Origin of the sequence: Bifidobacterium pullorum DSM 20433, from assembly GCF_000771405.1 — a bacterium.
GTDB lineage: Bacteria > Actinomycetota > Actinomycetes > Actinomycetales > Bifidobacteriaceae > Bifidobacterium > Bifidobacterium pullorum.
Map to the genome: position 1 here is coordinate 57,672 of NZ_JDUI01000009.1, position 56,200 is coordinate 113,871.

The window sequence follows — 56,200 nt, forward strand, 5'->3', positions numbered from 1 at the left end:
GTTGTTCTGGGCGTACTGGTCGTTCGGATCGATCTCCGGCGGCGGGGTGGCATAGGAGCGGCGCCAGATCATGAACTTCTCGTCGCCGTACTCCTCGCGGATCTCGGTCTTGTTCTTGCCCTGCAGAGCGCCGTAGTGACGCTCGTTGAGACGCCAGTTGCGCTTGACGGGGATCCACAGGCGATCGGCCTCGTCAAGGGCGATGTTGGCGGTGTTGATGGCACGACGCAGCAGCGAGGTGAAGACGATGTCCGGCAGGACGTTCTTCTCCTTGAGCAGCTGACCGCCGCGCTTGGCTTCCTCGACACCCTGCTCGGTCAGCGGGACGTCGACCCAGCCGGTGAACTGATTGGTTTTATTCCATGCGCTCTGTCCATGACGGAGCAGTACTAGTTTGTAAGTCATGCACCCAGTCTACGCGACAAACCCGACGATACGGCGCATCCCGGGCCGTATGCCGGAAACACCCCTCACGCCAGGGTGACGCCGATGACGAATGCCGACGCCGTGCACAGTCCGGTCAGGGCGTACAGGGTCCGCGCCAGCGCCCGTTTGCCGACATGGCAGGCCATCGCCGCGCACACGCCAAGAGGCAGCGCGACCACCGCCACAATCAGCCCCGCCGTCGACAACGCCGGAAGCAACCCGTCGGGCGAGCAGGACGCGATTCGCTGCCCCGACCCGTCCACCGAAAACTGCGGACACAGCCGCGTGCCCGTGCGCGTCGCCACGGTCGAGGATTCCTGCAACGACCTGATGGCGTTGTACGCCATCATCCATTGGATGATGAAGGCCACGACACCGCGCGCCGTGGAGATGCGCCGGTCCGTGGCGGCCAGTTCGCCGGAGGCGTCGACGTCGCCATCGGTCACGGTGGCGATCGCCCATGAACAGCACGCGGCCAGTACCGCCCCGACCACGCCGCCGCCGAACGTCACGTGAAAGCAGACCAGCGCGTGGGTAATCAGCGCGACGCCAAATCCCCAGACCGCCGCCAACATGTCATTCGCCGTGCGAGTCGCCAACGACAGCCCGATCCGGTCGCACACATGCCAGGTGGCCTGCAGCCACACCACAGCGAACGCCACGGCCCACACCAAAGGCAGCCACACCGCGCCTGTCAGCACCGCTAAAGCGATCCCCACCGCCAGGAACGCCGGCAGCGTCCAGAGCATCGCGTTCCGCGCCCGACGCGCCGAACGGGACATCACACCGCCGGCACGCACCCCACCGGCGACATCCAGCCGTACCGCCATCTCGCAATACACGGCGAACACCACGGCCAGCATCAGGCACAGCAGAGAGACGGTCGCGAACCACGGCAGCGGGGAGACGCACAAACCGGCGTCCCCTTGAGGATCGTCGACGCTGTGCCCGCCGATCACGGGACACATATAATGGTTCGCGGTCCCGCCCCAATTATCCAGATACAACGGCGCGAACGACGTGCCGGCACCGATCAGCACCGCGATGGCGGCTGATGCGGACAGCCAGGGCCACACCGAATGTGAATACCGCATGAGGTCTCCCTCCCCTTCCTCGACACCCCGATTATAGGACGGTTCCGCCGCGGTATTCCGCGCCACGGGGGGCATCGTCACAATACGGCCATGCCGACGTACCCCATCGCGCACACCAGCAGCGACAGGCTGGTCAACGGCAACGCGCGGGCATGGTCGCGGCCCAGGATCGCGCAACCATTCACCATCGCCAGTATCAGACTCACCGCCCCCGTCAGCCCGATCACCCATCCGCTGCCGTACGACACTGCCGCCGGATAATGCCCCACCTGTATGGCAAACATCGCCAATAACGCCAGCTCCAGCATCATCGACGGGCAAACGCCGACCCAATACGTCACCACCGTCAGAATACGTGCGCGACGCGCCCCCAGCCGCACCGCCAACGTACGTTTGCCGTGCACGCGGTCCGCATCGACATCGCGCAGATTGTTGACCATCAGCAACGCGCAGGACAGCAGACCGGCCTGCACCGCGCCCACCACCCCCATCGTGGTGACGGTTCCGCACAGCACGAACTGGGTCCCCAGCACCGCCACCAGACCGAAGAACACGAACACGAACAGCTCGCCCAGTCCCGCGTAGCCGTACGGGTGCCGGCCTCCGGTATAGCACCAGCCGGCCAGCAGACAGCACACGCCGACCGCGAGCAGCCACCAGTGGCCGGTGATGAGGATGACCGCCAGTCCGCACAGGCAGGCGAGGCCCGCCGCGATGCCGGCCGCCGCCAGTACCCGCTTCGGCGGCACGCCGGAGGCGACCAGACGCGCGGGTGCATGGATGGGGGTTGCCGCAACGCCGTCGCACCGGCCCGAGGGGACGACCGCTGTGGGCGGGATGCCGTGCGACTCGGACGATGTCGGCGATGCGGACAACGCCGCCCCGCGCCCTTCGTCCGTGCCGCGGACGCCGTCGGAGTAGTCGTTGGCAAAGTTGACGGCAATCTGCAGAAACAGGGCGACCAGCGCGCACAGGATCGCCAACGGCCAGAACCGCGATTCCAACATGGTTTGCGTGGCACGATTGATTGCGCAGGATTCCGGCGCGGGGTAGATTAGTGAGCATACGCCGAGCTGTCGGACGGAAGTCCATGCCGCGGCCGCGCCGATGACCACCGGCGCCACGCTGGCCGGCAGCGTCTGCGGCCGCATCCCCTTCAACCAGATCGCGATTCCCATACCGCTATGGTCTCGCAGAGGATGGATATCGTCGGCGTCGAGGCCACTGCAGCCATACGCACCCGCGGCGACGGATGCCGGCATGGAACGTAAGAGTCTGTCCGCGGCATGAGCCCGCGGCAACAACAAGACCTCCCCATCCGCATGAGACAGGGAGGCCTGAAGGATGACACGCGGCGCGGCCGCGATTCCCGCCGTTCCTACTGCAGATTGAGCGGCTTGACCAGCGGGAAGGTGATGGTCTCGCGGATCGTGGCGCCGGTCAGGGCGATGAGCAGACGGTCGATGCCCATGCCCATGCCGCCGGCCGGCGGCATGCCCACGCCCAAGGCCTCAAGGAAGTCCTCGTCGATATCCATCGCCTCGGCGTCGCCGGCGAGCGCGTCCTTGGCCTGGGCCACGAAGCGTTCGCGCTGCACGACCGGGTCGTTGAGCTCGGAGTAGCCGGTGGCCAGCTCGAAGCCACGCACGTACAGATCCCACTTCTCCACCACGCCGGGCTTGGTGCGGTGCGATTTGACCAGCGGCGAGGTCTCGACCGGGAAGTCGCGCACGAACACCGGCTCGTAGAGCTTGTCCTCGTAGAAGTGCTCCCACAGGTGCTCGACGAGCTTGCCGTGGTTCTCCACGTCATCGCGCTCCACGCCGAGCTTGTCGGCGATCGCGCCCAGATGCTCCACGCTGGTGCCGGGGGCGTCCGGACCGCCGTTCGGGATGATCTCCTCGCCCAGGGCCTCGGAGAGCGACTCGTACATGCTGATGGTCTTCCATTCGCCGCCGAAGTCGTATTCGGTGCCGTCCAGCAGCGTGACCTTCAGCGAGCCGAACACGTCCATCGCGGTCTGCTGCACAAGCTCCTTGGTCAGCTGGCCGATGGTGTCGTAGTTGCCGTAGGCCTGGTAGGCCTCCACCATCGTGAACTCGGGGGCGTGCGTGGCGTCGACGCCCTCGTTGCGGAAGTCGCGGTTGATCTCGAAGACGCGGTCGATGCCGCCGACCAGGCAGCGCTTCAGGAACAGCTCCGGGGCGATGCGCATGAACAGGTCGATGTCGAAGGCGTTCATGTGCGTGGTGAACGGACGGGCCGCGGCGCCGCCGTGCACGGTCTGCAGCATCGGGGTCTCGACCTCGATGAAGTCATGGTTGTCGAAGGTGCGACGCAGCGAGGCGACGGCCTTGGAACGGTTGCGCACCATGTTGCGGATGCGCTCGTCGGCGATCATGCCGAGGTACGGCTTGCGCGTACGCGTGTCGTCATTGAGCTCCTTGTGCAGGGCGGGCAGCGGCTGCAGCGCCTTGGCGGCGATGGCCCACTCGGAGGCGAACACGGACAGCTCCCCCGTCTTGGAGGCGATCACGCGGCCCTTGATGAACAGGTGGTCGCCCAGATCCACCAGCTGCTTGAACTGCTTCAACGAATCCGCACCGATCTCCTTCTTGGAGATCATGCCCTGGATGGTGGTGCCGTCGCCGGCGGACAGCTGCACGAAGCACAGGCCGCCCGCGTTGCGCAGGAACAGCACACGGCCGGCGATGCCGACCACGTCCTCGGTCTCCTGCCCTGCCTCGAGCTTGCCGTCGTAGGCGGCGCGCACCTGTTCGATGGTGTGGGTCACCCCCACCTCGACCGGGTACGGGTTGACGCCTTCCTTCAGCATCATCGCGCGCTTGGCCACGCGCATCTGCACCTGTTCGGGATGCGCCAGCGGACCGAACTCCTTGTTGCCCGGGTCCACGGCCTCGTCCAGGGTCGCCCCCTCATCCACGCGCGCGGCGATGGCCGCGTCCTGCGCCATCAGCATCTCGGCGCGCTCGATGGTGGTCATCGTGGGAACGGCGGCCTCTTCCTCGTTCTGATTCTCAACGTTTTCAGTCATCTCACACATAAGCCACCAGTGTACCGAGACGCCAATACACGCCGTAAGACACGCCGGTTGCATTTGTCGACGGTTTCGTTGTATTATCTTCTGCGTTGCCAAAACGGGCTGTAGCGCAGCTTGGTAGCGCGCTTCGTTCGGGACGAAGAGGCCGCGGGTTCAAATCCCGCCAGCCCGACAACTCAAAGGGAATCACTGGTTACAGTGATTCCCTTTTTCCATGGTTAGGCAATATCCAAGGAACAACGGTATGAAAAGAAGCATCCTGGCCCTGGCCTCGGGCGCGTTCGTGCTCGGCGCCGCGGAATTCGTGATGATGGGCATCCTGCCCCAGGCCGCCGCGGCGATGGGCGTGGACATCCCCACCGCCGGCAACTACATCTCCTCCTATGCGATCGGCGTGTGCATCGGCACGCTGATGCTGGTCTTCGGCCGCCGCGTGCCGCCGAAGAGGCTCATCGTCCTGTTCATGGCGATCGCGCTCGCCGGCAATCTGCTCAGCGCCGTGTCGTTGAATTCGCCGATGCTCATCGCGGCGCGCTTCATCGCCGGCCTGCCCCACGGCGCCTTCTTCGGCACCGCCACGCTCATCGCCAAGACCTTGGCCGACAAGGGCAAGGAGGCGCAGGCCGTCTCGATGATGGTGACCGGCCAGACCGTGGCGAATATGCTCGGCGTGCCGGCGGGCACGATGATGGCCGAGTTCATGTCCTGGCGTCTGGCCTTCGGCATTCTGGCGGCGTGGGCCGCCATGACGGTTGTGCTGGTGCTGACGTGGGTGCCGCGCGTCGAGCCGATTCGGGATGCGGGCCTGGCCGGCCAGTTCCGGTTCCTCAAAAAGCCCGGCCCGTGGATGGTGCTGATCGCCGTGTTCACCGGCAACGCCGGCATCTTCTGCTGGTGGAGCTACGTGTCCCCGTGGCTGACCGAGGTGGGCGGCTATGCGTCGGGCGTGGTGCCGCTGCTGATGATGCTCGCGGGCTTCGGCATGGTGGTCGGCGGTCTGGTCGGCGGCCGTATCTGCGACCGTTGGCGTCATGCGGGCACCGCCGCGCTCGGTCAGGCGGTCTCCGGCATCGGTCTGCTGTTCGTGTTCCTGGTTCCGGGTTCCCCGGTGATCTGCGCCATCCTGACCTTCTGGATCGCGTTCGGGTTGTTCTTCGTCTCCTCGCCGCAGCAGTTGCTGATGGCGGAGGCCGGCAAGGGCGGCGGCGAGCTGCTTGGCGGCGCCACCGTACAGGTGGCGTTCAACTTCGGCAATGCGGTCGGATCGATCATCGGCGGCGCCATGCTGACCGTCTCCGGCATGAACTACCACTACCCCGCACTCGGCGGTCTGCCGCTGGCGGTGATCGCCGTGGCGCTGCTGGCGATTTTCTCCCGCCTTTACGAAGGCCAGAAATCCTCAAGACAGCGGCAATGACGGTTATGTAGGCAGTTCAGCGCTGATGTAGGCGGCCCGTGGAGAGGTACCTTCCACGGGCCGCCTTGATATTCCGCCGTCGCCAACAGCCACTGTCGCCGACGACCTGCCTACTTAACGCGAAATCTGCTCACTAAACGCCGCCGGCAACCGTACACTGGTCGTATCAAGGCAAGGAGCGGGCATGAATGAGGATGCGCTGAAGGCAGCACTGGCCGCGTGGGCCAATGGCGAGGATGGACACGATAGATCAGAGTCCGGTAATGGGACGGGGGCCGGCGAGCGGGCCAACTCGAGCGCCCGTAATGACTCAGGCATAGTTGGCCACTCGAATGTGTTCGGTGGCTTGGGCGTGCGTGACGACTCCGGGGAGCCGGATGATGCCGAGGAGATGGAGGCTGAGGCGGAACCGACGGCGTCGTTTGATGTGAATGCGTTTCTTGTGGGGCTGGACACAATCTTCGACGCCCATGAAGGCGCGACCAAGGCCGAACCGTATCTGCTGCGGGCCATGAGCGACGCCGAGAACGCGGGCGACAACGCCGGATTGCTGACGGTGCTCAACGAGACGATGGGCTTCTACCGTTCCCAGGGCCGGCACGAGGACAACCAGTGGATCGTGCAGCGTGCCATCGAGCTGGCGCTGCGCATGCGGCTGGAGGGCACGGAGGCCTGGACCACCACGCTGATTAACGCGGCCACCAGCATGCGGGCCGCCGGCAAATACGACCAGGCCGAGGACCTGTACCACCAGGCCATCGACTCGGCCAAAACCACGCTCTCCCCCACCGACCGGCGCATGGCCGCCCTGCATAACAACCTGTCCATGCTCTACAGCGAGACCGGCCGCCCCGAGCAGGCCGAACACGAGCTGGAAGCGGCGTTGCAGGTGCTGCAGTCCTCCAGTGTGGATCCAATGAAGGATATCGACATCGCCGCCACGCATACGAATATCGCGCTGATCCTGCTGGAGCTGATGCCGTCAACGAGTGGAGGCGCCGACACCGACGCCACCGCCAGGGATGCGACGCCACCGGTTGCGCGCCCATCCTCCACAGCCGGCGCATCACACGGAACGGACGGCGCGCCGTCGCCGGCGACCTCCGAAGGTGCCGAACTCCACGAAGCGATGCGCCACGCCCGGCTTTCCCTGGAGATCTATCGCGACGCCGGTCAGGAGCATACCGGACATTACGCTTCGGCCCTGGCCGGATACGCGCAGGTTTGCCTGGCCGCCGGCCGCGCCGCCGAAGCCGTGCAGCGCTACCGCCAGGCGCTGTCGGTCATCGAGGAGAACTACGGCAGGGACAACGACTATTACCGCATCACCGCCGCCAACCTCGTTCAGGCACAGGAGCGGGCCGACGCGCAGCGTCAGGTTCCCGCCGAAACCACCTCGGATGACGCCGTTCCCGAAACCGGTGCGCATACAACAGCGACGGCGGCGGGTTCCACAACCTGCTCCGCGCCCGGCACCACCATGTCCGACAACGCGGCGTCGCCCAATGCCTCGGCCCCGGCCTTGGCGCCGTCAGCCACCGCACCGGCGCGCACGCTCTCCGGTCTCAAGCTGGCCCGCACCTGCTGGCAGGAGTACGGCAAGCCGCTGATCGCCGAACGCTACCCCGAATATCAGGGCCGCATCGCGGCCGGCCTGGTCGGGCATGGTTCGGAATGCTACGGTTTCGACGACGGCCTCTCCCACGACCACGACTTCGGTCCCGGCTTCTGCCTGTGGCTCACCGATGAGGATTACGCGGCGATCGGGGAACGTTTGCAGGCCGATTACGACGCGCTGCCGGACACGTTCATGGGCTTCGGCCCGAAGGTGCAAACCGCCCGCGCGCAGGGTGCCGGCCGCCGTGTCGGTGTGTTCCGCATCGGCGATTTCTTCGAGGCGATCACCGGCTACCGTCAGGCGCCGCCCGCCGACAGTCCGCATGAGTGGCTGATGCTTGATGAGCCGACGTTGGCCGCGGCCACGAACGGCGAGGTGTTCGCCGACCCGTTGGGCGCGTTCTCGAAAACCCGCCAAGGGTTCAAGCTCATGCCCGAGGACGTGCGCCTGTCGTTGATCTCCCGGCGTTTGGGGATGATCGCGCAGGCCGGTCAGTACAACCTGCCGCGGATGCTGCAACGCGGCGACGGTGCGGCCGCCTGGTGCGCGATCAACGAGTTCGCCGAGGCCGCGGCGTCTCTGGTGTTCCTGATCAATACGCCGGTTTCCGCCGGCTATATGCCGTACTACAAGTGGCGGTTCGCCGCGTTGCGCCGCCTGTCGCGCCGCATGGCCGCCCGCCTGCCGCAGGTGTGCGCGCAGTTGGAGGATGTGCTGCGGTTGGCATCGGCGGCATGCTTCGGCGGCGTCGGGTTCGGCGAGGGCGGCAAGGGGTCCGCACCGGCCGCGGCGCAGGTGGATTCGACCGTTGCAGCGATCTGCGCGGCCATCGTGGCCGAACTCAACCGCGAGGGCCTGACCGACTCCGAGGAGACGTTCCTGGAGTGGCAGCGGCCCTATATAGAGGAGCATATCGAGCACAAGGCCGCCTGTCTGGTGAGCCTGTAGCCGGCTTCGGCGGCCTGATGCAACCACACTGAAATCGTAGGAAAGGAGCGGTCATGGATCTTGTCGAAGAGGTCATCCGCCATGAGTGGGACCAATTCCAGCGCACCGAGAACGAGGGCGGCCGCGCCGCCTGCCAGGGCAATTGGCCGATGTTCCATCAGATGCGGGCCAGCCAGTTCATGACCTGGCCCGAGGACCTGCTGCGCAGCTACCTGGACGATCTGACCGAGGCGGATATGGCGGGCCGCAACCTGGTGACCGAGAAGTACGCCCGCATGATGGCCTCCACCGCGCCGGACGAGTACCGCGAGCGCATCGAGCCGTTCATCCCGCGTCTGTCCGGCACACGCGTCGCGGATCAGGAGCGCGTCATCGCCGTGCAGGTGGCGTGGGCGCGCGACTTCCGCGAGCGCTACCCAAAGCTGGGCGCGGCGATGCGGGTGCTGACCACGGCCGAGGACACGCCGGCGGATACGTCGTTCGAAACCTATCTGCGTGGCGAACTGGGCACGTATTCGGACCGCACGTTGGCACGGTATGCGGCGATGGTGGAGGATCTGCGCGACGCCGGCCGCAATCTGACCGAGGAGACGGTGCTCAACACCGTGCGCCTGGGCGGGTTCGCCGACCTCGATGAGGCTGAGGCCGCTCAGGCCGCATAACGGGCGAGCCGTACGGCACACACCCGCGTTCGTCGGAAAGCCCCGTCAAGGCATGTACGAGGTCATGCCCGGGGTGCGTCGTCCTTATGCCGCATGGAGCCGACGATTCGCGCCACCGCCCATATGACGGAGACGAGGATCAGCAGTCCGCCGATGATGCCGCAGACGATTGCCACGATGGCACGCGGATCCGCCCCGAAACCGGACAGGACCGTCGTTGGGAAACCGATGCCGAGGCCCAAGGCCGCAGCGCCGATCAGGATCAACAGCACGCCGAAGACGATGGTGGCCGCACTGGGACCGGTTTTGCGGATCACCGGACGTTCGTTGGGCGTCTCCACCGGCACCTGCACGTAGGCGGGCGCGGTCGGGGCGCCACCGGCGGCGGTCTGCGATGGCGGCGCGGTGCTGTACAGCGGCACCTGCTGCGGCATCGTGGCGGACTCCGGTTCCGGAACCTGTCCAGATTGCGGCGCATCGGCTGTTGCGTTCCGTGTCGGCTCGACTTGCGGCATCGCCTGCGTGGATGCGGGGTCCACCCATATCGTCTCGGCGGGCGCGTCATTCACCGGCATCGCTTCAGTAGGGGCGGAATCCACCGGCATCGCCTCAGTGGAGGCAACATCCACCGGAATCGTCTGCGTGGGGGCGGCGGTTTCCGGCAGTTCGCGGGTCTCCGCCACCGGCATGGCCTGGGTATCCGCGTCATCCGTTTGCGGGATGACCGGGGTTTCCGACTCGTTGCGGATCTCGTCACTCATGGCTGTCCTCCGTGTGCGATTCCGCCCACTCCTGGTAGGTGGGCAACGTGTTCTGGTACTCGTACTGCACGACGACCTGTCCCATCACGGCCGCGTCGACGTCGATACACAGTTCCGGGGATGCCACCGCCTTGGGATTGCCCTGATCGAACGGCCAGTACAGAGGTTCGCCGTCATAGTCCGCGTCCAGCCAGGGCGGGCTCATGCTGGAGGCGCCCAGCCACTGTCCGTTCACGGTATTCGGCAGGTATATCCCGACCATATTCCACGGCGACGTTGCGGCCGCCCACAGGCTGCCGAAGGCATCGACGCCCTCATACCAGAACGACTCGCCGGTCAGCTGCCAGGAGCAGCCGTCCGGGATCGTGACCACCACGCTGGTACGGTACGGCATCACCCGGATGGTGCCCGTGGGGCAGCTTGAGGTGGCGGTGGCGCCGTTGTTGAGCGTGACCTCATGGCTGCCGTTGTCCTCGGCATAGTCGCTCAGGTCGATGTGCAGGACGTCGTCGATGCTGTCGCCCTCCATCCACAGCCCATCCTCAAGACGCTGCATGGTGGCTTTGTCGGAGCCGATGACGTCGAACCCGTGCACCTGAATGTCCGGATCCAAGCCGGAACCGTCGGCATACGCGTATTCCGCGCGCATCTGCATCATCCTCTGGAACAGCATCGAATACGCCAGCCCGCCGAATGCCAGGACGATCGCCAGGAACGCCGCCAGCCACGCGAACGGGTGCAGGCCACCGGCTCGCCGTCCGATGCAGCCGAGAATCACGATGATCAGGCCGATTACGGCACAGACGCCGCCGATCCAGACCAATCCCCCGCCCAGCAATGTCTCCAGGTCCGCTTGCGAACCGGACCACGAGAACATCATGCAGGCGAACGACAGGAAGATCAGTCCGGTGACGATCAGCACCAGCAGCGGACCGGCCGGCTTGCGGCGAGCGACGCGCGGCTTGGGAGGCTGCTGCGGGGCGCGATAGGGCGAGGTCATCATCGGCGGCACCGCCGTCGATGCGACCGGGACGGCCCCGGTCGGAGCACCCGCCGGGACCTCGCCCGTGGGCATACCGCCGGCCGGTCCCGCACCGGTCGGCACGCCGCCTGCAGCCATACCGGTCGGTACGCCGGACGCAGCCATACCGTTCGGCACGCCGGACGCCCCCATACCGTCGGCCATCCCCATACCGTCGGCCATCCCCATACCGTCGGCCATCCCCATATGCGAAGACGTGGCGGAGGGTTCCGCCCCGACCGACACGGGCTTCTCCGACCACTCCGGATGATTCTGCCGCGCCGACGGCTGCGCCCATCCGGTCGTCTCCGACCGTACGGACGGCGCAGGCTGCGACTGCGCGAATGAAGCGGACTGCCGCGTCGACGGCGCAGGCTGTGGATGGTATGACGGGTCAGCCCATTGCGCGACGGCACGTTTCAGGTTGCGCCGTCCGGCCTGCTCGACGACCAGCCACAGGCAGAACACCCCGACGCACACGCCGAACAGCCATACGGGCGGCCAGAAGATCAGGCAGAACAGTCCCAGCGCCACACCGAGGCAGGACCAATCCCAGCGCCCTGCCAGCAGATCCTCGCACAGGATCCGCCCGTCGCGTTCGTCCGGCAGCAGGAACCAGGCGAGCGCATAGAACACCGCGCCGATGCCGGCCACGAACGCGGCGCCGATCATCAGCGCGCGCACCAGCAGCGGACTCCAGCCGAGATAGCGGCCCAATCCGCCGCACACGCCGCCAATCCATCGCTCGTCGTCGCTGCGGACCAGACCGCTTTCACGAATCCATTGGAAGAACCGGTCCGAATACCGGTCGTCATCTGTCTTGTTCATGTTTCCATTACACCAACCCGAGGCGGCGAACCGTATCGGGGAACACCCTGAACCTTCCCTGAACGTCGGCCGAATCACCCTTGTTCCGCCGTTTCGCCGGGCACAATGGAAGACATGAGCGAACCGTTTGTCCAGTACCAGATGCCGTGGCCGGCGAACCCGCAGCCGCTGCGCCCGGCCGCGTTGCCGCTGATGCGCCCGAAACAGGGGCGTTGGCTGTGCGGTGTATGCCGGGGCATCAGCCTGCATCTGGGTGTGTCCGTGGCGCTGGTCCGGTTGCTGTTCGCCGCCGCGACGCTCGCGTTCGGCGCCGGCGTGGTGATGTACGTCTTTCTGTGGCTGATGATGCCGGTGGGCGATCCGGTGGCGGAAGCCGAAGCGCAGCGTCGCAAGACGGCCGAAACGCCGTTGTCACGCGGCAATGTCGGGGCGCGGGGTGGGTCGAACACGGCCGCCGCCGAGACCGACCCGCTGCGGGCCGCGGAACACGACGAATCCTCGGAAAGCCTGGCCGCGGCCATCGCCCGCGCGCCGAAGCCGGCGCTGGTGGCCATGGCGGGTCTGCTGCTGCTTATCATCAGCGCGCTGATGGCGGCCACCGGCATCGACTCCCTGTATATCCTGCCGATCATGCTCGAGTTGGGCGGACTGGCCGTCTCCTGGCTGTGGTTCAACCAGGAGGAGGGCCAGTTCAGGGCCATGCTCGGCGGCATTGCGCTGATCGTGCTGGCGTATATGGTGTTTGTGGGCAGTACGACCGGCTACGGCTGGACGTCGCCACGCGTGCTGATCGTCGGCGGACTGGCCGCCATGGTCGGCGTGGTGCTGGCGATTGTGCCGTGGATCAACTCCCTGGTTCGCAGCCTCGCCACCGAACGCGCCCTCAAGGAACGCGAGGAGGAACGCGCCGACATGACCGCGCATCTGCACGACGGCGTGCTGCAGACACTGGCGCTGATCCAGCTGCACGCCGCCGAATCTCAGACCGTGTTCTCGCTCGCCCGGCAACAGGAAAGGGAACTGCGCGACTGGCTGTATCAGGACCGTACGCCGTCGGAGCGCTCGGTGAGCGCCGGATTGAAGCAGATCGCGGCCGAGGTGGAGGATGAGCACGGCAAGCCGATCGAGGTGGTGACCGTGGGCGACGCGCAGCCCAGCGCCCAGACCGATGCGCTGCTTGATGCCGCGCGACAGGCGCTGGTCAACGCGGCCACGCACGGCGGTGAGCCGATTTCCGTGTATTGCGAAGCGTCGGGCGGTACCGTGGAGGTGTTCGTGCGCGACCATGGCGAGGGATTCGACGTTCACGCCGTGCCCGAGGACCGGCTCGGCATCCGCGAATCGATTGTGGGCCGGATCAAACGCCGCGGCGGCACGGTGGAGATCGTGTCGCGCCCCGGCTGGGGCACCGAGGTGCGTATGCACATGCCGGTGGTCGGCATGGCCGAGGAACGGAATACCAAGGGAATGGAAGGCGATCATGACTGATATGGGCCAGCAGCGAGGCGGGAACGGCCACATCACGGATGGCGTGCTCTGTGCCAGTGGCACCGACACCACTGCCGATGCCACCGTCGACGACGCGGTGCCGACCGCCGAGCGCTCGATCAGGGTGGCCGTGGTCGACGACCATGAGATGTTCCGTGCGGGGGTCATCGCCACGCTGCAGCCGTATTTCACCATCGTCGGGCAGGCCCCCGATGTGGAGGGCTCGATAGCGATGATCGCCGACACCCTGCCGGATGTGGTGCTGCTCGATGTGCATGTGCCGGGCGGCGAGGGCGGCGGCGGTGCCGAGATTCTGACCAAATCGCTGCCGCTGTCTCCGCGTTCGGCGTTCCTGGCGTTGTCGGTCTCCGATTCGCCGCAGGATGTGGGCGCGGTAATCCGGGCCGGCGCGCGCGGCTATGTGACCAAAACCATCACCGGACATGATCTGGTGTCGTCGATCCGCCAGGTGCATGAGGGGTATGCGGTGTTCTCCCCGAAACTGGCCGGGTTCGTGCTTTCGGCGTTCCAGGGGACGCCTCTGGGCGATGCGCCCGTGCACGACGACGAGTTGGACCGGCTGTCGGCCCGCGAGCAGGAGGTCATGCGGCTGATCGCCCGCGGCTACACCTACAAGGAGGTGGCTTCGGAGCTGTTCATCTCGATCAAGACGGTCGAAACGCACATGAGCTCCGTGCTGCGCAAGCTGCAGCTGTCCAACCGCACCGAGTTGACCCGTTGGGCGGCCGACCGGAGGATCGTCTGAAACCCGGGTTCGCACTACTTCGGGGTTCGGCAAACCGATTGGCGGAATTCCGGGCCTCGGCATCGAAAACCCCGAAGTAGTGCGAACCTCTATCCCAGAGCCTTGAGGAACTCCCTCAGTCGTTCCTTGGTCGCGAACACGGCCGTATTGCCCAGGATCCGCTCGCACACGCTCCCCAGTTCCCCACGAAGCGTTTCACGGATTGTTTCACGGTCGCGGCACCCACGCAACGCCGCGGTCATCTCGTCCCAGACCAAGGTGAATTCGCTCACGGCGTCCGGCAGTCCCCGCCCTTCCGCCAGGGCGTCCTCGATCATCCGCAACTGGCCCACCAGACGGCCGGGCAGGATGAACAGCCCCTGCGCCTCGATCAGGCCGATGGGCTCCTGCTTGACCGGATAATACTCCGGATGCGCATGGAAGACGCCGTCGGGATACTCATCGCTGACCGCGTTATTACGGAAGATCAGACTCATCTCATAGCCTCGTCCGGTGCGGATCACGCTCGGCGACACAGCCGACTGACGGTTGCCGTCCGCATCACGGCCGGCTATGCCGGATGCGGGATCGTCATAGTCGATCCACGCGCGGCGGATGAGGTCGGCGACCTCAACGATCTCGCCCCGGTCCCGGGAGACAACGCGCACCGCGCTGCCCGGCCAGTCGAGGATCTCCACAACCGCCTCGGGATGCCCCGCGAACCGCAGCGTATCCCACGCCGAGGCCTTGTGCATCGGCAGCAGTTCGCCGCCACCCTGGAAGTGGTCGTGGGCGAGCACCGACCCGCCGATGCGCGGCAGTGCGGCGTTGCATCCCAGGAAGTAACCGGGGAACCGGTCGACGAAGTCGAGCAGCTGCACGAACGTGTCGCGGTCGACGTGCATCGGTGTGTGTGCGGTGTTCACGCAGATGCCGTGTTCGTTGAAGTACCCGTATGGGGAGAACTGCCAGAACCACGGCTGCCCGCCGAGCGTGACCGGCATGGTGCGCAACGTGCGCTTGTTGCGGCCGGCGAAGCCTTCGTTCTCATGGCAGATCGTGCATTTCGGATATCCTCCGGCCACGGCGTTGCCGGCCGCGGCCTTGGCCATGGTCCTGAACTCCGGTTTGGCCAGGTTGATCGTGACGACCAGACCGTGCGAATCGAACCGTGGGTTGGCGTCGAGCTGGGCGCGTTTGACGTAGGTGTTGGCCACGCAATAGTCGTAGAACCACCGCATGCTCCCCATGCCGCCCCGTTCGCGCTCGATCGCGGCGAACCGGTCCTGCAGGTCGGCGGGACACCGGGAGAGCAGCCCCATCACGATGTCGGCCTGGATGGCGCCGTCCGCCGTCTCGAACAGGCCCGCCGCCGCGGCGGCCGTGCGGAAGCGGTCCAGCAGAACATTGATGTCATCCGTTTCCCCGGACGCGGCACCGTCACCGCCCGGCCCGACGGAGACGCCGTAGGAGTCCAGATTGTAGAGTTCCAGGATCCGGTTGCGGGTCCAATCCACATTGCGCGAATCGAGGTCGAGCCGGCGTACGGCATAGCCGATCAGCGCGTCGATGGCGGCGTAGGTCTCGTCCAACGCGCTCATCACGACAGCCTTTCCGCGACGTCCGCGACGATGGCCGCGATGTCGTCGGCCTGCTCCTCCATCTCCTGCACGAGCTTGATCTGCGTGCGGGCGCGCACCAGGTTGTGTTCGGGGTACCTGATGGCGAAGTAGGTGTCGCCGGCGAGGTAGTCGGCCAGGAACCGCATGCCGCATTCCAACGTCATCATGGTGCCGGCGCAGGGCAGTAGTTCGAGTTCGCTGGGCGTGATGCTCGGCAGCACCTTGCCCAGGAATCCCTCGGTGTAGGCGCGGAACAGCTCAGGGCTGAAGTGCACCTTGCCCAGGTCGCGTTCGTCCTCGAGCGCCGTGGAGGCGCCGAAGCGGATGGAGTCGCCGAAGTCGTAGAGCATCGACCCCGGCATGACCGTGTCCAGGTCGATGATCGCCCGCGCCGCATGGGTCTCGGCGTCCATCAGGATGTTGTTGAGTTTGGCGTCGTTGTGCGTCACGCGCAGCGGGACCGTGCCGTCGCACAGCCCGTCCACGATGGTTCCGTACCGGTCGGCGTGGTCCATGTAGAAGGCGATCTCGTCGCGGCAGCCGGCGGCGCGGCCCTTGACGTCCGTTGCGACCGCGGCTTTGAACGCCTCGAATCGGTGCGGGGTGTCGTGGAAGTGCGCGATCGTCTCGGTGAGCTGGGAGGCGTCGAAATCGGCGAGCTGGTTCTGGAATTCGCCGAAGGCGGCGCCGGCGCTGCGGAACGTGTCGGCGTCGGGCACGGCGTCATAGGAGATGGTGTGGGCGATGTACGAGAACATCCGCCAGGTACCGGAATCGGCCTTGACATATGATGCGCCGTCCCGGGTGCGGATGACCCGCATCGTCTCATGGCCGCGATCGAGCAGGAATCCGGTGACCAGCTCGATGTTGCGCATCAGTCCCTCGACATCGGGGAACACGTCGGTATTGATGCGCTGCAGCACGTAGCGCCGGTCGCCCGCGGACACCAGATACGTGGCGTTGATATGTCCCGACCTCAGACGCTTCACGACCCAAGCGCCGGTGGGTATGGCGAACTCGGCCGCGACGCGCGGCACATCCCCATCCGCAATCATGCCCGTATTCCTCCTTTCCGTGGTGCCGCCCCGTACACGCCCGGTCCGGGACGGCGCCGCCGTTCAGCGCGCCGACAGCGGTAACGCCCTCCGCAGATGATCGGCACCGGCGAACACCTCGCCGCCCATCCCCAGCTCGCGAGCGACGGCCACGTTGGCGGCCTTGTCGTCCACGAACAGCGTGGTCGCGGGATCGACGCCGAACCGGGCGATGGCCCTGCGGTAGATCTCGGGGTCGGGCTTGAGGACGCCCTCCTCGGAGGAGACAACCGTGTCTCGCAGCAGGTTCAGCTCGGGGAACAGCTCGTGGGCGGCCCAAACATACTTGGTGGTGAAGTTCGTCAGGCCCCACAGCCGGATGCCGGCGGCGTCCAGCTCCCGCAACAGGTCCCCCATGCCGGGCTGCATTCCCGCCAGCGCCATGCGCTGACGCTCGAAGTAGATGCGGAACACCCAGGCCACGGCCGGACCGTGTTCCACCTCATAGTCAGCCAGGATGCGCTCCTCGCTCCATCCCGAATCCGACAGACGGTCGTAGTACCGGAATCCGTGGGGGTCGTCGTCGCTGAAGAACATGTCGATGACACCGGGCGGGTACTGCCCCTCCAACGGGATGTGGGGACGCCAGTCCAGCAGCACGTCGCAGTAGTCGAAGATGATGTCGGTGATCGCTCCGGTCATGGGGTCCTCCAGCGATTCGCGGCCCCGCGGCCCGCCGGCGGACGGGGTCCGTCGGCTCCGGCATGGACCGGCCCGTCGATACGAAAACGGCCCCCATACAGGAGCCGTGATGAAGCGGGCAGAGCGAGATTCGAACTCGCGGAGGCTTGCACCTCAACGGTTTTCAAGACCGTCTCCTTAGACCGCTCGGACATCTGCCCTATGCGTCGAAACGACGCGACGAATCGCTAGTGTACAACGACCCGTGGAATCGGGAACGCCCCGCTTCGCGGCGGGGCGTTAGGACCGTTATGTTCAGGCCTCCCAGGTCGTCGGCTCGATGACCTCGCGGCCGCCCATGTACGGGCGCATGGCCTGCGGGATCACGATCGAACCATCCGGGTTCTGGTGGTTCTCGAGGATGGCCACAAGCCAACGGGTGGTGGCCAACGTGCCGTTGAGCGTGGCGACCGGACGGGTGCCGCCGTCGGCCACGCGCTCGCGGATGTTCAGACGGCGGGCCTGGTATTCGGTGCAGTTCGAGGTGGAGGTCAGCTCGCGATACTTGCCCTGGGTCGGCACCCAGGCCTCGCAGTCGAACTTGCGGGCGGCGGAGGAGCCCAGATCGCCGGCGGCGGTGTCGATCACGCGGTACGGCACCTCCACCTTGGCGAGCATCTCCTCCTCCATGGCCAGCAGGCGCTCGTGCTCCTTGTAGGAGTCCTCCTGACGGGCGTAGACGAACATCTCCACCTTGTCGAACTGGTGGACGCGGATGATGCCGGTCGTGTCCTTGCCGGCGGCGCCGGCCTCGCGGCGGTAGCAGGAGCTCCAGCCGCAGTAGCGCAGCGGGCCGTGCGACAGGTCCAGGATCTCGTCCTCGTGCATGCCGGCGAGCGCCACCTCGGAGGTGCCGACCAGGTACTGGTCGTCGGGCTCGCGCAGGCGGTAGATCTCGTCCGCATGGGAGTTGAGGAAGCCGGTGCCGCGCATGACCTCGGGGCGCACCAGCGTGGGGGTGATGGCCAGCGTGAAGCCGTTGGCCTCGGCCTGGTCGACGGCCATGGTCAGCATGGCGATCTGCATGCGCGCCACGGCGCCGCGCAGGAAGTAGAAGCGCGAGCCGGAGACCTTCGCGCCACGGCGGGTGTCGATGCCGGCCACCAGCGTGCCGAGCGCCATATGGTCCTTCGGCTCGAAGCCTTCGGCGGCGAAGTCGCGCGGGGTGCCGACTTTCTTGACGACCACGTAGTCGTCCTCGCCGCCCTCCGGGGCCTCGGACTCGACGATGTTCGACAGCTTCCACATGGCGGTGGTGTATTCCTCGGACGCCGCGTCGGCGGCGGCCTTGTATTCGGCGACCTTCTGGCTGAGCTCCTTGGTCTGGGCGATCAGCGCGGCCTTCTCGTCGGCCGGGGCGGCGGCGACCTTCTTGCCGATCTCCTTCTGCTGGGCGCGGGCGGCCTCGAACTCCTTGAGCGAGGCACGGCGCGTCTCGTCGGAACGCAGCACCTCGTCCACCAGTTCGACGGATTCGCCGCGCTTGCGCTGGGATTCGCGCACCACATCGGCATGTTCACGGATGAATTGGATATCAAGCATGGCTTTAAGACTAGTGCCGCAAGCCGACAGTGGCCGCCGTCCGTCCGCCATGCGTGCAGGTATCGTTGACGAACGCCGAAAACGGTCCGTCCCGGTCGCGCCGATATGAACAATGGAAACCATGCCTCAGTCCGTCCTCAACGTCATCATCGTGCTCGTCGTCATCGCGGCGCTCGCGTTCATCGCCGTCACCGCGGCCGTCACTGCCCGCAACCAGCGCAGGCGCAGGCTGGCCGCGGCCTTGGTGGACCGGCAGGAGGATGAGGTCCATTACGCGTTCATCATCAATCCCTCCAAACCGCAGGCCGAACAGTACCGCGAGCGTATCAAGGCGTTCTGCGCGACGCACGGTCTGCATGAGGTGCAGTTCATCGACACGCAGTTGGACAAGAGCGGCCGCGTCTGCGCGCAGGAGGCGCTGGAGGGAGGCGCCGACGTGGTGGTTGCCGTGGGCGGTGACGGCACGGTGCGCACGGTGGCGAGCGCGCTGTCCGGCACCGGCCATGCCCTGGGCATCATACCGATCGGCACCGGGAACCTGTTCGCCCGCAACATGGGCATTCCCGTGGATGATGTGGATGCGGCGCTGACCGTGGCCACATCGCACGGATCGAGACTCGTGGACATGGGGCGACTGACGATCCTCGACGACGAGCAGGAGGATCACGGCCATGCGTTCCTGATCATCGCCGGCATCGGCTTCGACGCCCAGATGATCGACGACACCGACCCCGAGCTCAAGAAGAACATCAGCTGGCTGGCGTACTTCGTGGGCGCGTTCAAGCATCTGTTCGCCCCGAAATACCGCGGCAGCGTATCCATCACCAGCGCGGACGGCTCCACCCACACCCGCACCAAGCTCACCTTCCGCACGCTGATGGCCGGCAACTGCGGGCAGATTCCCGGCTTCTCGCTGATGCCCGAGGCCAAATGGGATGACGGCATCCTCGATTTCGAGATCATCGACACCTCGGGCGGGCTGATTGGATGGGCGAACCTGTTCGGCGACGTGCTCCACCAGACCGTGACCGGCAAGGCGCAGCAGAGCCCGCTATCCACCAATTCCACCGTCGACCAGATCCAGGGCGTCAGCGCCGAAGTGCAGTTGGAGAAGCCCGCGCTGGCGGAGGTCGACGGCGATATCCTGCGCGAGACGAGCCATATCCGCTTCACCGTGGAACGGCAGGCCCTCACCGTGCGCGTGCCGGAAGGCCGGCCGTCCGAAACGCACAATATGTGACACCCCTGCCCCATTGACCCGAACATTCGTGGCACAATGGGGTCATGGTAGCAAATAATGCGGGTATGCCCGCCACCCCAGCAGATCTGATCAATGTCGACGAAGTCATTGGCAAGTACTATGACCTTGTCCCCGATCCGTCCGTCGCCGAGCAGCGCGTCTCCTTCGGCACCTCCGGCCACCGCGGATCGTCCCTGAAGACCTCGTTCAACGAGGCCCACATCGTGGCCATCACCCAGGCCATCGCCGAATACCGCAAGACCCAGGGCGTCACCGGTCCGCTGTACATCGGCCGCGACACCCACGCCCTGTCCGAGCCGGCATGGAAGACCGCCATCGAGGTGCTCGTCGCCAACGGCGTGCGCGTGCGCATCGATTCGCGCGACGACTTCACCCCCACCCCGGTCGTCTCCCAGGCCATCCTGACCCACAACCGCGCCGCGGACGGCACGCAGCGGTTCTCCGGCGAGGACCTGGCCGACGGCATCGTGGTCACCCCCTCGCACAACCCGCCCACCGACGGCGGCTTCAAGTACGACCCGCCGACCGGCGGCCCCGCCCCGGCCGAGGCGACCAACGCCATCGCCGCGCGCGCCAACGAACTGCTCGGCGATTACAAGAACGTCAAGCGCGTCCCGTTCGAGCAGGCCGTCAAGTCCGATCTGGTCGAACGTTTCGACTACCGCGACCACTACGTCTCCGACCTGGGCAACGTCATCGATTTCGACGTGATCCGCTCCTCGGGCGTGCGTCTGGGCATCGACCCGCTCGGCGGCGCGTCGGTGAACTACTGGCCGCTGATGAACGAGAAGTACGGCCTGACGATCGACGTGGTGCGCCCCGAGGTCGATCCGACCTGGAGCTTCATGACCATCGACCACGACGGCAAGATCCGCATGGACCCGAGCTCGACCTACGCCATGAAGGGCCTGGTCGACGAGCTCAACGCCGGCGCGTGGGAGAAGTACGACCTGGTCGGCGGCACCGATCCGGATGCCGACCGCCACGGCATCGTCTGCCCGAACTGGGGCGTGATGAACCCGAACCACTACATCGCCGTGTGCGTGGAGTACCTGTTCGGCGGCAACCGTCCGGGCTGGCCGGAGGGCGCCGGCATCGGCAAGACCCTGGTCTCCTCCTCGCTGATCGACCGCGTGGCCGCTTCCATCGGCGCCAAGCTGGTCGAGGTGCCGGTCGGCTTCAAGTGGTTCGTGGACCCGCTGTTCAAGGGCGAGGTGGCCTTCGGTGGCGAGGAGAGCTCCGGCATGAGCTTCCTGCGCATGGACGGCCGCGTGTGGACCACCGACAAGGACGGCCTGATCCCCGACCTGCTGGCCGCCGAGATCACCGCCAAGACCGGCAAGAACCCGGCCCAGCTGCATCAGGAGCAGGTCGAACGTTTCGGCGAGAGCTGGTACAAGCGCGTCGACACCCCGACCACGCTTGAGCAGAAGGCCAAGTTCGCGGCCCTGTCCGGCGAGGACGTGACCGCCACCCAGCTGGCAGGCGAGGACATCGAGGCCAAGCTGACCGAGGCGCCGGGCAACGGCGCGAAGATCGGCGGTCTGAAGGTGGTGACCAAGGACAACTGGTTCGCGGCCCGCCCGTCCGGCACCGAGAACATCTACAAGGTGTACGCCGAGTCCTTCGTCTCCCCGGAGGCGCTGGACAAGGTGCTCGAGGAAGCCACCGAGGTGGTCGACAAGGCCCTCGGCGAGTAATCCCCGCCACCGTCAAGGCAGCGATAAGGGGGCGCTCCCGACAGGAGCGCCCCCTTGCTTTAGTTGACGGTCTTTCACACAATATGACGGGTATGCCCGCCGCATGCCCTACCTTCCGGCTGTACGCCAACCGGGCCTATAGGAACTCAACCGAGAATGAGGCGCCGACCAACTCCCTGCCGGGGCTACCGTCCGCGACCACATGCCCAAACCGGAAGAGCCGCGGAATCCCGAAAACGAATCACAGGACATTCCACACCGTACCGTTGTGGTACGCAACCCCTGAGGCCCCTTCCGGAAGCTTCCGTACCACACCTCCGTGGTACGGAATCCACAACATCCCATTTCAGGACTTCCGTACCGTACCACTGTGGTACAAAACCACCAAAACCCCATCCGGAAGCTTCTGTACCGTACCACACAAGATTTCCGGAGAGAGAATCCTTGGAATTCCAACACTCTCTGAAACGCATCAAGCTTGTGGTACGGTACGGAACACCAAAAATCCGCATTCAGCGCTTGCGTACCACAATCATGAGGGTCCAACCACCCAAACCATGCCTTGCGTGTTCCCGGCCGTGCCAGCGCCGTGGCCGGGCCACACATGGGCACCATGTTCGACCGCACCTTGCCTTAGGGTGGGACGCATGACGATCACGGTTTCCACGGACGGCTCGGCGCTCGGCAACCCCAATGGCCCGATGGGATGGGCATGGGCAGACCATACGCCGCACGCCGGCGGCCAGCCCGGACATGACCACCCCGGCGACTGCGACGCGGGCGGCGCCACAAACGGCACCAACCAGATCGGCGAGCTGTGCGCGGTGCTGGAGGCGTTGCGCGCGCACCCGGGCAGCGAGCCGCTGGTCATCGAAACCGATTCGCAATACGCGATCAATTGCGCGACCAAGTGGGTGCACGGATGGAAGCGCAACGGATGGAAGAACAGCCAGAAGAAACCGGTCAAGAACGCCGCGCTCATCAAAGCCATCGACGCCGAACTGTCCGAACGCACCGGTTCGGTCAAGTTCGTATGGGTCAAGGGGCACGCCGGCAACGCCGGCAACGAGAAGGTCGACGAGCTGGCCCGCACATACGCCGCGGACTGCCGCAGCAAAGCCAGGGACGGCTATCTGCCGAGGGAGGGGTGGCAGTCGCTGATGTCCTCCGAGTACGCGGATGGGCTCGACGTCCCCAGCGACGCGCGGATGCTGCTCGATGGGGCCATCAGCGATATCGATTACCATCTGGGGCGCGGCCCGCAGGACGATGGCGGCGAGTCCCGACACACGCCGAGCCAGGACCGGCGACCGTCGCTGGCCGAGTTGCTGACCGGTCCGGAGGGGGTACCGGATTACCCGTTCGCCGACAATACGGATGACACACCCGGCACCGCCACAACCGACGCGTCACCGGAGGCAGACGAAACCGCCGACGACGACGCGACCCGGACCACTGTCGGCGACACAAGCCGGACCGCCATCGGGTCCCCCCGCGCCGCGGGACCTGGCGAGACACCCGACCCCTCCCCCGCACCGGTCTCAGGCGGAACCACCGTGCAACGTTCCCGGCCCGGGCTCACGGTGTCCGGTACGCTGCGGTTCTCGCCGCCGCCCGCCTCCTCCCCCACCTACAATGGGTCGCCCCGGTTCGTCCGCGGCGTCATCGAGGTCGAGGGATACGTGCAGGGCGATGGCATGCTCACGTTGGATGGAGCCGTGTTCCAGGTGCGGCGCGGCTGACCGCCTTCGGGCGCGGCTCATACCATGTCACCGGCCGCATGCCTTGTCCGTTCCCGTCTCCGCCGTCATCGGGTATGCCATTCGTGCAGCCGATTGGACGAATCATCGCAAACGTATGCATCGCGGCGCAACATCCGATACTATGGGGTACTGAGCTTCGGACCGTGTCGGGGTCCGGGGGAGAGTATCCGCCGAAGGAGCAGATTATGGATAAGGCACAGCAGGATGCGCTGAAGAAGGCGGCCGGCATCGAAGCCGCCAAGCTGATCGAGAACGGCATGATCGCCGGCCTGGGCACGGGTTCCACCGTCCGGTTCCTGGTCGACGAGCTCGGCCGCCGCGTACAGGAGGAGGGCCTGCAGTTCACCGGCGTCACGACTTCCCGCCGCACCCAGGAGCAGGCCGAGAGCTACGGCATCAAGATCGTGGACATCGACGATGTGGACCACATCGACGTGACCATTGACGGCGCCGACGAGGTGGACAACAACTTCAACGGCATCAAGGGCGGTGGCGCGGCCCTGCTGTGGGAGAAGATCGTGGCCGTCAACTCCAACAAGATCGTCTGGATCGTGGACGAGTCGAAGATCGTCGACACGATCGGCAAGTTCCCGCTGCCGGTCGAGGTGATCCCGTTCGGCGCCGGCCAGGTGATCAAGAAGTTCGAGGCCCGCGGATACAAGCCGGTGCTGCGTCTGGACGCCGAGGGCCAGCCGGTGCGCACCGACGAGAACAACTACGTGGTGGACCTGCATCTGGAGCGCATCGATCATCCGAAGGAGCTCGCCGAGGACCTGATCACCACCGTCGGCGTGGTGGAGCATGGCCTGTTCCTCAATATGGTCGACACCGTGATCGTGGGCGATCCGAACGGCCCGCGCGTGCTGACCAACGCGAACAAGTAACCCCTCGCATCCTGGACTCCGGTCCGTTCCGGCCGTGAACCATCCTCGCGTTTGCTGCGATTCCAACGGTTGACGACTTGTGTCAGAGTCACGATGTGTCACAGTCCGTTCCGGATGGCCTGAAACGGGTGTCCGGAACGGACCGGAACGGACCGGAACGGACTCAGCGTGGAGGTTTCCGCGCATCCCCCGTGTCCGAGAGGCGAACCGCCAGGGCACAGGGCGCCGGGAGCGGATATACAAAACCCCGCGGATCTGCGATCCGCGGGGTTTTCCATGCTCATCGAGCTCAAGACTACTTGCGCTGGTGACGAGTCTTACGCAGCAGTTTGCGGTGCTTCTTCTTGCTCATCCGCTTGCGGCGCTTCTTGATGACCGAACCCATCTCGAGCCTCCGTTCCTAAAGACGTAAAGATTGCAACTTGCCCAATAGTACACTGCTTCGGGGACTTTGCCTAATGACGGCTCCGCAATATGACTACAACGGGAACGCCATGTAGAAGTCCATCACCGCTTCCTCGGCGCCGGACGCACGGAACACGGCCGTGTCGTTCTGCCATACCGCCACGGCCTTGGTGTCGTCCGCCGCATCCACGCGGGCCACATAGCTGCCCTTCGTCTCGCCGGACACCTTGACGTCCCCGGCACCCAGCTCTTCCCCGGACAACGCGCCGGCCAGCGCATCATACTGCGCCTTGGCGGAATCCGCGGTGGACCACTGCGCCACCGTCAGCGTCACATCCTCGGCGGCCTCTCCGGTGGAATACGTCATCGTGTATTCCTCCAAGGGCGAGGCGTCGCTCCAGTCCGTGCTGGCGTCCGCCGCCGTACGGGCGAAGTTCAGCACCGAGTCCGGCATCGCCTTCAACAGTTCGGTGGCGTCCTCCGGCAACGCGACCGCGTCGATGCTCGGCGTGGACGGACGCTCGGCGACCTGCTCATTCTGCTGGTCCTGCTGACCCGCATCGTGGCGGATGGCCCACCCCGGCCACACGAAAGCCGACAGCACCGCGAGAATGATCACAACCGCCGCGGCCACGACCACGGCGACCAACTTGCCATGAGAAGAGGAACCTTGAGTATTCGACATGTTCCCGATTCTCTCACAGCCGCATGACGCAGCCACTGCCGATCACGGCGTTTTGCCCCGGAACGCCACAATCCCGCCCGCGGACACCGGGGCGGCGCCTTGTCGGCGAACACGGATAGCGTCGAAGCATGGCCAAGACGTCGACGCAATACGTATGTTCCGAATGCGGGTGGAACGGACCCAAGTGGTATGGCCGCTGCCCGGAATGCGGGCAATGGGGCACCGTGGAGGAGTTCCGCGAGGCCAAGGCCGTCGCGGGTACACGCACCGCCGCGCCCGGCCGCACCTCACGGACCACGGCGCTGCATGTCGGGGACGGCACCGCCACGCCGGTCACCGAGGTCGGCACCGAATCCGTACGCCGCCTGCCGACCGGATTCTCCGAGTTCGACCGGGTGCTCGGAGGCGGCATCGTACCGGGCTCGGTCACGCTGGTGGCCGGTGAACCGGGCATCGGCAAGTCCACACTGTTGCTGGAGACCGCCGGCATCATCGCCAAACATCAGCCGGAACGCACCGTGCTGTATATCTCCGGCGAGGAGTCGCAGGCGCAGGTGCGCATGCGGGCCGCGCGCATCGACGCGCTCAGCCCTAATCTGCTGCTGGCCTCCACCACCGACCTGGCAACCGTGCTGGGGCTCATCGAACGGGAACGTCCCGCGTTGGCCGTCGTCGATTCGGCGCAGACCATCGTCTCCCAGGAGGTCGATGGCATCTCCGGCGGCTCCACGCAGGTGCGCGAAGTGGCCAGCGCCCTGATCGACACGGCCAAAAGCCTGGATGTGCCGGTGCTGCTGGTCGGGCATGTGACCAAGGACGGTTCCATCGCCGGCCCGCGCACGCTGGAGCATCTGGTGGACGTGGTCTGCCAGTTCGAGGGCGATGCGCAGACCGCGCTGCGCATGCTGCGCGCCGTGAAGAACCGGTTCGGACCGACCGACGAGGTGGGCTGCTTCGATATGAGCGGCGAAGGCATCGAGGAGGTGTCCGATCCTTCCGGATTGTTCCTGTCCGACGCCGAAACGCCGGTGGAGGGTACATGCGTGACGTTCACGCTGGACGGGCACCGGAGTCTGCCGATCGAGGTGCAGGCACTGGTGACGAATTCGGTGCTGCCGACGCCCCGGCGCGCGGTCAATGGCGTGGACACGAACCGCATCGCCATGCTGGTGGCGGTGCTGTACCGGCATGGCCGGATCAATCTGCTGGGCAACGACCTGTATGTGTCCACCATCGCCGGCGGCCTGGCCAAAGAGCCGGCCTGTGATCTGGCGATTGTGGCGGCGCTGGCGAGCGCGGCCCGTTCCCAGCCGATTCCGCGCACGACCTGCGCGATCGGGGAGATCAGCCTGACCGGGCAGGTGCGTCCGGTCCCGCGGTTGGAGCATCGTTTGCGCGAGGCGGCGCGACTCGGCTTCACGACGGCCGTGGTGCCGCGGCTGCGCAAGCGTCTTTCGATTCCCGGACTGCGATTGGTCGAGGTGGATGCGCTGCGCGAGGCGCTCGATACGCTGGGCCTGACCGGTCGGTAGCAGCGTTCACAGGTCCGTCTCGTCCCAGCGGTCAGCGGCGGGAATTGTTCGCACCGGCTTGGATAGGGCCAACGGCAGCACGAGCGCCACAACGACGACCAGCGCAAGCGCCGCCAGGCCACCCAGTCCGATGCGTGCGACCGACTCGCCGGCAATCGCACCACTGAACACCGCCAACACCATCGCGGGGACCGCCACCGTGGACGAAATCCGACCTTGCAGCTCTGGCGGCGTCTTGGCGAATACGAATCCCATCACACCGGCGTTGACCAGCGGCAAGGGCAGGCCGAACAACGACAGACAGACCAACACAACCGGGTATGATTGCGAAACCACCATCGGAACCATGCACATCGCGTAGAACACCATGGCCGCAACCATCGCGGCGCCGACGGGAACACGGGCAGACCATCGACCGGCAATCACCGCACCGACCAGCGTCATCACGCATAATCCGGTGTCGAGCAGACCAACAAGGAAACGCGGCGTCCCATCGGCGATCAGATACAGCAAAGCCCCCTGCGACACACAATTCATGGCGAAGTTGACCAGCGCGGCCATGACAAGCAACGCGGGCATGCGCCGTCGACGGAACGACCACGCCCACCCCTCGAGGAAGTCCTCGAGGAATGAAGCACCGGAAACGGACGAGGAATCGCCGCCATCGGTCGCACCGGTCTCCGATTTTGCGCGATGCCAATCATGAGGTAGATGCAACGCGGTCACGCCGCTGACCGCGTACAGCAGTACCGATGCGAGAAACGGCAACCACGCGGTAATCGCGTACAACACGCCGCCCAACGGTCCGCCGATGATGCTGACGGTGGCATCGCGCCCCTCATTGATGCTTCGCGCCTGCGGATAATCGGCGATGTCGATGATCGACCGGAGCATCGCGTCAGTTGCCTCACCGAGGAAGCCGCCGACCGCCGCCGCGAGCACCGCCAGCGCCGTCAGGATGGGGAACGTCAGCACGCCGCCCATCACCAACGCGCCCGCCGTGCCCCAAATCACCACGCCGACCGCCGCATTGACAAGGATCAACGTACGCCGGTCGTGACGGTCGACGAAGGTGCCACCGAATATCTGTGAGACCTTACCGGCGAGGGTGACGAGCGTGACCAGCCAGCCGGCGAGTGCGACCGACCCCGAGATATCGTAGGCAACCATCGACAATGCGAGGTCTCGCAATACGAAACCGAGCGCCGATGCAGTGTCGGCCGCGAACCATGCACGATAGTGCGAGGTTTTCCAGAACGCGGCCATCACAGCACCAGCCTGTAGAGCATCCAGGATACAGACACGTTCTCGGAACCATCGCTTTCATGATGTTCGGCGTCACACCGGGACTTCCACCGGGCTACGACTTCGCCGATCTCCGCGCCCAACGCATCGAGATCGGCGGGGGTCATGCGAATCACCGTGTCACTCAGGTCAAGCGCGTCCGCCCACTCGTCCGACATCGCATGACGGGCCTCCAGGAAACGGTCGAGCATACGGGAGGCCATCACACCGAAGGTGTGGAGCATCATGTTCTCGGATTCGAGGTCGTCCCCGTCTGAGACATCGCCGAATTCGGTGACCGGCGCGACGGCCTGCCAGCAGCTTTTGCGCCCATCGCCGTCGGGACTCGGCACCCTACGGACCAGACCACCCTTCTCAAGCTTGCCAAGATGGTAGCTGACACTGCCGGCCGCCTCCCCCACGACTTCGGATAGTTGCCCGACCGTCATATCGCCCCTGACACGCAGGGCCCCCAGAATCAACGCACGGGTCGGATGCGCCAGGACACGCATCCGCTCAACCGAATCGAGCCGACTCACAGCCGCCGCTCCAGAACCGCCCGCCTGCGCCGCACCCGTCGGGCACCCTGCGGCAGAACCAATCCGATCATCATCGTTTACGCCACACATCATGCCCCCTGACTGGAATTCGTCCGACATTATCTTTACAAGATTTATTGTACAACATTTCTTGTATTACTTCGACACTTTGCCACATCACCACGCGACCACAGTGATTGCGTCATTACTCGTTCACCACATCGCCTGTACGAGGCGGCGCGCCGGTACCCGCGCAGGCACTCCTGACGCGGCGGCCCGGCCATTAAGATACTGCGCATGACCAACACGATGAATACACCGCCGCGGTTCGGCGAGTGGGCGGCCGTGGTCTCGCAGCGCACCAACCGGTCACTGGCCGGGCGTCGGATCACCCTGCCGCCCGCGACTCGGCACGACGCCGATGCCGCCGATTCGGGCCGTGCATGGCGTCAATTCCGCAGCGAGGCGGCGCAGTGGGGCATGATCGCCTCCGACGCCGACGTGCACGCCGCGCACTCCCCCGACGCCTGCACCCCGGCGGGCGGCGACGCGCCGTTGGATCCCCGATGCCCCGTCACGCAACTGTTCGATTCCCGCCATGCGGCCGGCGTTGCGGCCATGGATTACGCGCAGGAGCATATGCCGGTGACCGTCGCACTGTTGAAGACGCTGACCGGCGAAACCGATCTCGACGGCGTGCGTATCGCGGTCTGTCTGATTCTGGAACCGAAGACGGCCGTGCTGCTGCGCCTGTTGCAGGCCGCCGGCGCGACCGTGGGCGTGTACTGCGAACCCGAGTCCACCGACCAGCGCGTGGCCGACCAGCTGCGTCGGGAGGGCATCATGGTCCAGGCGGATGCGGGGTGGACCGCCGAACAGGCGCATCAGGGCGCGCTGCGGCTGCTGGATGAGATCCGCCCGCAGATCATCATCGACGACGGCGCGAGCTTCGCCCGACTCGCCGCGCTCGAACGTCCGCAACTGCTGGACGATCTGGTCGGCGTATCCGAAGAGACCACGAGCGGCGTGCGCGCGTTCGAGGCGATGCGGGACGCCGGGGCGTTGACGTTCCCGGTCATCGCGGTCAACGACAGCATCCTGAAAACCGGGTTCGACAACGCGCACGGCACCGGTGAGACCTGCGTGACCACGATGCAGGACATCCTCGGCGCCCGCGCGTTCGACGGCGCCCGGGTCACGGTGGTCGGCTACGGTCCGGTCGGCCGTGGCTTCGCGATGCGCATCCGCACGCTCGGCGCCCAGGTCACAATCTGCGACACCAACCCCGTGGCGGCGCTGCGTGCCGTGTTCGACGGGTTCGCCGCAACGGATATCGACGAGGCGCTGCCGCAGTCCGATATTGTGGTTTCCGCCACCGGCGTACGTCATACCATCGCGCTGGAGCATCTGCGGCGCATGCGGCAAGGCACGGCGTTGGCCGTCATCGGCGGCATCGCCAACGAGATCGCCTTGGACGACATCCCGGACTTCCACGGCGAGCCCGGCACCCGCATCCGCGACCTGGCCGTGCCCGAGGGTCCCGTGATCCGGCTGTTGGCCGAAGGCGACGGCGTCAACTACACGGCGGGCGGCGGCAATCCGATCGAGATCATGGATCTGAGCTTCGCCGTGCAGGTGTCGGCGGTCGATTATCTGTGGCGCACGCGCGGCACGCTCGCCCCCGGCCTGCATCGCCTGGATGCGGACGCGGATCGGCGCATCGCCGCCATGGCCCTGTCCGTACGCGGGTTCCGCGCCAGTCATGCCGTGGCGGACAACGGGTACGACTGGACGCTGACGCGGTTCGCCGAAACCGAACGCCGTTCGCGAACGCAGGAGGGCCGATGAACATCCACGATCCACTGTATGCGGCAGCCCACCCCCAGCCGCTCACCGAGGTCACGCTGTATTCGGCGCCGCTGATCATCCCGGTCACCGGCCCGGTGATTCTCGACGGGTCCATCGCCGTATCCGGCAGCCGCGTCGTGCACGTCGGCACCCGCCGCTGGGTGCTGGACACCCTCGAATCCGAGTTGGCGCCGGACGCGCGCGTCGACGAACGGTACTGGCGCGGCGTCATCACCCCCGGCCTGGTCAACGCCCACACCCATCTGCAGTACACGGCGATGGCCGACGTGGGCCGCGGCACGTACGGCGACTTCCACGAGTGGGAGGATGCGTTCGACGCCGTCTACGACGGCTGCGACGGCGACATGTGGCGGGATTCCGCACGCGCCGGCGCACGCATGATGCTCGAGGCCGGCACCACGGCGGCCGCCGACATCGTCACCGACCCGCAGGCGGCCGACGCGCTCGCCTCGCAGGGCATGCACGGCGTGGCCTACTGGGAGGTGATGAACTGGCACAACAGTGACTGGAAGACCGCAGGCATCAGCGAACTGGTCAATCATCTGGGCTCGATGCGTCAGGAGGGGCTGCCCAGCATCGGCATCAGCCCGCACGCCCCGTACACGCTGGAGACCGCGCCGTTCGTGGACCTGCCCGACATCGCCCGCCAACTGGACATGCGTCTGCACATCCATCTGGCCGAGACTCCGATGGAGGCCGGCGCGGACACCGATGACCTGACCATCTACTCGGCCGCCGCCTGGCGCGACCGGCATTGGACCAGCTACACGGAGCTCAAACGGGAGGGGCTCAACGCCTCCGCCATCCAATTCCTCGACCAGCTCGGTTCGTTGGGCCCCGACGTGCACATCGCCCACGGCGTGTGGGCGAGCGCGGAGGACCGCCGCATCCTGCGTCAGCGCGGGGTCGGCGTGGCGTTGTGCCCCAGGTCGAACCGGATCACGGTCACGGGCAAGGACGCGCCCGTGCGCGCCTATCTGGAGGAGGGCAATCTGCTGGCCATCGGCACCGACTCCCTGTCCAGCTCCCCCAGTCTGGACGTGCTCGACGACGCGGCCGCGCTCTACGACCTGGCGCGGGCACAGGGATACCGGGCCAACGACCTGTCCCATCGCATCATCCGCATGCTCACCATCGGCGGCGCCCAGGAGATAGGCATGTACGTGGGCGCAGGCCGCATCGGGCAGATCAACGCCGGCGCCACCGCCGATCTGGCGTTCTTCGACATCCCCGTCGACATCACCACCCCGGCCGGCATCGAAACCACCATCGACAATCTGATACGGCACGGCGCTGGCACCAACCGGGCCACCGTCATCTCCGGCCGTCTGCTGTACAACGCCGGCGCCTTCGATATCGCCGACGCCTCCGGCGACGTCGCCGACGGCGACCCGACGGCCCCCGTCAACCCAATCCCAACGACAACCCCGGCACGCTGACAAACCCATCAACGAAAGGACACACCATGAGCGTGGCACTGCAAGACATGAGCCCCTACGCGCAATCCATCGTCGCCCGACTCGGCCTCGAACCGCATCCGGAAGGCGGCTGGTACGTGCGCGACTGGCAGTCGCCGATCAACGACCGGTCCGGTCACAGGCCGCTGTCGTCGCTGATCTACTTCCTGCTGGCCGAAGGCGACGCCAGCGCCTGGCATAAGGTCGACGCCGACGAAATCTGGCTGTGGCACGGACCGGCACCGGTCACCATCGAACTGGGCGGCGAGGGAGAGGCCCCGGATGAGGCGGGAGCGGAATCGGTCACGCTCGGGGCCGGCATCGCCGCAACGGACGGGGACGATGCAGCCGCCGCACCCGTCGGACATCTGGTCATCCCCGCGGGGGTCTGGCAGCGCACCCTGCCCGGCACCGGTGACGCGCTCGTCTCCTGCGTGGTCAGCCCCGGCTTCGAATTCGCCGGATTCACCCTGCAATAGCGAGCGGAGCCACGGCGATAACCGGCTATCGGCAAGTCCGATAGCCACACGGTTCCCTCTGACCAAACGGCGTCCTACTATACGTAAGGACGTCGATACCGTTTCCACGTCCAACCACAGATTCAGGAGAGTGACATGGCTTTTTCAGGCAAGCAGTTCATCCGCGCGGCCGCCGCGACCCTCAGCGTCGCCGCGCTCGCGCTGACCGCCGCATGCGGTTCCAACGCCGCGGATTCCACCACCGACGACACCCAGTCCAACAGCGGAGACCTCACCCAGCAGACCGTGGCCCCCGGCAAGCTGACCATCGCCACCGGCGACCCGGCGTACGAGCCGTGGGTGCTCAACGACGACCCGGAGTCCGGCGAGGGCTATGAGGCCGCCGTGGCGTACTCGGTGGCCGAGAAACTCGGCTTCGACGCCGAGGACGTGGTGTGGACGCGCACCACCTTCGACGCGGCCATCGCCCCCGGCCCGAAGGACTGGGACATGAACATCCAGCAGTTCGGCATCACCGACGAACGCAAGCAGGCGGTCGACTTCTCCTCCGGCTACTACAAGGACACTCGTGCCGTGATCGTGAAGAAGGACGGCAAGTACGCGAACGCGAAGTCGCTCGCCGATCTGAAGGACGCCGTGATCGGCGCCACCGTGGGCACGCAGGGCTACACCTATGCCAAGGAGAAGATCAACGACGACGTGCAGACGTTCAACGACGACGCCTCGCTCGCGCAGGCGCTGGACGCCGACCAGATCGACGCGCTGGTGGCCGATACCACCGTGTGCGTGTACATGGTGCAGTCCGGCCAGGTGGCGGATGCCGTGGTGGTCGGCCGCATCGCCGACTCCGAGGACAAGGACGGCATGGGCATCGTGCTGCCGAAGGATTCCGTGCTGACCGAGGCCACGACCAAGGCCGTCGACGAGCTGGACGCCGATGGCACGCTGCAGGAGCTGCAGGACCAGTGGCTCGCCGAGTACACCTCCGATCTGCCGGAGCTTGCCTGACGCGGGTCTGACGCGGGTCTGACACGACGCCATCGCGGCCGGGCGCCTCTTTCCGTGCCCGGCCGCCGTGTTTCCGGTCCGTACAAGCCTCATTCCGATACCGAATTAGAGTAGGAACCATGAGTTTTCCGTCCACCTCCCCCAACCCCGCCGCTGATGACGGGGCGATGTCGGTCAGCGGCGTCGAACTGGAACGCCGCGCGTATCGGCGCAAACGGCAGCTGCAGTCCGTGGCTGTCAGCATGGTCAGCACGGTGGTGCTGGCCCTGGTCGTCGTCGTGGGATTGCAGATGTCCCCCGGCTGGCCGCATGTCAAGGAGACGTTCTTCTCCGCCGAATACTTTGCTAAGTGTTTCCCAGAAGTGTTGGACGGCCTGTGGCTGAACCTGCGGATTCTGATCGTGGCCGTGATCGGGGTGGCGGTCCTGGCCACCCTGATCGCATTGATCCGTACCAGCCGCAATCCGGTGATGTTCCCGCTGCGCGTCATCGCCGCCGTCTACACCACCGTGATGCGCGGCATCCCGATGATCGTGCTGCTGTATCTGATCGGCTTCGGCATCCCCGGACTGGGCCTGTTCGGCCGCATCGACCCGGCGATCCTGGGCACGATCGCGATTGTGCTCGGCTACGCGGCGTATGTGGCGGAAGTGCTGCGCGCCGGTTTCAACGACGTGCACCCGTCGCAGCGCGCCTCCGCCCGCTCGCTGGGCCTGACCGCCGGACAGACCACCTGGCTCGTGGTGATTCCGCAGGCGTTGCGCAAGGTGACGCCGGCGTTGATGAACGATTTCATCTCCATGCAGAAGGATGTGGGCCTGATCTCCGTGCTGGGCGCGGTGGACGCGGTGCGCGCCGCGCAGATCGAGGTGGCCAGCTCGTACAACTTCACCCCGTACGTTGTGGCCAGCCTGCTGTTCATTCTGATGAGCGTGCCGTTCATTCTGTTGAGCGACTGGTATTCCGAGCGTCTGCGCAGGCGCGAACAGAGCGGAGGTGTGGTGTGAGCATGACGGCAACCGTTCCCGGAACCGTGCCGGCCGCCGGCGATGCGCCCGTGGTGCTGCGGCTGGAGAACATCCGCAAGTCCTTCGGCGATGCCCATGTATTGAACGGCATCTCATTCGACATCCGCCAGCACGAGGTGGTGGCGCTGCTCGGTCCCTCCGGCTCCGGCAAGTCCACGCTGATGAAATGCGTGAATCTGCTCGAACAGGTGGACGACGGGCAGATCTGGCTGGGGGGCACCGACATCACCGATCCGCGTGCCGATCAGGACGCGATCCGCTCCCGCATCGGCGTGGTGTTCCAGCAGTTCAACCTGTTCCCGCACATGTCGGTGATCAGGAACGTGACGCTGGCCGCGCGCAAGGTGCACCATTGGAACAAGGACCGCGCCGAGGCGAGGGCCCTGGAGCTGCTCGACCGCATCGGCATGCGGGCCAAGGCCGGCGCCTACCCCGACCAGCTGTCCGGCGGCCAGCAGCAGCGTGTGGCCATCGCCCGCGCGCTGATGACCAATCCGGAGCTACTGTTGCTCGATGAGATCACCTCCGCATTGGACCCGATGCTGGTCGGCGAGGTGCTGGACATGGTCTCGGAGCTGAAGGACCAGGGCACCACCATCCTGATGGCCACGCATGAGATGAGTTTCGCCCATGACGCGGCGGACCGCATCGTGCTGCTGCGCCGCGGCGTCATCGCCGAGAACGGCACGCCGCGCGAGGTCATGGACGAATCGCAGGATCCGGAAACCAAGGAGTTCTTCAGCCACTTCCGCAGCTAGCGGCTTCCCGCCCCTCCCCTTTTTCCGGACTCTGACACATTTGTGACCGTGATACAAGTTGAAAACCTTGGAATATAGCGGTTTTGACAATGGTGTCAGAGTCACAATGTGTCAGAGTCACATCATAGCTGCGACGGGATTTTGCGATTCGGCTGGCATTCTTGATCAGGCGGTCAGGCGCCTGGTCTGGTCCACGTAGGAGTTCAGCGCGGCGATCAGCTCGTCCACGCCGTCGTATCGGACCATCGGATGCAGGAATCCGGCGAATTCGAAACGCACGCGATGCCCATACAGGTCCAGCCAGGAACCGTCCTCGGTGATCGCATAGGCCTCCGCCACACGCTCGTGCAGTCCGGTCTGCTCGCTGAACGTCGGCTTGGTGCCGATGGAGATCGCAGCCGGCCAACGGTACGGGGAATCGGCGGCGCACCTTGCCACGGCACCATGGTCATCGTACGGGTGCAGTCTGGGTGCGGTCCGCCCGGCGTCCGCGGAATCCGCGTCGACCCGCTCCAGTGCCGGGCAGGTGGCGTTATCCGTCGGTCCGTGGGATTCAGCCGGACCCAAATCGACCAGCCATCCGGCATACACGCCGTCCACCGGCAGGTAGCCGTCCAGGCGCTCCCCCAGGTTCGCGGTCGGGAATCCAAGCGCACGGCCGCGCTCCTCACCATGCACCACCACGCCTTCGACCGCGTGAGGACGCCCCAGAATCGCGTTCGCGTCCTTGACGCGGCCATGTCCGAGCAGATATCGCACGTTCGTGGAGCTCCAGGCGCGGGTCCTACGTCCCTGATGCCGCTTGCTCCATGCGCGCAGCTGTGCCTTGGTCATGCCGGCGGTCGGATCCTGCGGCTCCCCCGGCTCCGTAGGCGCTTCGGGATGCGCGTCGGCGGGGATGCGCACCTCGCCGGGGCCGCGATCGTCCACCACAACCAGCTCGAACACGCCGGTGGCCTGCGCCAACGTGTCGATCGCCTTGATATCGCCCTCGCGATTGTTGCCCATCGCGGCGTCCGTCCCGAGCACCAGCGTGCGCATGCCCACCCGGCCGACCATCTGTCCCAGGAAGAACCGGTAGGATTTCGCCGCGAACGGCAGCGAGTAACGGACCTGCAGCACCACATCCACGCCGAGGTCCCGTATGACGCGCAGCCGCTGGTCCACGCCGGTCAGCGCCTCCACGTCCACGGCATCCTCCGGCAGCGCCGCGCCGTCGTGTTCGGCCGCATACCGGTGCACAAGCCCGGGTCGGGGGTCGAACAGCACCACCACGGCGAACGAATCGGTCTGTTTCGCCAGCTCGACCACCTTGCCGATCACCGCGGCATGCCCTTGATGCATGCCGTCGAACACGCCGACCGTCACCACGGCCCTGCGGTCCGGGCTGAGGGCCGGCCAATCGACCTGACCGTTCTCATCGGGGGTCAACGTCATGATGTCCATAATCGTCCTTTACTCTTCAAGCGCGGCACCGGCTCGGCACCCTACGCCACCGGGAACACGGTGACGGGTTTGGCCATGCCATGGCCGCACGGTTCCACGATGGCGATGAGGTCGTTGCGCTCCGGCACCACCGCGGCCAACCATCCGCCGCGCGGCGTTCCCTCCGCGACGCGGATACGACGTCCGAACCGCAGGTCGGCGGCCTCGACGTCGGATACCTCGATCACCGTCATCGCGGCAGCGGCGGCCTCGATCATCGATAGGGCGTGCGCGGCGAGATCCGCCCCGGCCACGTCAAGCACGGCGCGGTTGCGGGTCACGGTTTCGCCGTCACGGTTGGTGAACGTGCGTTGTTCGACGTGGGCCGTCACCGCGCGTGGATCATCGACACGATACCGTCCGACGCGGATGCGGCGCAGACGGGTCAGATGCCCGCCCACACCCAACGATTCGCCCAGATCGCGGGCGAGGGCACGGATGTAGGTGCCGGCCGAGCAGGTGACGCGCACGTCCACGTCCAGCATAGGCAACGAACCGTCGCCGGAGCCGACATCCTCCGGCGCGTCGCCGGGCCGTCCATCGGCCATGGCCGCAACCCGTACCGGGCGCACGTCAAGCACCGCGAACTCATGAATCGTGACGGGCCGCGCCTCGAGCTGCACGTCCTGGCCGTCACGGGCCAGATCGTAGGCGCGCCGACCGTTGACCTTGATGGCCGAGTACGTGTTCGGCACCTGCTCGATCGTTCCGGTGAACCGCGCATCGATCACGGCCCGCAGCTCGTCGCATGACATGGCCGGGACCGGATGCACGGCGATGGTCTCGCCGTCGGCGTCGTCGGTGGCGGTGCGCTGGCCGAGCCGGATCGTGGCCTCGTAGGTCTTATCGTGTTCGACGATGACGTTGAGCAGGCGCGTGGCGTTGCCGAAGCCGACGATGAGCGCGCCCGTGGCCATCGGATCGAGGGTGCCGGCATGGCCAACCCGCTTCATATGCAAGGCGCCGCGCACCGCCGCCACGATGTCATGGCTGGTCACGCCCTGCGGCTTGTCGACGATGAGCAGACCGGAATTCGCCAACGTCACGCCTCGGTGGATGTGTCGGAGTCCGCGGTGAATGTGTCAGAGTCCGTGCCGGCGGAGGCGACGTCATCCAGGTCGATGTCATCGAGTTCGTCCCAGTCGTCCTCATCCTCGTCGTCCCAATCCGAATCCTCATCCGGATCGGCGTCCTCGTCGCGGGCCTCGGGATGCTTGTACGGGTCGGCGTCGCCGGCGTACTGGGCGGTCTCGCGGGCCTTGGCCAGCTCCTCGTCGCGCTTGCGGGCCACGGCCAGGATGTCCTCGATCTCATGGGCTTCGCCGGGCACCTCGTCGAAGATGAACTGCAGCTGCGGGGTCAGACGCAGGCCGGCCTTCGTGCCGACCAGCGAACGCAGACGGCCCTTGGCTTGGTTCAGCGCCTCCTGGGCGCGCTTGCGCTCGCCCTGCTCCTTGCCGGCATGGCCGAGCTGGGTCCAGTAGACCTTGGCGAGCTGCAGGTCGTTGGTCACACGCACCTCGGTGATGGTGACGTTGGCCAGACGCTTGTCGTGCAGCTGGGCCTCCATCGAGGAGGCGATGACACGCTGGATGAGCGCCGCGATGCGCGCGGCGCGGGGGTTGGTTCCTGAAGGCATGGGGTTCCTCGCTCGTTCGTCGTCAATCAGTCGGGCCGATGCGGTTCCTCGACGCGTCCGGCCGTATGTTCCGATGTTCCATCGTCGCACATCCCACGGTCATTGACCGCCGTCCGCGAACGGCGTGCACGACCCGGAACGCAGCGGGCGCCCGCGGCCGGAGAACCGGCTTGCGGACGCCCTATGCACGCGGGGTTGTCCCGAGCGGCTACTTGCGCTCGATCTCCTGCATCTCGAAGGTCTCAATGACGTCGCCGATCTCGATGTCATTGAAGGAGCCGAGGTTGATACCGGCCTCGTAGCCTTCCTTGACGGAGGTGACGTCGTCCTTGAAACGACGCAGCGAGGAGATCTCCAGGTCGTTGACCGTGGCCACGCCGTTGCGCAGGATGCGGCACTTGGTACCGCGCTTGACCTCGCCGTCCTGCACCATGACGCCGGCGATGTTGCCGAACTTGGAGGAGCGGAAGATCTCGCGGATCTCCGAGTGGGAGGTGACGACCTCCTCGTACTCGGGCTTGAGCATGCCCTTGAGCGACGCCTCGATGTCCTCGATGGCCTTGTAGATGATCGAGTAGTACTTGATCTCCACGCCCTCGCGCTCGGCCAGCTCCGCCACCTGACGGTTCGGACGCACGTTGAAGCCGATGATGACGGCCTTGTCGACCGTGGCCAGGTTGACGTCGTTCTGCGTGATCGCGCCGACGCCGCGGTGGATGACCTGGATGCCGACCTCGTCGGACACCTCGATCTTCATGAGCGAATCCTCGAGCGCCTCGACCGAGCCGGACGAATCGCCCTTGATGACGATGTTGAGCATATCCACCTCGGACTTGGCGAACTGCTCCTTGAGGCTCTCGAGCGAGACGATCTTGCGGCGCTTGGCCAGCTGGGCGGCGCGCTCGGTGGCCTGGCGCTTCTCGGCGATCTGGCGCGCGGTGCGGTCGTCCGGGGCGACGAGGAACAGGTCGCCCGCGGTCGGCACCGAGGTCAGACCCAGCACCTGCACCGGCGTGGACGGCACGGCCTCCTTCATCTGCTTGCCGTTCTCGTCGAGCATCGCGCGGACGCGGCCGTACGAGGTGCCAGCCACGATGGCGTCGCCGACATGCAGGGTGCCCTGCTGCACCAGCACGGTGGCCACGGCGCCGCGGCCCTTGTCCAGACGCGCCTCGACGGTCGCGCCACGGGCGTCCATGTCGGGGTTCGCGCGCAGGTCGAGCTCGGCGTCGGCCGTCAGCAGCACGGCCTCGAGCAGCTTGTCGACGTTCGTACCCTGCTTGGCGGAGATGTCGACGAACATCGTGTCGCCGCCGTACTCCTCCGGCACCAGGCCGAACTCGGTGAGCTGGCCGCGGACCTTGTCCGGGTTGGCGCCGGCCACATCGATCTTGTTGACGGCCACGACGATCGGCACATGCGCCGCCTGGGCGTGGTTGATGGCCTCGACGGTCTGCGGCATGACGCCGTCGTCGGCGGCGACCACCAGGATCGCCACGTCGGTCAGCTCGGCGCCACGGGCACGCATGGCGGTGAACGCCTCATGGCCCGGGGTGTCGAGGAACGTGATCTTGCGCTGCTCACCCTCCAGCGAAACGGTGACCTGGTAGGCGCCGATGCGCTGCGTAATGCCGCCGGCCTCACCGGCGATGACGTTGGTGCGGCGGATGGTGTCGAGCAGTCGGGTCTTACCGTGATCGACATGACCCATGACGGTGACCACCGGCGGACGCGGCTTGAGGTCCGCATCCTCCTGGAGCTCCTCCTCATCCAGGTCGATGTCGAACTGCTGCAGCAGCTCCTTGTCCTCCTCTTCGGCGGACACGATCTTGATGTTCCAGCCGATCTCCTCGCCGAGGATCTGGAACGTGGACTCGTCCAGCGACTGCGTGGCCGTGGCCATCTCGCCGAGATGGAACAGCACGGTGACCAGCGCGGCCGGATTGACGTTGATCTTCTCCGCCAGATCGGCCAGCGAGGCACCCTGACGCAGACGGATGGTCTGCCCGTTGCCTGCGGGAATGCGCACGCCACCGATGATCGGGGCCTTCATCTCCTGGAATTCCTGGCGTTTCGCCAGCCTGTTCTTGCGGGCCTTCGACGACTTGCCGCCCTGACGGCCGAATGCGCCGGCCGCGCCGCCGCGGCCGCGACCGCCGCCGCGTGCGGGACCGTTATTCGGAGAGGCGCCGCCCTGGAACCCGCCGGAGGTGTTGCCACCGCCGAAACGATTGCCACCCGGACGGCTGTTGCCGCCCTGGCCGGGACGATGCTGTCCCCACTGCCCCGGCTTGGCGCCCTGCGCGCCCTGACCGGGACGACCGCGGAAGCCGCCGCGGCCGCCGCCCTGACCGGGACGGCCGTTGCCGCGACCGCCACGACCGTTGTCCACAGTGGGTCGGGACATCGGATGCGGACGCGGGATATCGCTCGGGGTCGGCGTATGCATGCCCTGCTTGCGGCTGAACGGGTTGTTGCCCGGACGGGGCCCGCTCGGACGCTGCGTATCCTGCGACTGGCTGCGGTTGCCCTGCGGTGCGGGCTTGCCGCCCTGGGGACGGGACTGACCATGGCCGCCCTGGCGCTGGCCGGGCTTCGGGGCCGCGTTGTGATGGCCGGATTCGGCAGCGGGCTTCGGCGCGGCGGGACCGGGCTTCGGGGCCGCCGCATGGGGCTTGCCGGAATTCGTCGGTGCCGCGGGCGTGCCGGCGGTCGCCGGCTTGGCGGGCGCGGGCTTGGCGGGGGCCGGCTTCGCCGCGGCGGGCTTGGATTCCTGCGCGGCGCCGGGCTTGGGGAACGCCGCCTTCAGGCGACGGGCGACCGGGGGTTCCACGGTCGAGGATGCGGATTTGACGAATTCTCCCATTTCCTTGAGCTTCTCAAGGATCGTCTTGCTATCGACGCCAAGTTCCTTGGCCAGATCATACACGCGTGCTTTCGGCACTCAATTCTCCTATTCTGCGACCGCGCGTATGCCGGCGGTCACGCTTCGATGACGGCGAGCTTACCCTGTCTCATCGTGCAACCATGGTCGTTATACCTCGTGTTTCATACCGCGGCGCAGAACCGCAGTCCAACGCCCGGAATACCGCAGCCAAGCATACTCGTGGCTGTGGAGAATCCGGGCGTGGCGAGCGTGGGAATCCCGGGGTCAGGATTCGTGTTCCTCCTGCTTGGCCTGGTGGGCCTCGGCGGATTCAATGCCGATCTTCCATCCGGTCAGCTTGGCCGCCAGACGGGCGTTCTGCCCCTCCTTGCCGATGGCCAGCGACAGCTGATCGTCATGGATGAAGGCGATGGCGGTCTTGTTCTTCTCGCTGATGACCTTGACGCCGGTCGCCACCGCGGGCGACAGCGCGGCCGCCACGAACTTGGCGGGATCGGCCGACCAGTCGACGATATCGATCTTCTCCGGGCCGAGGTTCTCCATCACGGCACGCACACGCGCGCCGCCGGGGCCGATCAGGGCGCCCTTCGGGTTGACGCCCTCGGTGTTGGCGCGCACGGCGATCTTCGTGCGGGCGCCGGCCTCGCGGGCGATCGCCATGATCGACACGGCGCCGGAATTCAGCTCGGGCACCTCACGCTCGAACAGGTGACGAACCAGTTCCGGATGCGAGCGCGACACGATGATCTCCGGTCCACGCAGCCCCCGGGCCACATTCACCACGTATACGCGCAGACGCTCGCCGTGGCGGTACCGTTCGCCGGGCACCTGCTCGCGGCGGGGCAGAATCGCCTCCACATCGCCGACCGCGATATGCACGTTCGCGGTGTCCTTGGCGTCCTGCTGCACGATGCCGGTGATCAGCTTGCCCTTCTGTCCGGAGAAGGCACCGAAGACCTTGTCGTCCTCCGCCTTGCGGAACAGCTGGGTGATGACCTGGCGCGCCGTGGAGGCGGCCAGACGGCCGAAATCACGCGGAGTGTCGTCGTATTCCTCGCCGAGCTTCGGAGCGGGGTGCGGATCGTCCTCGGTCGGCTCGACCGGAATCTCATCCTGCGCCCACACGGTGAACGTGCCGGCGCGGTCGTCAAGTTCAATGCGCGCATGCTTGGCGGCGTGCGGGGTTTTCATATATGCGAGCCGCAGCGCCTCGGCGAGTGCGGTATCCAACGTCTCCGCATCGATTCCCTGCTCGGCGGCCAGCCGATGCATGCCATTCAGGTCCAGTTCCATCTTCAAGACCTCCTATGAAGTTATATCCGAGCGCTTGGCCCACTGGTCACAGTCAAAGGCTAGTCTAGTGGTTTATGCAGACACTGTACGCCGCGAAGAATCGCCTGTTTCCGCGTGTCCGCCGTTGGGCGGCGGCCGTGGCGGCGATCGTATCCGCCGCGGCGCTGTGTGCCTGCGATCCCCCACGCATCGAGGGGCGCGCCGAGGCCGAACGCCGGCTCAACCCCTGCGAGCAGGCGTTGTACACGGCGTTGGACGCCGACCGCACGATCGCGACGGCGAAGCCGGTGATGCTGGCGCATACGGAACTGACCATCTCACGGGACGCTTGGCTGGACGTGGCGGTGTATTGCCCCAGCCGGTTCGGCGAGGGGGTCACGCACGCGGCACGCGCGCAGGTGCGCGCCGAAGCCGTGTACGGGGCGGACGCCGTCGACGCCGGTTGGTCCGTGAACGGCGTGGCCACGCTGGATCCCGATGCGGATGCGGACGCGCTCGACGGACTGGTGGACCTGTCCGCCGCGGCGCTTACCGAAGATAAGGCGGGATTCGCCTTCGAGGTGCTGGCCGCACGCGGCGCGCCCGGTGCCACGCTGGAACTCAGCGACAGGTCCAAGTCCGCCGCGCAGAAGCTGGCGGCGATGTCCGGCGACGATTCCCGGCAGGCCGTCTATGCCGTCGGAAATCTGATCGACAATCCCGACACGGCATTGGACGGCGCCACCGGGCTGAAGGCCCCCACCGCCTCGGTCGTACTGATGGACTGCGCAAGGTCGTTGGTCGGCGCCGTGGCGGAGGGAACCGAACTGCCCACGGGTGCGGACGCCGAGTCCGCGCAATCCGGCGACGTGGGAATGACGCGGACCGATGGCGCGAGCGGCACGCAGCGCAACGGTTCGGATGGCACGCCGGCCGGCGGCACGGACGCCGATCGAACCGTCGAACGCGCCTGGCGTGCGTACGCCGTGCAGGCGGCGAACCATACCGCGCAGGCGTTCCGCCTGGGCTACCCGATGATTGACGAGGCGTTGTTCGAGGCTGAAGACACGGCCAAGGACTGAACAGACGCCACGCCGATTTGACGTGTCAGCGTTCTGTGCCATAATAGACAAGTTGCTTATGGCAACCATAAGGATGAGTGTCCGAGCGGTCTAAGGAGCACGCCTCGAAAGCGTGTGAGGGCAACCCCCTCCGCGAGTTCGAATCTCGCCTCATCCGCCACCAAAGGTCTTGGCCCACTGGTCAAGACCTTTTTGCGTATGTGGCAAGACTTGGGGCGTAGGCTGGGGTATAGGCCAGATTTGGGTTATAGGCCAGATTGTGTGTCCGGAGGCAGGGGGTGTTAGGTAGCGTCAGGTGTCTGGACGAGGGTGACATTCAGGTCACAGTCGTGCCCCCCCCTGTTTCCCGACCAACGAGGGCGACACATGGTACGACACGCCGTACCCGTGGCAAACCACCCCCAAAAGTTTGCCGTGTTTGGCGGAATATAGCGGAAGTCGGCAAACTTTCGGGGGTGGTTTGCCACATCGTCGGCGTGTCGCGGCGAGCGAGCACCGTCTACAACGTGCGTTTGGCCCGAATCGCCTCGGCGCGCGTCGCCAGCCGGTCGTCGGGCGGATACGCCACATGCTCCAGCGTCAATCCCTGCGGCGCGATCGGACCGGTCGAGCCCTCCCGCAGCGGCACGGCCATCTTCCCGGCGAACCAGTCCAGGTCCTTCTTACCCTGTCCCACCTTCACGCAGGCATTGACCAGCGAACGGACCATATTGCGGGCGAAGGCGTCAGCCACGATCGTGAAGCACAGCAGTCCGGATTCGGCCGCGGGCACGGTATATCCATCGGCGGTCCCCTGTCCGGCGTCCCGGGCGTGATCGGGTCGGTCCGGGACCAGGGGCGAGACCGGGATGCGCGACCAATAGGCCCGCTTGACCTCGCGAATCGTGGTGCCGCCCGGATTGGGGGTCGCGAACGAACCGAAATCGTGCAGGCCGAGCGTCATGGTCGCCGCCGCATTCATCGCGTCGATGTCGAGACGGTCGTCGATGGCCAGCACGAAGCCGCGCATCCGGGGATCCACCGGACGCCCCTCATCGCAGATACGGTACACATAGGTGCGTTCCAGCGCCGAGAACCGGGCGTCGAACCCGTCGGGGGCCACACTCACCGCATGGATGGCGATGTCGGCGGGAACCATGCGGGACAAGCGACGGAACAGCGCCTCCGGGGCGGGCACGCCCATATGGCCCACGCAGCGGTCCAACGTGGCCTGGGACACGTCCAGGTGACAGACCTGATGCAGCGCGTGCACGCCGGTGTCGGTCCGGCCGGCCACGGTCAGACGCAGCGGCTCGTCGGCGTCATCCTGCGGGACGTGCAGGATTGTGTGCAGGGCTTGCTCCAACTCGCCTTGCACGGTACGCAGCGTCGGCTGCTTGGCCCAGCCGTAGAACGCGCCGCCGTCGTATCCCAGGTCCAGTCTCAGTCTCACCATGTCCGACTCCTCACCTTCTTCCCGATTCTCCCCGGCCCCTTCCTCCGGGTCGCTCCCGGACCATGTTCCGCTCCCTCCCCGGACTCTGATCCATCGTGACTGTGATCCATCTCCCAAACGTTGAAATACCAACCTTTTGTGGAATGGATCAGGGGCACGATGTGTCAGAGTCTGGAGAAGACCCCGTGACTCTGATCTATCGTGACGATGATCCATCTCCCGAAACGTTGGAATACCAACATTTTAAGGAATGGATCAAGGTCACGATGTGTCAGAGTCCGGAAGGGTGCGTGGAGGTCCGGGAGGTGTGGCTACGAAAAAGGGCCGGGAACTGGTGGTTCCCGACCCAATCAGCCTATCAGGCTATGCTCACTCGGCCTTCTCGGCCTCGTCCGCGGTCTCCTCAGCCGGAGCCTCGGCTTCAACGGCCTGCTCGGCCGGAGCCTCAGCGGCGGTCTCCTCGACCACGGCCGGGGTCTCGTCCTCGGCGGCGACCTTGGCGGCGGCTTCGGCTTCCTTCACCACGGCCTTCTTCGGGCTCACCGGCTCGGTGACCAGCTCGATGATGGCGGCGGGAGCGGCATCGCCCTTACGCGGGGCGATCTTGATGATGCGGGTGTAGCCGCCCTCACGCTGCTCCATCTGCTCGGCGATCTGGGTGAACAGCACATGCACCACGGACTTGTTGCGGATGACGCGCATCACGCGACGGCGGGAGTGCAGATCACCGCGCTTCGCGAAGGTGATCAGGCGCTCGGCCAGCGGACGCAGACGCTTGGCGCGCTGCAGGGTGGTGGTGATGCGGCCGTACTGGAACAGGCTGGTGGCCATGTTCGCGAGCATCAGGCGCTCATGCGCGGGGCTGGACGCCAGACGCGGGCCCTTCTTCGGGGTAGGCATAGTTAGTTACTCCTTATTGCCCCGGAGTCCAGGTGGGCAACTGCCCGAGCATCCGAACTCCGGAACGGTTGGTCGAAGTTGGCGGTTCACTCGTCCTCGGGCGAGAAGAACGTGCCACCTTCAAGGTTGTTGGCGTCGAAGCCCAGCGGCGAGGCCTTCAGCGACAGTCCGAGCGACTGCAGCTTCTCCTTGACCTCATCGATCGACTTCATGCCGAAATTGCGGATGTCGAGCAGGTCCTGCTCGGTGTGGGAGACGAGCTCGCCGATGGTGTGGATGCCCTCGCGCTTCAGGCAGTTGTAGCTGCGCTGAGTGAGGTTGAGATCCTCGATCGGCACGGCCATCTCGGGGTTCGTCTCCTCGACCACGGGGGCCGGGCCGACCTCGACGCCTTCCGCCTGGGTGTTGAGCTCGCGGCACAGGCCGAACAGCTCGACCAGCGTAGAGCCGGCGGAGGCCACCGCGTCACGCGGCGAGATGGCGGGCTTGGTCTCCACGTCCAGAATGAGCTTGTCGAAGTCCGTGCGCTGCTCCACACGGGTGGCCTCGACCTTGTAGCTCACCTTGAGCACCGGGGAGTAGATCGAGTCGACCGGGATGCGGCCGATCTCGTCGTTATCCTGCTTGTTCATCTGCGCGGGCACGTAGCCACGGCCACGCTCGACAGTGAACTCGATCTCGAGTTCGCCGTCCTCGGCCAGGGTGGCGATGTGCTTGTCCGGGTTGGCGATGGTCACACCGGCAGGCGGGGTGATGTCGCCGGCGGTCACTTCGCCCTCACCGTTCTTGCGCAGGTACATGACGACCGGTTCGTCATATTCGCTGGTGAGCACGATTCCCTTGATGTTGAGCAGGATCTCGGTCACGTCCTCCTCGACGCCGGGCAGAGTGGTGAACTCGTGCAGGGCACCGGAGATACGCACCGACGTCACAGCGGCACCCGGGATGGAGCTCAGGAGCGTACGGCGCAGCGAGTTGCCAAGCGTATAGCCGAATCCGGGCTCGAGCGGCTCGATCGTGAAGCGGGAGCGCTGGGGGTTGAGGGTTTCCTCGGTAAGTGTCGGACGCTGTGCGATAAGCACTGTGGTATCCTTTCAGCTCCCAACCGGTGGTGCACTCACCGGCCGAAGCGGGTTGGATGGATGGTTGGTGTGCTCAGACGCGACGGCGCTTCGGGGGACGAACGCCGTTGTGTGCTTGCGGGGTGACGTCGGTGATGGAACCGACCTCGAGTCCGGCGGACTGCAGGGAGCGGATCGCGGTCTCACGACCGGAGCCCGGGCCCTTGACGAACACGTCGACCTTCTTCAGACCGTGCTCCATCGCCTTGCGGGCGGCGGATTCGGCGGCCATGCCGGCGGCGTACGGCGTGGACTTACGGGAGCCCTTGAAGCCGACATCGCCACCGGACGCCCAGGAGAGCACGGCTCCGGACGGGTCGGTGATCGAGATGATGGTGTTGTTGAAAGTGGACTTGATGTGCGCCTGCCCGACCGGCACCGACTTGCGGTCCCGGCGACGCGGCTTGCGCGCAGCTTGCTTGTTCGCTGCCATTGACCCTCGTTTCCTAATAACGAATTTCTATGTCTGTTCCGGACGATGGAGCCTGCGCCCCGTGGCCCGGAACCTGCCACCGATTACTTGGTGGCCTTCTTCTTTCCGGCAACCGTACGCTTCGGGCCCTTGCGGGTACGGGCGTTGGTCTTGGTGCGCTGACCACGCACGGGAAGTCCCTTACGGTGACGCTGGCCTTGGTAGCAGTTGATCTGGATCTTGCGACGGATGTCCGCGTCGATCTCACGACGCAGATCGCCTTCGATCTTGTAGTTGCCTTCAAGATAGTCACGCAGCGTGATCAGCTGCTCATCCGTCAGATCCTTGACGCGGGTGTCCGGATTGATACCGGTCGCGGCAAGCGTTTCCTTCGCACGAGTGCGACCCACACCGAAGATATAGGTGAGGGCGATCTCGATGCGCTTCTCATTGGGGATGTCGACTCCGGCAAGACGTGCCATTGCGATTCCTTCTCATGTTCCGCAGGTCTTGCGCCGAGTCGTCCGGTCTCCCGGCCCGGGCCTGCGTACCCGGGGTTCAGCCGTTCGGCTGTGACTCAGCGCCTCTACTGTTGTGCCGCTGGAATCTGCGACTCAGCCCTGACGCTGCTTGTGGCGCGGGTTGATGCAGATCACCATGACGCGGCCGTGACGACGGATCACGCGGCAGTTCTCGCAGATCCTCTTCACACTAGGGCTGACCTTCATGGTTTTCCTTTGCTTGTGTACCTTACTTGTAACGGTACGTAATACGGCCTCGGTTCAGATCGTACGGGCTCATCTCCAGAACCACGCGGTCCTGCGGCAGGATGCGGATGTAGTTCTTGCGCATCTTGCCGGGAATGGTGGCCAGCACGACGTGCTTGTTCTCAAGCTCGACGCGGAACATCGCGTTCGGGAGGGCTTCCACCACCCGACCTTCGACTTCGATCACACCGTCTTTTGCCATGAGCCTCGTTCCGTTCCTTGGCTGATTACCTGCGGTGCATCATAAGACACACCAAATTGCAATAATACAGGAAACGGGGACCATACCACACACGGCGTGTCGTATGGTCCCCGTCCGGATGACGTCTGCTATGGCAGGTCACTCACCAAGCTGATCGATAATCTTGGCGTTGATCGCGTCGATCTCGCCGACGCCGTCCACCACGACCAGCATGCCGCGGTTCTCGTAGATGTCCAGCAGCGGCGCGGTCTCACGCTCGTAGGTCTCCAGACGCTTGGCGATGGCCTCCGGGGTGTCGTCGGAACGGCCCTGCTCGGCGGCGCGCTTGGCCATGCGCTCGAGCAGCACCTCACGGGCGGCCTCCAGGACCACGGCGTGGTCCAGCGGCGTGCCCAGATCGGCGAGCATCTCGTCGAGGGCCTGCACCTGGGCGGCGTTGCGCGGATACCCGTCGAGGATCCAGCCGTTCTGGGCGTCCTCCATGGCCAGACGGTCCTTGACGATCTGGTTGGTCAGCTCGTCCGGCACCAGCTCGCCGCGGTCCATATAGGCCTGGGCCTGCTTGCCGAGCTCCGTCTGGTTCTTGAGGTTGTAGCGGAAGATATCACCCGTCGAGATGGCGGGGATGCCATAGTGTTCGCTCAGCAGCGCGGCCTGGGTGCCCTTGCCGACGCCCTGCGGTCCCATGATCAGCAGTCGCATTGGTATTGTCTCCTTGGTTGCAGTGACTCGATTACTTGCCTTCGACGTGGTCGGTGCCTTCGAACAGGAATCCGGCGTACTGGAACTGTTCGGTCTGGGCCTTGGCTTGACGCAGCGAGTCCAGTCCGACACCCGCGATGATCAGAATCGTGGTGCCGCCGAACGGCAGCTGCGTGTTGAGGTTCAGCGCCATGATGAGCACGGTCGGGATGAGCGCCACGAACAGCAGGTAGATGGCACCCACGGTGTTCAGTCGGTTCATGACGTAGTTGAGGTAGCGGCTGGTGGCGTTGCCGGCGCGGATGCCCGGGATGAAGCCGCCGTACTGCTTCATGTTGTCAGCGGTCTCGTCCGGGTTGAACGTGATCGAGGTGTAGAAGAAGCAGAAGAAGACGATCATCAGCGCATACAGCGCGATGTACCACACCGAGGTGGTATCGGCCAGGTTGGAGTTGATCCACTCCACCCAGCCGGCGCTGCTGTCGCCGAACTGGGCGATCAGCGTCGGGATGGCCAGGATCGACGAGGCGAAGATCGGCGGGATGACGCCGGACATGTTGATCTTCAGCGGCAGGTAGGTGGACGATCCGCCGTACATCTTGCGGCCGATCATGCGGCGCGTGTACTGCACCGGGATGCGGCGCTGCGACAGCTCGACGAACACCACGAACACCAGGATGACCATCAGCACGCCCACGACGATGCCGAACTTCAGCCAGTCGCCGTCGGTGCCGTCGGTGCCCCAGCCGATCTCCCACAGCTGCGGCAGGAAGCCGGAGCAGATGGACATGAAGATGAGCACGGACATGCCCTGGCCGATGCCCTTGTCGGTGATGAGCTCGGCCATCCACATGATCAGGCCGGTGCCGCCGGTAAGCACGAGCACCATGACCACCAGCGACCACGGGGTGTCATTCGGAATCACATCGGAGCACTGATAGTTGAACAGCGCGCCCGAGTTGGCGGTCACCACGATGGTGGTGGACTGCAGCACGGCCAGACCGATGGTCAGGTAACGGGTGTACTGCGTGAGCTTCGCTTCGCCGGACTGCCCCTCCTTGTGCAGCGCCTCGAAGCGCGGAATCACCACGCGCAGCAGCTGGATGACGATCGACGCGGTGATGTACGGCATGACACCCAACGCGAAGATCGACAGCTGCAGCATCGCGCCGCCCGAGAACAGATTCACCAGACCGATGAAGTTCTCCTGATTGTTCGTCATCTCGTTGGCGCACTGCTGCACCACGGTGTAGTCCACACCCGGAATCGGGATGAACGAACCGATTCGGTAGATGATGATCATACCGAGGACGAAGAAGATCTTGTTCCTCAGCTCCTTCGTCCGAAAGGCCTGGATTAACGTCCTCACCTTGGATTCCTTCCTGATATCGTGCGTCATGCACGGCATGCGAACAGACTCTAACCGACGAGTCTAGCGCACAGTGCCTACCGGGATGCGTGGGGTTCCGTCGGATCCACGCGATGCCGGTCCAAAACAAACGTGACCCTCCCCGTCTGAGATGGGGAGGGTCACGTTCATATCAAGCCATGGGCTTCATCCCCGAGGCGACTCAGTCCTCGGAGACGGAACCGCCGGCGGCCTCGATCTTGGCCTTGGCCGAGGCGGAGGCCTTCATGCCCTTGAGCGTGAAGGCGGCCGCGGCGTCGCCGTCGCCCAGGACCTTGACCGGGTAGCCCTTGCGGACGGCACCCTTGGCGATCAGGTCCTCGACGGTGATCTCGCCACCGTTCGGGTACAGCTCGTTGAGAGCCGCGACGTTCACGACCTGGAACTCCTTCTTGAAGGGGCTCTTGAAGCCGCGAAGCTTCGGCAGGCGCATGTACAGCGGCAGCTGGCCACCTTCGAAGCCAGGACGAACCTGGTAGCGCTTCTTGGTGCCCTTGTCGCCACGGCCCGAGGTCTTACCCTTGGAGCCTTCACCACGGCCGACGCGGATGCGGTCCTTCTTGGCACCCGGAGCCGGCTTGAGGTCATGCATCTGCAGGATCTCGTTGTTCTCAGTAGCCATAATCAGTCAACCTCCTCGACGGTCACCAGATGGCGCACCGCGTTGACCAGGCCACGATTGGCCGGCGTGTCCTCACGGACCACGCTCTGGCCGATCTTACGCAGGCCGAGGGTCTGCACGGTGGCGCGATGGGCCGGCTTGGAGCCGATGGTGCTGCGCACCAGAGTGATCTTCATGTTCTTGGCCATCACTCACCATCCTTAGCGTTAGCGGCCTGGGCCTCCTCGCGGGCCTTGCGGGCCTCGGCGATGCCCTGGGCGCGGGAGCGCAGCAGAGCGTCCGGAGCGACCTCGTTGAGGGCCAGACCACGGCGGGCCGCGATCTCCTCCGGCTCCTCGAGCTGCTTCAGGGCGTCCACGGTGGCACGCACGACGTTGACCGCGGTGGCGGAACCCATCGACTTGGTCAACACGTCGGTGATGCCGGCGCACTCCATGACGGCGCGGACGGCGCCGCCGGCGATAACGCCGGTACCCGGGGCGGCCGGGCGCAGCAGGACGGTGCCGGCGGCGTCATGGCCGATGACGGGGTGGACGACGGTGCCACGCACGCGCGGCACGGTGAACATGTGCTTCTTGGCGTCCAGCTGGCCCTTGGCGATAGCGGCCGGAACCTCACGGGACTTGCCGTAGCCGACACCGACGGTGCCGTTGCCGTCGCCGACCACCACGAGGGCGGCGAAGCTGAACGTACGGCCACCCTTGTGGGTCTTGGAGACGCGGTTGATGGTCACCACGCGGTCGAGCAGCTCGTCGCCGCGGTTCTCCTCGCGACGGTTGCGGCGCTCGCCACGGCGACCCTCACCACGCTGGCCACGGCGCGAACGACGGTCGTCGTTGCGCTCCTCGGCGGGCGCCTGAGTGTTCTGAGTTTCTTCAGCCACTTGGGTTTCCTTCTCGTTGTCGCTCACAGCTCCAGACCTCCCTCGCGGGCGCCTTCAGCAACAGCTGCGACGCGGCCATGATACTTGTTGCCACCACGGTCGAACACCACCTTGGTGATGCCGGCGTCCTGGGCCTTCTTGGCGATGAGCGAGCCGACCTGCTTGGCGGCCTCGACCTTGGTGCCCTGGAAATCGGCCAGATCGGAGATCGTCGAGGCGCTGACCAGGGTGATGCCCTTGGTGTCGTCGACGACCTGCGCGACCATATGGCGGTTCGAGCGGGTGATCACCAGACGCGGACGCTCCGGGGTGCCGGTGATGCGCTTGCGAAGACGGGCGTGACGGCGCAGACGAGCGACCTTCTTGCCCTTACCGATAATCTGCACGGTCATATCACTTACCAGCCTTTCCAGCCTTGCGCAGGATACGCTCGTCGGCGTACTTGATGCCCTTGCCCTTGTAGGGTTCCGGGGCGCGCAGCTTGCGGATGTTCGCGGCCACCTGACCCACAGCCTGCTTGTCGGTGCCCTTGACGATCACCTGGTTGGGGTTCGGCAGTTCGAACTCGATGCCTTCCGGCGGTTCGACGGTGATGGTGTGCGAATAGCCGAGCGAGAACTCGATGCCCTTGCCCTTCATCGCGGCACGGTAACCGGTGCCGATGATCTCGAGGGTCTTGGCATAGCCTTCGTGCACGCCCTTGACCATGCCGGCGATGATCGAACGGCTCAGGCCATGCTTGGCGCGGGTCGGACGAGTGTCGTCAGCCGGGGTGAGGATGATCTCGTTGCCTTCAACGGCACCCGTGATGCCCTCGGGGATAACGTAGGAGTCGGAACCCTTCGGGCCCTTGGCCGAGAAGTTCTGACCGTCGATCGTGACTTCCACGCCGGCCGGGATGGCGACGGGGAGCTTACCAATATGCGATGCCATGTGTCAGCTCTCCTTTCTCACCACACATAGGCGACGATCTCGCCGCCGATGCCCCGGTCGAGGCATTCCTTCTGGGTCAGCAGTCCCGAGCTCGTCGAGATGATCGCGATGCCGAGGCCACCCAACGGCATGGGCAGCGCGTCGGACTTCGCGTAGCGACGCAGGCCGGGCTTCGAGATGCGCTTGATGCCCTGGATCGAGCGCTCACCGTTCGGGCCGTACTTGAGAGTGATCTCAAGGGTCTGGCCGACGCGGGCCTCCTTGGCGGTGAAGTCCTGGATGAAACCTTCACGCTTGAGGATCTCGGCGATGTTCGCCTTGAACTTCGAGTACGGCATATCCACGGTCTCGTGCTTCGCCGCGCTCGCATTACGCAGACGCGTAAGCATGTCTGCGATCGGATCTGTCATTGTCATGTGGGCTAACGCCCTTTCTCGCCGTGGTTTCCGCCGCCCTTACCCCTTTCGGGGATTCAGGCCGCGGACCTTCAGCGTCGATGGTTTACCAACTGGACTTCGTAACTCCGGGCAGCTCGCCACGGTGGGCCTTCTCACGAAGGCAGACGCGGCACAGGCCGAACTTGCGGTAGACGGAGTGGGGACGACCGCACACCTGGCAGCGCGTGTACGCGCGCACCTTGAACTTCGGCTTGGCGGCCGCCTTGTTCTTCAGAGCGGTTTTTGCCATATCAGTTCTCCTTGAAGGGGAAGCCCAGGTGCTTGAGCAGCGCGCGGGCCTCGGTGTCGTCCTTGGTGCTGGTCACCACGGTGATGTCCATACCACGCTGGTGATCGATCGAATCCGGATCGATCTCGTGGAACATGGACTGCTCCGTGAGGCCGAAGTTGTAGTTGCCGTTGCCGTCGAACTGGTTGCCGTTGATGCCGCGGAAATCGCGGATGCGCGGCAGGGCCAGGGTCAGCAGACGGTCCAGGAACTCCCACATGCGATCGCCACGCAGCGTCACATAGGCACCGATGGCCTGGCCCTCACGCAGATGGAACTGCGCGACGGACTTCTTGGCCTTGGTGATCTTCGGCTTCTGGCCGGTGATCAGGGTGAGGTCCTTGACGGCGCCTTCGATGAGCTTGGAGTCGCGAGCGGCGGCACCAACGCCCATGGAGACGACGACCTTCTCGACACGCGCCACCTGCATCGGGTTGGAGTACTTGAACTCCTTCTCGAGCTCCGGCACGATCTGGTCCTTGTACTGCTGCTTCAGGCGCGGGGTGGCCGGCGCTTCGATAGTGGTATCGGTCATGCCAGCTCCTTTCCGGACTTCTTGGCAACACGCACGCGCACGGTCTTGACCTTGCCGTCGCGAGCCTCTTCCTTCACAATCACGCCCACGCGGGTCGGCTGCTTGGTCTCCGGGTCGATCAGCATCACGTTGGAGCGATGGATCGGGGCCTCGACGGAGACGATGCCGGACTGCTGACCCTGCTGGGTGGCGCGAACGTGCTTCTTGACGATCTGCACGCCTTCGACGATCAGGCGGTCGTTGGGCAGCACGCGGGTGACGGTGCCTTCCTTGCCGCGGTCCTTGCCGCGGATGACCTTGACCAGGTCGCCGGTCTTGATCTTGGCTACCATGCTCAGATCACCTCCGGGGCGAGGGACACGATCTTCATGAAGCGCTTGTCGCGCAGCTCACGACCGACCGGTCCGAAGATACGAGTGCCCTTCGGTTCACGGCCGGAGCCGAGAATGACGGCGGCGTTCTCGTCGAACTTGATGTAGGAGCCATCGACACGGCGATGCTCCTTGACGGTACGGACGACGACGGCCTTGACCACGTCGCCCTTCTTGACCGACCCGCCAGGGATCGCGTCCTTGACGGAGGCGACGATCACGTCGCCGATGCCGGCATAGCGTCGCTTCGATCCGCCGAGCACTCGGATGGCCAAGAGTTCCTTGGCACCCGTGTTGTCGGCGACATGAAGCCGCGTTTCCTGCTGAATCATTGATTCTCCTTAGCCGAGCTGGTTCTCCCCGAGCACCCCGCCCGCTCGCGAAAAGCGGGCGGGGTGACTCGCGGAGCCTTGCCGAACTTATTTACTTGGCGCGCTCGATGATCGAGACGAGACGCCAACGCTTGGTCTTGCTCAGGGGCCGAGTCTCCATAATACTCACGAGGTCGCCAACGTGGGCTTCGCCGTGTTCATCATGGGCCTTGACCTTGCGGGTGGAGCGAACGACCTTGCCGTACAGCGGGTGGGTCGAACGCTGCTCGAGCTCGACGGTGATCGTCTTGTCCATCGCGTCGGACACGACGTAACCGCGACGAACCTTGCGGAAGTTGCGCTCTTCAGCCATGCTTACTTCTCCTCAGTCTTCGTTTCGGTCGCCTCGGGCGCCTGGCTGATGCCGAGCTCACGCTCGCGCAGGACGGTGTACATCCTGGCGATGTCGTGCTTGACCGCCTTGAGGCGGGCGGTGTTCTCGAGCTGGCCGGTGGCCGACTGGAAGCGCAGGTTGAACAGCTCTTCCTTGGACTTCTTCAGGAAGCCCTCGATCTCGGCGTTGGTCTTCTCGTTGAGATTCTGGATGGTGTAGTCTGCAGTTCCGACTGACATCAGATGTCACCGCCTTCGCGAGCAATAACACGGCACTTCATGGGGAGCTTGTCGATGGCGCGGCGCAGGGCCTCGCGGGCGACTTCCTCCGAGACACCGCCGATCTCGAACATCACGCGACCGGGGTGGATGTTGGCGATCCAGAACTCAGGCGTACCCTTACCGGAACCCATTCGGGTGCCCAACGGCTTCTTCGTGAGCGGACGATCCGGGA

Annotated in this window: 58 protein-coding genes and 3 tRNA genes (2 of these 61 only partly in view); 19 read left to right on the forward strand and 42 right to left on the reverse strand. The window is 65.6% G+C overall.

Annotated elements, in window-relative coordinates; all coding sequences use genetic code 11:
- The 4 genes from OU11_RS05550 to lysS all read right to left on the reverse strand — a co-directional run.
- On the reverse strand, positions 1-405 hold the 5' portion of the coding sequence (locus OU11_RS05550) for a phosphoglyceromutase (RefSeq protein WP_033515105.1). It extends 336 nt beyond the left edge of the window; the window shows 405 of its 741 coding nt (coding positions 1-405); it begins with the start codon at positions 403-405; its stop codon lies beyond the left edge, outside the window.
- A gap of 65 nt (positions 406-470) precedes the next feature.
- Entirely contained in the window at positions 471-1,520 is a 1,050-nt protein-coding gene (locus OU11_RS05555; RefSeq protein ID WP_033515107.1) for a hypothetical protein, read from the reverse strand.
- Positions 1,521-1,597: 77 nt separating this feature from the next.
- The gene (menA, locus tag OU11_RS05560; protein ID WP_081963477.1) at positions 1,598-2,698 is read right to left on the reverse strand and encodes a 1,4-dihydroxy-2-naphthoate octaprenyltransferase; all 1,101 of its coding nucleotides are present in this window, start codon (positions 2,696-2,698) and stop codon (positions 1,598-1,600) included.
- A 200-nt stretch (positions 2,699-2,898) separates the two neighbouring features.
- Positions 2,899-4,584, reverse strand: coding sequence for a lysine--tRNA ligase (gene lysS, locus OU11_RS05565; protein ID WP_033515109.1), 1,686 nt, complete (start codon positions 4,582-4,584; stop codon positions 2,899-2,901).
- Positions 4,585-4,679: 95 nt separating this feature from the next.
- On the opposite strand from lysS, the gene OU11_RS05570 reads away from it, so the two are divergent.
- The 4 genes from OU11_RS05570 to OU11_RS05585 all read left to right on the forward strand — a co-directional run bounded on the left by OU11_RS05570 (position 4,680) and on the right by OU11_RS05585 (position 9,226).
- Positions 4,680-4,753, forward strand: a tRNA-Pro gene (locus tag OU11_RS05570).
- A gap of 72 nt (positions 4,754-4,825) precedes the next feature.
- Entirely contained in the window at positions 4,826-5,998 is a 1,173-nt protein-coding gene (locus OU11_RS05575; protein WP_033515111.1) for an MFS transporter, read from the forward strand.
- A 391-nt stretch (positions 5,999-6,389) separates the two neighbouring features.
- A complete protein-coding gene (locus tag OU11_RS05580; protein WP_081963484.1) occupies positions 6,390-8,564 on the forward strand; it encodes a DUF4037 domain-containing protein in 2,175 nt (724 codons plus the stop codon).
- Positions 8,565-8,617: 53 nt separating this feature from the next.
- Positions 8,618-9,226, forward strand: coding sequence for a DUF4125 family protein (locus tag OU11_RS05585; RefSeq protein WP_033515115.1), 609 nt, complete (start codon positions 8,618-8,620; stop codon positions 9,224-9,226).
- 62 nt (positions 9,227-9,288) lie between these two features.
- On the opposite strand, the gene OU11_RS05590 is transcribed toward OU11_RS05585, so the two are convergent.
- Positions 9,289-9,987 carry a hypothetical protein gene (locus OU11_RS05590; protein WP_033515117.1) on the reverse strand — a complete coding sequence of 233 codons (699 nt, stop codon included), beginning with the start codon at positions 9,985-9,987 and terminating at the stop codon, positions 9,289-9,291.
- Positions 9,980-11,836, reverse strand: a complete 1,857-nt coding sequence (locus OU11_RS09425) for a PspC domain-containing protein (protein WP_033515119.1) — start codon at positions 11,834-11,836, stop codon at positions 9,980-9,982. Before OU11_RS09425 ends, OU11_RS05590 begins: the two co-directional genes overlap by 8 nt.
- Before the next feature lie 114 nt (positions 11,837-11,950).
- Between OU11_RS09425 and OU11_RS05600 the strand changes: the two genes are divergently transcribed.
- Positions 11,951-13,324 carry an ATP-binding protein gene (locus tag OU11_RS05600; protein WP_081963478.1) on the forward strand — a complete coding sequence of 458 codons (1,374 nt, stop codon included), beginning with the start codon at positions 11,951-11,953 and terminating at the stop codon, positions 13,322-13,324.
- Positions 13,317-14,090: a LuxR C-terminal-related transcriptional regulator gene (locus OU11_RS05605; protein WP_373869295.1), complete on the forward strand. Its 774-nt coding sequence runs from the start codon at positions 13,317-13,319 to the stop codon at positions 14,088-14,090. The genes OU11_RS05600 and OU11_RS05605 overlap by 8 nt, the downstream gene beginning before the upstream one ends.
- Before the next feature lie 89 nt (positions 14,091-14,179).
- Here the strand turns inward: OU11_RS05605 and OU11_RS05610 are convergent, their stop codons facing one another.
- The 5 genes from OU11_RS05610 to serS form a co-directional block, all read right to left on the reverse strand.
- The gene (locus OU11_RS05610) at positions 14,180-15,673 is read right to left on the reverse strand and encodes a galactose-1-phosphate uridylyltransferase (RefSeq protein WP_188599649.1); all 1,494 of its coding nucleotides are present in this window, start codon (positions 15,671-15,673) and stop codon (positions 14,180-14,182) included.
- Positions 15,670-16,746 (reverse strand): phosphotransferase enzyme family protein, encoded by a 1,077-nt coding sequence (locus OU11_RS05615; RefSeq protein WP_033515123.1) that lies wholly within the window; start codon positions 16,744-16,746, stop codon positions 15,670-15,672. Before OU11_RS05615 ends, OU11_RS05610 begins: the two co-directional genes overlap by 4 nt.
- Positions 16,747-16,809: 63 nt before the next feature.
- The gene (locus OU11_RS05620; protein ID WP_033515125.1) at positions 16,810-17,427 is read right to left on the reverse strand and encodes an HAD family hydrolase; all 618 of its coding nucleotides are present in this window, start codon (positions 17,425-17,427) and stop codon (positions 16,810-16,812) included.
- 115 nt (positions 17,428-17,542) lie between these two features.
- Positions 17,543-17,627, reverse strand: a tRNA-Ser gene (locus OU11_RS05625).
- Positions 17,628-17,721: 94 nt separating this feature from the next.
- The gene (gene serS / locus OU11_RS05630; RefSeq protein ID WP_033515127.1) at positions 17,722-19,008 is read right to left on the reverse strand and encodes a serine--tRNA ligase; all 1,287 of its coding nucleotides are present in this window, start codon (positions 19,006-19,008) and stop codon (positions 17,722-17,724) included.
- Positions 19,009-19,129: 121 nt separating this feature from the next.
- Here serS and OU11_RS05635 point away from each other — a divergent pair, with 121 nt between their 5' ends.
- The 4 genes from OU11_RS05635 (at position 19,130) to rpiA (ending at position 24,616) form a co-directional block, all read left to right on the forward strand.
- Positions 19,130-20,248, forward strand: a complete 1,119-nt coding sequence (locus OU11_RS05635) for a diacylglycerol/lipid kinase family protein (protein ID WP_169743501.1) — start codon at positions 19,130-19,132, stop codon at positions 20,246-20,248.
- A 44-nt stretch (positions 20,249-20,292) separates the two neighbouring features.
- Positions 20,293-21,969 (forward strand): phosphoglucomutase (alpha-D-glucose-1,6-bisphosphate-dependent), encoded by a 1,677-nt coding sequence (gene pgm / locus OU11_RS05640; protein WP_033515131.1) that lies wholly within the window; start codon positions 20,293-20,295, stop codon positions 21,967-21,969.
- A 647-nt stretch (positions 21,970-22,616) separates the two neighbouring features.
- Positions 22,617-23,711 (forward strand): ribonuclease H family protein, encoded by a 1,095-nt coding sequence (locus tag OU11_RS05645; RefSeq protein ID WP_033515133.1) that lies wholly within the window; start codon positions 22,617-22,619, stop codon positions 23,709-23,711.
- A gap of 206 nt (positions 23,712-23,917) precedes the next feature.
- The gene (gene rpiA, locus OU11_RS05650) at positions 23,918-24,616 is read left to right on the forward strand and encodes a ribose-5-phosphate isomerase RpiA (RefSeq protein ID WP_033515135.1); all 699 of its coding nucleotides are present in this window, start codon (positions 23,918-23,920) and stop codon (positions 24,614-24,616) included.
- Between the two features lie 295 nt (positions 24,617-24,911).
- Here rpiA and OU11_RS08980 read toward each other — a convergent pair whose 3' ends face one another.
- On the reverse strand, positions 24,912-25,001 hold the full coding sequence (locus OU11_RS08980) for a 30S ribosomal protein bS22 (RefSeq protein WP_004268639.1): 90 nt from the start codon (positions 24,999-25,001) through the stop codon (positions 24,912-24,914).
- Between the two features lie 93 nt (positions 25,002-25,094).
- Positions 25,095-25,706, reverse strand: coding sequence for a hypothetical protein (locus tag OU11_RS05655; protein WP_033515137.1), 612 nt, complete (start codon positions 25,704-25,706; stop codon positions 25,095-25,097).
- A gap of 128 nt (positions 25,707-25,834) precedes the next feature.
- Between OU11_RS05655 and radA the strand changes: the two genes are divergently transcribed.
- Positions 25,835-27,238, forward strand: a complete 1,404-nt coding sequence (gene radA, locus OU11_RS05660) for a DNA repair protein RadA (RefSeq protein WP_033515139.1) — start codon at positions 25,835-25,837, stop codon at positions 27,236-27,238.
- A gap of 6 nt (positions 27,239-27,244) precedes the next feature.
- Here radA and OU11_RS05665 read toward each other — a convergent pair whose 3' ends face one another.
- A complete protein-coding gene (locus tag OU11_RS05665) occupies positions 27,245-28,504 on the reverse strand; it encodes an MFS transporter (protein ID WP_033515147.1) in 1,260 nt (419 codons plus the stop codon).
- Complete coding sequence (locus tag OU11_RS08830) at positions 28,504-29,061, reverse strand: ArsR/SmtB family transcription factor (RefSeq protein WP_161782765.1); 558 nt, start codon at positions 29,059-29,061, stop codon at positions 28,504-28,506. The genes OU11_RS05665 and OU11_RS08830 overlap by 1 nt, the downstream gene beginning before the upstream one ends.
- A gap of 297 nt (positions 29,062-29,358) precedes the next feature.
- On the opposite strand from OU11_RS08830, the gene OU11_RS05675 reads away from it, so the two are divergent.
- The 6 genes from OU11_RS05675 (at position 29,359) to OU11_RS05700 (ending at position 35,660) form a co-directional block, all read left to right on the forward strand.
- The gene (locus OU11_RS05675) at positions 29,359-30,909 is read left to right on the forward strand and encodes an adenosylhomocysteinase (RefSeq protein WP_081963480.1); all 1,551 of its coding nucleotides are present in this window, start codon (positions 29,359-29,361) and stop codon (positions 30,907-30,909) included.
- Positions 30,906-32,369: an amidohydrolase family protein gene (locus OU11_RS05680; RefSeq protein ID WP_081963481.1), complete on the forward strand. Its 1,464-nt coding sequence runs from the start codon at positions 30,906-30,908 to the stop codon at positions 32,367-32,369. The genes OU11_RS05675 and OU11_RS05680 overlap by 4 nt, the downstream gene beginning before the upstream one ends.
- A 26-nt stretch (positions 32,370-32,395) precedes the next feature.
- Positions 32,396-32,866, forward strand: a complete 471-nt coding sequence (locus tag OU11_RS05685) for a cupin domain-containing protein (protein WP_033515149.1) — start codon at positions 32,396-32,398, stop codon at positions 32,864-32,866.
- 135 nt (positions 32,867-33,001) lie between these two features.
- Positions 33,002-33,874 carry an ABC transporter substrate-binding protein gene (locus tag OU11_RS05690; protein ID WP_033515151.1) on the forward strand — a complete coding sequence of 291 codons (873 nt, stop codon included), beginning with the start codon at positions 33,002-33,004 and terminating at the stop codon, positions 33,872-33,874.
- 119 nt (positions 33,875-33,993) lie between these two features.
- On the forward strand, positions 33,994-34,881 hold the full coding sequence (locus OU11_RS05695; RefSeq protein WP_033515153.1) for an amino acid ABC transporter permease: 888 nt from the start codon (positions 33,994-33,996) through the stop codon (positions 34,879-34,881).
- Between the two features lie 2 nt (positions 34,882-34,883).
- Positions 34,884-35,660: an amino acid ABC transporter ATP-binding protein gene (locus OU11_RS05700; protein ID WP_052122716.1), complete on the forward strand. Its 777-nt coding sequence runs from the start codon at positions 34,884-34,886 to the stop codon at positions 35,658-35,660.
- Positions 35,661-35,825: 165 nt separating this feature from the next.
- Here OU11_RS05700 and OU11_RS05705 read toward each other — a convergent pair whose 3' ends face one another.
- The 5 genes from OU11_RS05705 to nusA all read right to left on the reverse strand — a co-directional run bounded on the left by OU11_RS05705 (position 35,826) and on the right by nusA (position 42,964).
- On the reverse strand, positions 35,826-37,106 hold the full coding sequence (locus OU11_RS05705; protein ID WP_033515155.1) for a riboflavin kinase: 1,281 nt from the start codon (positions 37,104-37,106) through the stop codon (positions 35,826-35,828).
- A gap of 41 nt (positions 37,107-37,147) precedes the next feature.
- Entirely contained in the window at positions 37,148-38,191 is a 1,044-nt protein-coding gene (gene truB / locus OU11_RS05710; protein WP_033515157.1) for a tRNA pseudouridine(55) synthase TruB, read from the reverse strand.
- The gene (gene rbfA / locus OU11_RS05715) at positions 38,188-38,784 is read right to left on the reverse strand and encodes a 30S ribosome-binding factor RbfA (protein WP_033515158.1); all 597 of its coding nucleotides are present in this window, start codon (positions 38,782-38,784) and stop codon (positions 38,188-38,190) included. The genes truB and rbfA overlap by 4 nt, the downstream gene beginning before the upstream one ends.
- A 208-nt stretch (positions 38,785-38,992) precedes the next feature.
- Entirely contained in the window at positions 38,993-41,728 is a 2,736-nt protein-coding gene (gene infB / locus OU11_RS05720) for a translation initiation factor IF-2 (protein ID WP_033515160.1), read from the reverse strand.
- Positions 41,729-41,935: 207 nt separating this feature from the next.
- Entirely contained in the window at positions 41,936-42,964 is a 1,029-nt protein-coding gene (gene nusA / locus OU11_RS05725; RefSeq protein WP_033515163.1) for a transcription termination factor NusA, read from the reverse strand.
- A gap of 74 nt (positions 42,965-43,038) precedes the next feature.
- On the opposite strand from nusA, the gene OU11_RS09320 reads away from it, so the two are divergent.
- Positions 43,039-44,025: a hypothetical protein gene (locus OU11_RS09320; RefSeq protein ID WP_052122717.1), complete on the forward strand. Its 987-nt coding sequence runs from the start codon at positions 43,039-43,041 to the stop codon at positions 44,023-44,025.
- Positions 44,026-44,096: 71 nt separating this feature from the next.
- Positions 44,097-44,185, forward strand: a tRNA-Ser gene (locus OU11_RS05735).
- Between the two features lie 339 nt (positions 44,186-44,524).
- Here the strand turns inward: OU11_RS05735 and OU11_RS05740 are convergent.
- The 22 genes from OU11_RS05740 to rplP form a co-directional block, all read right to left on the reverse strand.
- Positions 44,525-45,460 (reverse strand): tRNA pseudouridine synthase A, encoded by a 936-nt coding sequence (locus OU11_RS05740; protein WP_033515165.1) that lies wholly within the window; start codon positions 45,458-45,460, stop codon positions 44,525-44,527.
- A gap of 369 nt (positions 45,461-45,829) precedes the next feature.
- Positions 45,830-46,360, reverse strand: coding sequence for a 50S ribosomal protein L17 (gene rplQ, locus OU11_RS05745; protein ID WP_033515167.1), 531 nt, complete (start codon positions 46,358-46,360; stop codon positions 45,830-45,832).
- Between the two features lie 86 nt (positions 46,361-46,446).
- On the reverse strand, positions 46,447-47,442 hold the full coding sequence (locus OU11_RS05750) for a DNA-directed RNA polymerase subunit alpha (protein WP_033515169.1): 996 nt from the start codon (positions 47,440-47,442) through the stop codon (positions 46,447-46,449).
- Positions 47,443-47,515: 73 nt separating this feature from the next.
- Entirely contained in the window at positions 47,516-47,914 is a 399-nt protein-coding gene (gene rpsK / locus OU11_RS05755) for a 30S ribosomal protein S11 (protein WP_033505222.1), read from the reverse strand.
- An 83-nt stretch (positions 47,915-47,997) separates the two neighbouring features.
- Entirely contained in the window at positions 47,998-48,375 is a 378-nt protein-coding gene (gene rpsM, locus OU11_RS05760) for a 30S ribosomal protein S13 (RefSeq protein ID WP_026641530.1), read from the reverse strand.
- Positions 48,376-48,507: 132 nt separating this feature from the next.
- The gene (gene rpmJ / locus OU11_RS05765; RefSeq protein ID WP_003842636.1) at positions 48,508-48,621 is read right to left on the reverse strand and encodes a 50S ribosomal protein L36; all 114 of its coding nucleotides are present in this window, start codon (positions 48,619-48,621) and stop codon (positions 48,508-48,510) included.
- Positions 48,622-48,643: 22 nt separating this feature from the next.
- Positions 48,644-48,862, reverse strand: coding sequence for a translation initiation factor IF-1 (gene infA / locus OU11_RS05770; protein ID WP_033515170.1), 219 nt, complete (start codon positions 48,860-48,862; stop codon positions 48,644-48,646).
- Between the two features lie 138 nt (positions 48,863-49,000).
- On the reverse strand, positions 49,001-49,564 hold the full coding sequence (locus OU11_RS05775) for an adenylate kinase (RefSeq protein ID WP_033515171.1): 564 nt from the start codon (positions 49,562-49,564) through the stop codon (positions 49,001-49,003).
- A gap of 31 nt (positions 49,565-49,595) precedes the next feature.
- Positions 49,596-50,933 (reverse strand): preprotein translocase subunit SecY, encoded by a 1,338-nt coding sequence (gene secY, locus OU11_RS05780; protein WP_033515172.1) that lies wholly within the window; start codon positions 50,931-50,933, stop codon positions 49,596-49,598.
- Positions 50,934-51,135: 202 nt separating this feature from the next.
- Complete coding sequence (gene rplO / locus OU11_RS05785) at positions 51,136-51,594, reverse strand: 50S ribosomal protein L15 (RefSeq protein ID WP_033515173.1); 459 nt, start codon at positions 51,592-51,594, stop codon at positions 51,136-51,138.
- 2 nt (positions 51,595-51,596) lie between these two features.
- Positions 51,597-51,782, reverse strand: coding sequence for a 50S ribosomal protein L30 (rpmD, locus tag OU11_RS05790; protein WP_033515174.1), 186 nt, complete (start codon positions 51,780-51,782; stop codon positions 51,597-51,599).
- Entirely contained in the window at positions 51,782-52,504 is a 723-nt protein-coding gene (rpsE, locus tag OU11_RS05795; protein ID WP_033505233.1) for a 30S ribosomal protein S5, read from the reverse strand. The genes rpmD and rpsE overlap by 1 nt, the downstream gene beginning before the upstream one ends.
- Complete coding sequence (rplR, locus tag OU11_RS05800; protein WP_033515175.1) at positions 52,501-52,869, reverse strand: 50S ribosomal protein L18; 369 nt, start codon at positions 52,867-52,869, stop codon at positions 52,501-52,503. The genes rpsE and rplR overlap by 4 nt, the downstream gene beginning before the upstream one ends.
- 1 nt (position 52,870) lies before the next feature.
- Positions 52,871-53,410 carry a 50S ribosomal protein L6 gene (rplF, locus tag OU11_RS05805; RefSeq protein ID WP_033515177.1) on the reverse strand — a complete coding sequence of 180 codons (540 nt, stop codon included), beginning with the start codon at positions 53,408-53,410 and terminating at the stop codon, positions 52,871-52,873.
- A gap of 17 nt (positions 53,411-53,427) precedes the next feature.
- Positions 53,428-53,826: a 30S ribosomal protein S8 gene (rpsH, locus tag OU11_RS05810; protein WP_033505239.1), complete on the reverse strand. Its 399-nt coding sequence runs from the start codon at positions 53,824-53,826 to the stop codon at positions 53,428-53,430.
- Positions 53,827-53,911: 85 nt separating this feature from the next.
- Entirely contained in the window at positions 53,912-54,097 is a 186-nt protein-coding gene (locus tag OU11_RS05815) for a type Z 30S ribosomal protein S14 (protein WP_004114370.1), read from the reverse strand.
- Between the two features lies 1 nt (position 54,098).
- Complete coding sequence (gene rplE, locus OU11_RS05820) at positions 54,099-54,671, reverse strand: 50S ribosomal protein L5 (RefSeq protein WP_033515179.1); 573 nt, start codon at positions 54,669-54,671, stop codon at positions 54,099-54,101.
- A complete protein-coding gene (gene rplX / locus OU11_RS05825; RefSeq protein WP_033505243.1) occupies positions 54,668-55,003 on the reverse strand; it encodes a 50S ribosomal protein L24 in 336 nt (111 codons plus the stop codon). Before rplX ends, rplE begins: the two co-directional genes overlap by 4 nt.
- Positions 55,004-55,005: 2 nt before the next feature.
- A complete protein-coding gene (rplN, locus tag OU11_RS05830; RefSeq protein ID WP_003808038.1) occupies positions 55,006-55,374 on the reverse strand; it encodes a 50S ribosomal protein L14 in 369 nt (122 codons plus the stop codon).
- Positions 55,375-55,465: 91 nt separating this feature from the next.
- Positions 55,466-55,726: a 30S ribosomal protein S17 gene (rpsQ, locus tag OU11_RS05835; RefSeq protein WP_033505245.1), complete on the reverse strand. Its 261-nt coding sequence runs from the start codon at positions 55,724-55,726 to the stop codon at positions 55,466-55,468.
- A gap of 2 nt (positions 55,727-55,728) precedes the next feature.
- Complete coding sequence (rpmC, locus tag OU11_RS05840) at positions 55,729-55,986, reverse strand: 50S ribosomal protein L29 (RefSeq protein ID WP_033505247.1); 258 nt, start codon at positions 55,984-55,986, stop codon at positions 55,729-55,731.
- Positions 55,986-56,200: the 3' portion of a 50S ribosomal protein L16 gene (gene rplP, locus OU11_RS05845; protein ID WP_033505249.1), read on the reverse strand. Its footprint extends 205 nt past the window's final position; the window shows 215 of its 420 coding nt (coding positions 206-420); its start codon lies off the right edge, out of view; the stop codon is at positions 55,986-55,988. The genes rpmC and rplP overlap by 1 nt, the downstream gene beginning before the upstream one ends.

Excerpts from the sequence above, each read along its gene's own strand:
- OU11_RS05555 (WP_033515107.1), bottom strand. The coding sequence starts at position 1,520 with ATGCGGTATTCACATTCGGTGTGGCCCTGGCTGTCCGCATCAGCCGCC.
- menA (WP_081963477.1), bottom strand. The coding sequence starts at position 2,698 with ATGGGAATCGCGATCTGGTTGAAGGGGATGCGGCCGCAGACGCTGCCG.
- lysS (WP_033515109.1), bottom strand. The coding sequence starts at position 4,584 with ATGTGTGAGATGACTGAAAACGTTGAGAATCAGAACGAGGAAGAGGCC.
- OU11_RS05575 (WP_033515111.1), top strand. The coding sequence starts at position 4,826 with ATGAAAAGAAGCATCCTGGCCCTGGCCTCGGGCGCGTTCGTGCTCGGC.
- OU11_RS05580 (WP_081963484.1), top strand. The coding sequence starts at position 6,390 with ATGGAGGCTGAGGCGGAACCGACGGCGTCGTTTGATGTGAATGCGTTT.
- OU11_RS05585 (WP_033515115.1), top strand. The coding sequence starts at position 8,618 with ATGGATCTTGTCGAAGAGGTCATCCGCCATGAGTGGGACCAATTCCAG.
- OU11_RS05590 (WP_033515117.1), bottom strand. The coding sequence starts at position 9,987 with ATGAGTGACGAGATCCGCAACGAGTCGGAAACCCCGGTCATCCCGCAA.
- OU11_RS09425 (WP_033515119.1), bottom strand. The coding sequence starts at position 11,836 with ATGAACAAGACAGATGACGACCGGTATTCGGACCGGTTCTTCCAATGG.
- OU11_RS05600 (WP_081963478.1), top strand. The coding sequence starts at position 11,951 with ATGAGCGAACCGTTTGTCCAGTACCAGATGCCGTGGCCGGCGAACCCG.
- OU11_RS05605 (WP_373869295.1), top strand. The coding sequence starts at position 13,317 with ATGACTGATATGGGCCAGCAGCGAGGCGGGAACGGCCACATCACGGAT.
- OU11_RS05615 (WP_033515123.1), bottom strand. The coding sequence starts at position 16,746 with ATGATTGCGGATGGGGATGTGCCGCGCGTCGCGGCCGAGTTCGCCATA.
- OU11_RS05620 (WP_033515125.1), bottom strand. The coding sequence starts at position 17,427 with ATGACCGGAGCGATCACCGACATCATCTTCGACTACTGCGACGTGCTG.
- serS (WP_033515127.1), bottom strand. The coding sequence starts at position 19,008 with ATGCTTGATATCCAATTCATCCGTGAACATGCCGATGTGGTGCGCGAA.
- OU11_RS05635 (WP_169743501.1), top strand. The coding sequence starts at position 19,130 with ATGCCTCAGTCCGTCCTCAACGTCATCATCGTGCTCGTCGTCATCGCG.
- pgm (WP_033515131.1), top strand. The coding sequence starts at position 20,293 with ATGGTAGCAAATAATGCGGGTATGCCCGCCACCCCAGCAGATCTGATC.
- OU11_RS05645 (WP_033515133.1), top strand. The coding sequence starts at position 22,617 with ATGACGATCACGGTTTCCACGGACGGCTCGGCGCTCGGCAACCCCAAT.
- rpiA (WP_033515135.1), top strand. The coding sequence starts at position 23,918 with ATGGATAAGGCACAGCAGGATGCGCTGAAGAAGGCGGCCGGCATCGAA.
- OU11_RS08980 (WP_004268639.1), bottom strand. The coding sequence starts at position 25,001 with ATGGGTTCGGTCATCAAGAAGCGCCGCAAGCGGATGAGCAAGAAGAAG.
- OU11_RS05655 (WP_033515137.1), bottom strand. The coding sequence starts at position 25,706 with ATGTCGAATACTCAAGGTTCCTCTTCTCATGGCAAGTTGGTCGCCGTG.
- radA (WP_033515139.1), top strand. The coding sequence starts at position 25,835 with ATGGCCAAGACGTCGACGCAATACGTATGTTCCGAATGCGGGTGGAAC.
- OU11_RS05665 (WP_033515147.1), bottom strand. The coding sequence starts at position 28,504 with ATGGCCGCGTTCTGGAAAACCTCGCACTATCGTGCATGGTTCGCGGCC.
- OU11_RS05675 (WP_081963480.1), top strand. The coding sequence starts at position 29,359 with ATGACCAACACGATGAATACACCGCCGCGGTTCGGCGAGTGGGCGGCC.
- OU11_RS05680 (WP_081963481.1), top strand. The coding sequence starts at position 30,906 with ATGAACATCCACGATCCACTGTATGCGGCAGCCCACCCCCAGCCGCTC.
- OU11_RS05685 (WP_033515149.1), top strand. The coding sequence starts at position 32,396 with ATGAGCGTGGCACTGCAAGACATGAGCCCCTACGCGCAATCCATCGTC.
- OU11_RS05690 (WP_033515151.1), top strand. The coding sequence starts at position 33,002 with ATGGCTTTTTCAGGCAAGCAGTTCATCCGCGCGGCCGCCGCGACCCTC.
- OU11_RS05695 (WP_033515153.1), top strand. The coding sequence starts at position 33,994 with ATGAGTTTTCCGTCCACCTCCCCCAACCCCGCCGCTGATGACGGGGCG.
- OU11_RS05700 (WP_052122716.1), top strand. The coding sequence starts at position 34,884 with ATGACGGCAACCGTTCCCGGAACCGTGCCGGCCGCCGGCGATGCGCCC.
- OU11_RS05705 (WP_033515155.1), bottom strand. The coding sequence starts at position 37,106 with ATGGACATCATGACGTTGACCCCCGATGAGAACGGTCAGGTCGATTGG.
- rbfA (WP_033515158.1), bottom strand. The coding sequence starts at position 38,784 with ATGCCTTCAGGAACCAACCCCCGCGCCGCGCGCATCGCGGCGCTCATC.
- nusA (WP_033515163.1), bottom strand. The coding sequence starts at position 42,964 with ATGGAACTGGACCTGAATGGCATGCATCGGCTGGCCGCCGAGCAGGGA.
- OU11_RS09320 (WP_052122717.1), top strand. The coding sequence starts at position 43,039 with ATGCAGACACTGTACGCCGCGAAGAATCGCCTGTTTCCGCGTGTCCGC.
- OU11_RS05740 (WP_033515165.1), bottom strand. The coding sequence starts at position 45,460 with ATGGTGAGACTGAGACTGGACCTGGGATACGACGGCGGCGCGTTCTAC.
- rplQ (WP_033515167.1), bottom strand. The coding sequence starts at position 46,360 with ATGCCTACCCCGAAGAAGGGCCCGCGTCTGGCGTCCAGCCCCGCGCAT.
- rpsK (WP_033505222.1), bottom strand. The coding sequence starts at position 47,914 with ATGGCAGCGAACAAGCAAGCTGCGCGCAAGCCGCGTCGCCGGGACCGC.
- rpsM (WP_026641530.1), bottom strand. The coding sequence starts at position 48,375 with ATGGCACGTCTTGCCGGAGTCGACATCCCCAATGAGAAGCGCATCGAG.
- rpmJ (WP_003842636.1), bottom strand. The coding sequence starts at position 48,621 with ATGAAGGTCAGCCCTAGTGTGAAGAGGATCTGCGAGAACTGCCGCGTG.
- infA (WP_033515170.1), bottom strand. The coding sequence starts at position 48,862 with ATGGCAAAAGACGGTGTGATCGAAGTCGAAGGTCGGGTGGTGGAAGCC.
- OU11_RS05775 (WP_033515171.1), bottom strand. The coding sequence starts at position 49,564 with ATGCGACTGCTGATCATGGGACCGCAGGGCGTCGGCAAGGGCACCCAG.
- rplO (WP_033515173.1), bottom strand. The coding sequence starts at position 51,594 with ATGGCTACTGAGAACAACGAGATCCTGCAGATGCATGACCTCAAGCCG.
- rpmD (WP_033515174.1), bottom strand. The coding sequence starts at position 51,782 with ATGGCCAAGAACATGAAGATCACTCTGGTGCGCAGCACCATCGGCTCC.
- rplR (WP_033515175.1), bottom strand. The coding sequence starts at position 52,869 with ATGACCGTGCAGATTATCGGTAAGGGCAAGAAGGTCGCTCGTCTGCGC.
- rplF (WP_033515177.1), bottom strand. The coding sequence starts at position 53,410 with ATGGCATCGCATATTGGTAAGCTCCCCGTCGCCATCCCGGCCGGCGTG.
- rpsH (WP_033505239.1), bottom strand. The coding sequence starts at position 53,826 with ATGACAATGACAGATCCGATCGCAGACATGCTTACGCGTCTGCGTAAT.
- OU11_RS05815 (WP_004114370.1), bottom strand. The coding sequence starts at position 54,097 with ATGGCAAAAACCGCTCTGAAGAACAAGGCGGCCGCCAAGCCGAAGTTC.
- rplE (WP_033515179.1), bottom strand. The coding sequence starts at position 54,671 with ATGACCGATACCACTATCGAAGCGCCGGCCACCCCGCGCCTGAAGCAG.
- rplX (WP_033505243.1), bottom strand. The coding sequence starts at position 55,003 with ATGGTAGCCAAGATCAAGACCGGCGACCTGGTCAAGGTCATCCGCGGC.
- rplN (WP_003808038.1), bottom strand. The coding sequence starts at position 55,374 with ATGATTCAGCAGGAAACGCGGCTTCATGTCGCCGACAACACGGGTGCC.
- rpsQ (WP_033505245.1), bottom strand. The coding sequence starts at position 55,726 with ATGGCTGAAGAGCGCAACTTCCGCAAGGTTCGTCGCGGTTACGTCGTG.
- rpmC (WP_033505247.1), bottom strand. The coding sequence starts at position 55,986 with ATGTCAGTCGGAACTGCAGACTACACCATCCAGAATCTCAACGAGAAG.